Raw genomic sequence first — 57,671 nt, 5'->3', positions numbered from 1 at the left:
ACAATACTCGGATCAAAGTCTTTAATTTCCCCATTATCAGCGAATTGTAGTATATTGTAGTTATGGTGGTGTAATAATTTGAATAAATCACTTGCAAGATAACCAAAACTTTGATATGCATGTGGGGAATATTCAAACAACCATACAGGAGCTTCACTTGATGGCAGACTCATTAGTTTCTCTGCACCTTCAAATACTAACTTTTCGGCGCCTTCCACATCAACTTTGATTAAATCGACTTTGGTGTTTATCTGCGACAAATAGGCATCTAGAGAAGTAGTAGCAACTTTTACTAATTGTTCTGAACCGGAAGTAACTTGTTTGCGAATTGATGATATTGAAGGGTCATCAAATACTTCAAACTCAATATCACCTGTACGGTCACTAACTGCCATACAGTTAAGATGAACGTTACGTAGGTTGTTCATTCGCACGTTTTCACTCAAAATTGGGAAAAGTTTTGGTGTTGGCTCAAAACCATGCACTTGACCGGATTCTCCTACAACTTGGGCTGCAAGTAAAGTATACTCTCCAATGTGGGCACCAACATCAATTAACATCATTCCTGGTCGTAGAAAACGCATCATAAAATCAGCCGTTTCTAGTTCCGAGTATCCTTGATAATAAATCAATGAACCACAACCAGTTTTAGGGATACTGATTTTTAAACTTGTTTTGAAAGGAATCACATAAGGTTTATTTGTTGTTGCCCAATGCAGGCGCCATAATAAGCGCTTTACAAACGCTTTGATGAAATTTTCTTTAACGTCTGGACGACCTAAAAACCGTTTCAGGCGCATTTCGTACTCGCTGATTTGAGTCATAAACTTTAGCCTTTCTATGTAAGTTGTTGTAAATGAAACTCAGTATCAATTCACAAGTTCCCAATTAATCTTTACAACAACAATTTTGCTTACTCAGGAAAAAAGTAATATTTTTTACTGTGCAATCTCTTTTTCAAACACGCCAAGCGCGCGCAATGCTGCTTGATCCATATCGTAGTACTTGTATTCCGCTAGGCGCCCGACAAATATTACAGAACCGTTCAGCCTCTGAGCTTCTTTCAAATAAAGGTCATAACGCTCGCGGTTATCTTCACGGGGAATAGGGTAGTAAGGGTCATTTACACCAGGTACGTAAGCTTGGGGATATTCCATCACCAAGGTTGTCTTAGGTGAAGTTTGTCCGGAAAGATACTTTTGTTCGGTAATACGGGTAATATCGTACTCATTGGGGTAATTGACTGTACCGACTTCTTGATAATGTTCTTGGTCGAGTGTTTCAAAGTGAAAGCGCAAGCTACGGTAAGGTAACTCACCATGCATATAGTCAAAAAACGTATCAACTGGCCCCGTATATACCATCCGGTCAAATTTAATATCATTAATGACTTCCCGGTAATCGGCGTTTAGAAGTACTTTGATATTAGAGTGAGATAGCATCCGGCGAAACATTTCTGTATAACCGTGCTTTGGCATTGCTTGGTAAGGATCTTGGAAATAGCGGTTATCGCGACTAATATATACAGGAACTCGTCCGGTTACACCTCTATCTAATTCTTCGGGTTTTAAGTTCCACTGTTTGGTGGTGTAGCGCAAGAAGACATTCTCGTATATATAGTTTGCCAGAAACTCTAATTCACCATTAGCACTTTCGCGTAACTTTAAAATTGGCACTTTAACACCAAAGCCAAAGTTTTCTAACAGCTTTTCCTCAAGCCTCTCAGCATAGCGCGGTGGAAAAAGTGCATACAGCGAATTAATATTAAAGGGAATTGGAACCTTTTTTCCCTCAATAACTCCTAGTACATGGTGAAAGTAATGGCGCCACTCAGTAAACTGAGATAGGTAGTCCCATACTCTCTTAGATTTAGTATGGAAAATATGCGGACCATATTTATGTACTAAAATACCGTGTTCATTATAGTAATCGTAAGCGTTACCACCAATATGATCACGTCGTTCGATTAATAAAACTCGTTGTCCTAGTTGTGATGCTATACGTTCAGCCAAAACACAACCAGAAAATCCGGCGCCGACTATTACCCAGTCAAATTTCATGATTTTACGCTTCCTTGTAAGGATAGTTGAGGTTCTAGAGAGAGTTGAGAGTAGATTTCAGGTAAGTATTCCTTCATTGCGGAAGCTTGAGGTCCAAATGAGAAATGTCCGGCAAACACGTTGTGAATAACAATCATTACTCTCGACTGTTGTATGCAATCTTTACATAGCTGTGATTCATCCAAACCAAGTCCACCTTGTTTGAACGGGGTTCTAAAGCCACCTATTTGTTCCCAAAACTCTCTTTCGAGAAGAATGGCGCCGATACTAAAGCGATGCGGTGATGCTGAGTATTGAAATGGTTTAGAACGAATGTACTGAGCTACTTCATCAAATGGTAAACTTTTTTTCCACAGCCATTTAGCTGCCTGGCCATCATAAAAAGCCTTGGCGCCAGAACATGAGTGTTTGAGTTCGCCAAATTTAGCTTTGTACTCATGATCAGCGTTAATAAGTTTAAGAAACTGAATATACGAATAGCCATTAACATTAAGTAAAGGCGCACAAAAACCGATATCGTAGAGTCCCTCTGCTTTAACAGCTAAATAACCTTTGAGAAGATCCTCAAAAAAGTTCTCAGAAATAAAAACATCTTCATCTATTTTATATACCCACTGAGCTTGGGTATGCTTTTGTATAGCTAAATTTTGAACCAACGAAACTTTATTAGATTTTGTATAAAGGTAAGACCAATTATTTACTGCTGCCATTTCCGCTAGTTCTTGAGAATGTAACCCTGAAGAAAGGAGACACACATCAACATCCTGGGGAACAAACTCAGCCATACGAGCAAGAGTCAAGGGATAAAGAAAACTTTTGTATCCAGCAAGGATGATTAATAGCTTGTTAGAACCTTTACTTCTATCGATAAATGTATGATCACCATTGAAATTTAGCCATTGTGTCCAAGTTCTAAATAGCTCGGTGCTTGGGTTCGATATTATTTCTTTTAGAGAGTTTTGTCTAATCATAATTTTTATCTAATGTTTTACAATAATTAACTAGTTTGAATACTTTGAGGTTTGCTAACTCGCATTAAATGTTTAAACCTCCCTATAAATACCCTTGTATGATGAGTAAATTTTAATAAGCTTGAGCTAAGAATTAATTGATAAATAAAATTACTCCTGGCGAGCGAAGCCGGAAACCAAATACCTTTAAATGGCTGCTTCCCAAAAAGTAATAATTTTAAACAACTGACTAAGTTATAAGCAGGCGCCAATTCATAAAGAACCTTCTCACCTTGGTCATCAGCATTTAAAAATGAACCAAAAACTTTTGCTTCCAAGGGGGAAGGATGATAAATAAAAGATTCAATTAAAATATCCGCAACAGGTACAAATAACTCCGGAGAGAAATCGTCTCGATTTATATTAGTGGTAAATTGCTCTGCAAATTCAACTACCGCATCTTGAAGAAGGTATAGTCCCCAATCAATAGCTGCTTGATTTTTTGGATAGCGCAAAACAGGAACATACTGATTATCTTGTTGCTCGTAGCCCATTGTACCGCCGTGGTCTGCGGTTACAAAAAGCTCGAATACATGTCTATAGTGTGAAATATGCTCACGACTGGGCTTGTCTATATTATAAAATGCTGACAAATTATCGCTTTCAAGCGCCTTACGTTTTTTTTCCAAAGCAAAGTAAAAACCCTGAACACCTTTTTCTGGGTATATTCCAGCGCTTATTAGCAAACTGCTAAATGAACGTTGCGCGCGTCCAACCCAACCAATATCAACAATTGCGAAGGGTAAACCATCATCTAATTGCTCCTGACGGAAGTAAGCAATAGCTTTTTCACGATAAGTCGCAGCAGTTGCTAATATTAAGTCTACAACTTGCTTCTCGACAAACACTTGTCGAAGTTGATTGCGTTCTTCTTTGTTAAGATTTGTATTCCATTCAGATTCCGCAAATCCACAGCGAATCAAAACTTCTTTGATTTGTTCTGGTTTAATATTTACTCGTTCACAAACTGAATTTACCGACAAAAATGTAGTACCATCTAAAATCCATTGCAGTTCAGCTTCACCAATTTCTTGAAGTGCAGGTGCGTGCCAAGCTTGCCGTGAACCATAAAAGTAACGACAATCAATGTCATAACCCCAATTGCGACAAATTACTTGGGCAATTTTATTCAGGATTTGCCCATCTCTCGCAACAAAGTAAAGTCTCTTGATTCCTTTTTTCTGTGCTTCGGCTAAACACCAATTTACAAAACCAAATAATACTGGTGCGATGACGTTGGCGCCAGTATCCCAAATTACCTGCTTGTGAAGGTCAGTTTGTTTAGACTGTAATCGAGTCAGTCTGCTAGCTTGTGTAAGTTGCTCCCGAAACTGTAATGGCAGTTCTTTGTTATCGGCAATTAGCTGTTCATAACGATTTGGATTTGCCTGAATTGTTGGCTTGATATTAAATGCGTCAACTTTCTGTATCATGGGGCTTCATTCCTTCTTGATTAAACAGTTCCGCTGACTTGCTTGGACAAAATATTACGTCTTAATCGACTTCCTAAAACTCTAATATTGTGGGTCATACTGACGGCTTTTGAGTTGAGAAAGGTTCTTAAGATTGGGTTGGTTCTTGCTAATGACGCGGGTAGCCAAATATTTCCATGTGGATGCCTACCGCGAGTTATAAGCTTTATACAGTCAATTAAGGTATAAGCAGGTGCTAATTCATACAAAGTTTTTTCGCCTTGGTCTTCAGCTATCAGGAAGGAACCAAATGTTTTTGCTTCTTGAATAGAAGGATTATTAACAAATTCTTCTATTAAGATGTCGGTTGCCTTCAAAAACAAATCAATAGAACATTCTTGCGGGGTAAGATTTGAAGTAAACTGATTAGCAAATTCAACCGCAGCGTCATGAAGGACATATAGTCCCCAATTAATTGCTATTTCGTTTTTTTGGTAGCGCAGAACTGGAAAGTATCTGTCACCATTCCAGTCATATTCTTTTGTACCCCCATGATCTGCGGAGACAAAAAGCTCAAGTAAGCATCTGTACTGACAAGTGTCTGCACGATTTCCAACAGGTGCCTCAGCATCATAAAAGTAAGCTAACAACTGGTCTAATGTAGAAGCTTTAACTCGTTTTTCCAATGCAAAGAAAAATCCACGAGTACCTGATTGAGGGTAGAATCCGGCACTTTGTAACACCTTACTAAAAGAACGCAATGAACTACCAGTCCAACCAACGTCAACTATTGCATAAGGCAAACCATCATCTAGCTGCTCCTGTCGAAAGTAGCCAATCGCTTTTTCACGATACGTAGTTGCCGCTGCTAAAATTACGTCTACAACTTCTTGTTCAACAAAAACCTGTTTAAGTCGCTCGCGTTCTTCACTATCAAGATTAAGATTCCAGTTCGCTGTACCGAAGCTATAGCGATTTAGAACCTCTTGAATTTGTGTGGGTTTAATGTTTACTCTTTCGCAAACGGCATCAATCGATAAAAACGTGGTATTGTTAAAGATCCAGGTAAGTTCGGTTTCTCCAATTTCTTGAAGCGCTGGTGCATTCCATGCCTGACGGGAACCATATAAATAACGACAATCTATATCATAGTTCCAATTACGACATATAACTTCAGCAATTTTATGTAGAATTTGTCCATCTCTAGCAACAAAATAAAGCCTTTTAATCCCTTTTTTTTGCGCTTCTTGCAAGCAGCAATGAACAAAGCCAAATAGTACTGGTGCTATAACACTGGCAGTTGTCTCCCAAATTACTTGCTTGTTTGAGTTAGTTTGTTGTGATTGCAAGCGAGTTAGTCTACTTATTCCAGCAAGTAGGGAACGAAATCGCAGCGGTAAACGTTGTTCGTCAGCAATCAATTGTTCGTATCGATTTAAATGAGTTTGAGTAAACGGTTCAACCTTAATCCCTTGTTTCTTTGCTTGTTTAACATCCGAATTCAGGTTGTCTCCAATGTGTACTAAATCACTGGCTTTTATCAACTCCTGTTTTAAACAGTAGGGAAATAACTCACCTGTTGCCTTACTTGCTTCTATCTCAGACGAAATATACAACTTACTGTCTTTTGCCCAAACATTATTTTTTACTAAAAAATCCTGAATTACGTTTTTAGGGAGATACATGTCTGACATGTATATAATTCGAGAATTTTGCTTTTGGAGGGACTGAATTTTTTGTTGGATTTTTGGCACTGGACGCAAACTTTTCAGTTCTAGGGCAATCTCTTTCTCCATTATCTGTTTTAATTGATTAGTTGACCAATTGAAACAAGATAGAAATTGCTTATAGATTTGTTCTAATGTTACCTCACCTTTTGCTGATGCTCTTCTCGCATTGTTTTCAGCATCAACTCTCATCTTTTGCCACGCTTCTGGAGATACATGAATTAAACCTTCCTGTTTAAGTTGGTTGCCTAGTTCCCAAAATAAGTCTGTTGGTTTTGCCCAAATCCGCACTATTGCTGTTTCAAAAACATCAAAGGAATTTACTTTTTGATTCATGGCTGCTTTGTTTTGAGCTAAGGGTAATAAAATAAGAGTGAACTTAATTAATACACAGTATTGTTATCAGATATATGCTCTTTATTAAATAAACATAGTGCTGATTGAACTTTCTTGATGCAAACGTAAAATCGCTTCCCCGAAAAAGTTGGCAACAGATACTACAGTTAATTGTGGAAAACGCTTGTCCTCTGGAATTGGAATAGTATTTGTAACAATTACTTCTTCTAGGCAACCGCTTGATAGACGTTCAATTGCAGGTGGAGAAAAAACTGCATGGGTTGCACAAGCAAAAACTTGTCGTGCGCCTTCTTGACGAAGTATTTTTGCCGCTTCCGTAATAGTTCCTGCGGTATCAATCATGTCATCGACGAGAATAGCAGTTTTACCTTTTACATCTCCGATAACATTCATTACCTTGGCACAATTATGAGCAGTACGACGCTTATCTACTATAGCCAGTGGTGCATCATTAAATTTTTTCGCAAATGCGCGCGCACGTCCTACTCCACCAATATCCGGAGAAACAACAACAACGTCTCTTAGCTGCTTGCTTTGTAAATAATTAAGCAAAACAGGTGTACTGTAAATGTGGTCTAGTGGTATATCAAAGAAGCCTTGAACCTGTGCCGAATGTAAATCCATAGCTAGAACGCGGTCGGCGCCTGCTGTAGTGATTAGGTTTGCTACTAGTTTGGCAGTTATTGACTCGCGTCCAGAAACTTTACGGTCTGCTCTTGTATAGCCAGAATAAGGTATTACCGCTGTAATCTGTCTTGCAGATGCTCGACGGCAAGCATCAATCATAATCATGAGTTCCATCAAGCAATCGTTTACAGGGTAGGATGTTGGTTGAATTAAATAAACATCTCCACCTCTTATTGATTCTTGAATTTGAACATAAATTTCGCCATCGGCAAACCGTTTAGATATTATTGGAATTAAACTAGTTCCAAGATAATTAGCAATATCTTGAGCTAAAGTCGTGTGAGCGGAGCCAGAGATAAGGTACAAGCGGTCGCTTCCAGATTTATTTGTGGAAAGTGAAGCTCTTAAGGGTGCAGTTGCTGTTAAAACCATACAAAAATATTCTCGAATATTGTCTAAACTTCTAGTTAATATAGCTGTATAGCGTTTCCTGGTCTAGTAAAGTGCGTTTTTAAAGCTGCTTATTTTGCTAGTAAAAAATTAGGTTTTGCTTACTTTTTTAGGAATCCTATAAAGTTAACTATACACATAGATAGTGTTTTGTGTCTATATGAAACTTTAGAAAGTTCAATTTATTAAATATTTAAGTTGCAAGAACTCCTTTGGTTTCTTGAGTGGCAACTGATGAAATATTTTGATATAGCCGCAGATGCTTATTTATAAATTCTTTTTTGGAGAAGTTATTCTCAACATCTTTTCTTGCTTGCTGCCCTAAAGCATGTAGATTATCAGAAAGTAAAGCTTTGCGTAGTGCTTGATTTAACCCTAACTGATCACCTGTTTGAACAAGAATGCTGTTACGTCCATTTTGAATCATTTCTGGCACACCACCCGTCGCGAAAGCGACAACAGGAGTTGATGCAGCCATCGCTTCCAAAATTGTTAATGGTAAGTTATCTGCTAACGTGCAAAACATGATTAAATCACTGGCAATGTAAGCTAATGCTAAATCATTTTGGTTTGAGATAAAACCTGTCTCTCTAATATCAAAACCATTTAAAGCTTGTCGCAACTCATCATTACAAATTCCCACAACTATAATAAATGGTGACAACTCACACACGCTTTTAATGGCTGAAATTGCATATTTAACACCTTTACGTGGGTCATGAAGTACATGCGCTGAAAGAGTTATAACTTTACGGTTTTCTGGAACACCTAAACGAGTTTTTGCTTCTGGCCTACTTATATTTAAAAAAGGCTTTAAATCAAGTCCATATGGAATTAATATTGGCTCAAGCTTAAAATCTAATACTTTTTGAGCTTCTTGTAACATCCAGTGGCTAGGAAATATATACTTAATGCTAAATTTATTAGCAATCCAGCGCTTAATGACTTGAATTTCTCTTGTATGGTCAGGAATCGTAGTTTGATTTTCACCTATAGGTAATTGTGGGCACTGATAACAATTACTGATAAATTTATTACAATCCATAGGATATAAACAGCCACCAGTGAAAGCAGAACAGTCGTGTATTGTAAAAAAAGTTGGTTTATGTCGAGAAGTAAGAGCTAAAGTCAAAGGAGATATTGCTGTGTACAAGTCATGAAAATGAATCACATCATATTTGTCAATAAATTGATTATGATTCAGAAAATACTCAATCGGAATAATTTCAGGAAAGCCATATTTATAAGAAATTTTATGAATTTTTTTACAAATCTTTAAATTAAGATTCTTTCCATAGACGTTATGCTGAAATGATTCAGGCTCTTTACAATTCATTGCAATAAAATGATCCGCATAGTGTCCTGCTTCGTTTAACCAAATTGCCAAATCTTCAGCAACTCTACTTGCTCCTCCACCCTTTCTATCAGATTTACTAATAATAGCTACTTTCATATACCAAGTTTTTTTTGAGAAGGTACAACAAATACTATAATCTATATATAGAAATACGATTTGAGCTTTGCTAGGTCTACTTATATTCTAACCTTTGTTATGTAGGAATTTAGTTGACTCAGCTTTTAAAAATTATACAGGATTTCTATAGGGAGTATCCGCTTTTGGAAAAACATAAGTATTTGGCATCAGAAACCTTACTATATGCTCAGTTGAAAAAGTTTATATGCCAAAACTGGATACTCCTTTTCTATAGCATCTATAATTTGCTTTTCTTTCAAGTACGTAGTAACCGACTTAGCTTATTAAACATCTTTTTTTTAATTAATAAAGGAAATTCTTCAGGTCTTTCTGAAAAATATTTAAATCTGGTATCAAACCAGTATTTGTTATTTAAAAAATATCGTTTACTAGCTATTTGCCATTGCTGAAATAAAGGAAGTTCTTTATAATGTTTATCCAAAACTGTTTTAATCCTCGTTTCAGTTTGACCTTTTAGATCACCCATGAAAGATTTTGTTCCTTGAATGACTCTAAAATTACCCCAGCTTTCATCTACATACTTGACTGTAGCTGCTTGCACAGCCCTTAATATAAAATCTAAATCCATAGTATAGTGATCTTCCAGATCATAAAAGCCTATTATTTGATGTAATGAAGTATGGTAAAAATAGGCAGATGGGTTAGATGGTAAAGGGTTTATGTGCCATCCTAGGAGCAAATCATTTAATTTCAATTTTCTTGGCTTATTTACTACAAATATCTCATCATTATCATTCCGTAGATTACAGTTTCCAACTAATAAACTTGGGTTTGGTAATGTTTTGAAAAATTCAGTCACTCTATTTAACACATTTGGCTCATAATAATCATCAACATTTAAAAAAGATGTAACTTCTCCTTGTGCCATCTTAATTCCTTTATTCATCGCATCTGACTGACCTTTATCTTTCTCAGAAATCCATCGGATATGAGGATAGCTTTCTGCATAATGTTTGATAATGTCTACTGTTCCATCCGTTGAACCTCCATCTACAATAATGTGTTCAACATCTAGGCAGTTTTGGTCAATCACAACTTTGATACAAGACTCAATAAATCTTTTATTGTTGTAGACTGGAGTGATAACGTTAATCATAATTGGCTTGTTTCAAATTGCAAAAATGTTATTTACTGGCAATGAAGTCATAGATAAATTTTCGTGTTAATACTGAACTCTTCTGTAACTTCAAAAAGAATCAGGGTGAATTGGAAGAGATGGTTATTTAATTTATGTAAAGCTTTGGTTTTATCGTGCCGACTTACTTAAACACCCTGGTGCTATTTGTCTAAAGATAGAAGATAGAAGGCAGAAGGAATATTACTTACTTGATAAGCTTTGTAGTTTTTTCTAACTAGCTAGCTATTTCCGTCGTTATGTACTAGCTGAAATCTCTTGTGCCATATTCTATATGAAATTCAAAGCAGTTGTTCACCAAGCTGAAGAAGGCGGGTATTAGGCTGAGTAAGGCAGCGATCGCCCTTGTTTTTCTAAAACCTGACGATACAACTCAATATATCGCTGTGTTTGAACTTCTAGGGTGTACTCAGCAAGAGCGATTTCCCGACAATTTTGACTCATTTGACCATGTAGTTTTCTATCCTCCAATAACTGTACAATTCCATTCGAGAAATCTTGAGCATCTTCTGGTGTAGCCAAATAGCCAGTAATATTAGGGCGTACTAAGTCAGGAACACCACCAATTTTGAAAGAAACCATTGGAGTCCCACAAGCCATACTCTCTTGCAACACCAGAGGGAGATTATCAGCACGAGTAGGAAAAATAAATAAATCTGCCGCAGAATAGGCAATTGATTTCAAGCGATCGCTACTAATATAGCCTAGATTTATAGCTTTTATTCCTAACTGCTCAGATATAGTGTCACCACTGAAGCCAAAAGTTAGCAAAACAGTTTCAGCTTTTAAAGAAGCAGGTAAACTTTGTAAAGCTTTAAACAGTAAGTCACCACCCTTGCGGGTATCTTTCAAAATCTCTGCAGCAAACAGCAGTACTTTCTTGTTATTGGGAATGCCTAGTAAGTAGCGGCATTGTTCTGAATCTAGAGGTTGATAAGCTTCTGTATCAATACCATATGGGATATGATATATCGGGAAGCGTTTGAGCATACTTTGCTGGGCTTGCTTGGTTAGCCAATGGCTGGGTGTTACGATGGTAAGGTTAGATTGGCTGTATACCCAGTTTTTAAGCTTCCATTCAATGTGGGTACTATCTCTGGTAACGGCAGGATAAGTATCGAGATTAGGGCATTTGCCACAACCACTTTGCCAGCGCGCGCAGTCATAACTGTAAGCACAGTGACCTGTAAAACTCCACATATCGTGAAGTGTAAAAACTGCTGGTTTGTTTTCGGTTAATGATGGAATTGCTAGGTAGTTGAAATAACCAGTGTGCAGGTTGTGGAAGTTAAGAATATTTGCATTTTTGTAGAAATTGTGCTTAGGGATATTAAAACTACTGATATAGTTAAGGTAGTTAAAGCCAAGGCGTGAAGTAACACGGAAGAGTTGTTTTTCAATGCGGTAATTGCTTGGCACATATGCAACGCGATCGCTGCTGATTTTCACTGTTCCTACTAGCAACCGCGAGTCAATGCCTTGAGCTAGCAAACCTTCATGCAGACGATAGCCGGCGATCGCTGCTCCACCTGAGATATCAGATTGGTTAATGTGTAAGATATTCACAGCTAAATATAATTTTTGGAAGTGATTTTCATAGTTTTGACGTATACCTTATGCACAAAAGGAATTTTTTTTATCAAAGATTTTATTGATTTTTTAACTTCTAAGGCTATCAATTTTAAATACAGTTTATTGAGAGTTAACCACCATAATATTAAATTCATTTTCAATGGTGATAGTATATGTTCTTCTCCTAATTCTATCGAAGCTATCATCTTTTGTTCTTCTATATTGCAATTATTAAACTTAAAGTAATCAGCATATTTTGCTTCCCAATCTCTATGGTATTGTGTGTAGTCCATATGCTCATTATTTGGATCTTTACAATCAGTTTGGAAGTGAGGTCCGTAGAAGAAAGAGGATAAACCCATTATTGAAGCAAATAGCAAAGCAGAGGACATTTGGTTAGAGAAGGCATATTTTTTCCCACGTGTGTTAGCAATAAAATTGTTGAGAAAATCAACATCATAGATGCTGTTCCCATTATTAACAACCTCAAATCCTTTATCTAAAAACGGTTTATCCAAGCCTTTTTCTTGATCTAGATGATACATACAGATAGTAATAGGCTTGTACTCATCTGGTAGATTGCACAGCATATCAGCGTATTCTTCAAAGTCGCATTCCATTTTTATATACTTAGAAGAATGAGATGGAAAAACAATGGAGCCACTTCTTTGAGACTCTTGTAAAGGAGAATATTTAATAAGTTTTAGAAGATATAAAAATGGTGCTCCAACAGATCTAGTAGATAAACCATTGAATTCTTGATGATACTTTTTTTCTATCAATGCAGACCAATACCAATTCTCAGGAACATCAAAGCGGGCATCATGTTTAGTTGGAGCAGCGTTCCATCCATGCTGAATTGCTATAGGACAGGGCAGAAAAAGAGGAAAACTTGCATATCTTTTTATGATTTCCCCAATACCATAGTATGTTGTACTTGCGTAGAACTCTTGCATTACTTATTCCTCCAAAAATTTAAACAGCATTAAACAATTTTTCCAATTTTTCAAGAGCTATCCAAAAACCTTCTCCTTCATTCTTATGTCCTTGCCAAATTTCAGGAATAAATGAAGCATTGGGCGCAGTTTTCTGTAAATATTCTGCTAAAGCTGGAAAATCAATATCACCTTCGCCAATTTGTAAACCTTCACCATCTACACCTTTAGAATCAGCAATGTGTAAATGGGCGGTTAACGGTCCAACTTGCTCAATAAACTGTTTGAAAGACAATTTATGATGGTTACAAGCAAGTTTGGAATGGGAAATATCTAAACAAATTCGATAACCGTGTTTATGACAAAATTCAGTGGTATCTTGGGGATCTACAAACAAGTTATGATAACGTTGTCCGCCAAAATGCCAAGGGAAGGGAGGCATAGTTTGAGGGATAATTTCTACACCCTCTACATCAAGTGCTGATAGGCTATCAAACAGCAGTTCGTATAACTTATTACGTTGTGATGGGTGTAATGGTGCGTCTAATGTAAAGCCACCAACGTTGGTGACGATGCAAGGACGAGTAGTTTTTGTAAAAAAGGGCTTTAAGGCACGAGTGATGTTAATAACTCGTTGCAGTTCTCGAATAGAGTGCTGGCGATATTCTTCATCTTGAGAGGATAAATCCAATACATGGTCGCCCGCGAATAATTCTGGACTATGAACTACTAAGTCCAAGTCGTATGGTTGTTCAAAGTATTGGTAAATATCTTCTTCTAAGTCTTTGTAGCTGAGGTGAAATTCAAACAAGTCGGGATTAGTTTTCGTCAGAATAATTTTGAAGTCATGGTAGCGAACGGGGACACCCCAAGGATGCTTAAATTGATAATTACGGGCTTGAACCTGTTCTTGTTCTAAGTCGCTGAGAAAGAAAAAGTCACCCGTCTTAAACGTTCTTTTTGCTTTCAAGCCAATCAAGTCAGCTTTGCGGTTGGGTTGCAAACCTTTGCCGGGACTTTTGACTTCAATCATCTCGGCCGTAATTACTTGTCCTGCCTCTAAGTCGCAGTTGATTGTCAAACTTTTCGCTAGAGTTTCCCGGTTCATGAGTTCTCCCTGGCTCAGTTTGCGCTCGCTTGCAGTTCCCAAAGCTTCTTCGACTTGGCGAATACCCCTCACCATTGCCTGAAATTCTTCTGGAAGCAAACTTACTTTATGGTCGTTACCTTCCATTGACTTATCAATAGTAAAATGCTTTTCAATTACCTTTGCACCTTTGGCAACTGCTGCAATAGCTACGTTAATATCCCTTTCATGTCCGGAATAGCCAACAGGACAGTCACCAATTTCTTTAAGACGTTCTAAATAGTTAAGATTTACATCTTTAAAAGGCGCGGGATAGGTAGAATTACAGTGGAGCAACATATACATAGCTCCCAAACGTTTTAACAGACTTACAGCTTCAGATATCTCTGTTTCTGTAGACATCCCAGTTGAACAAATTAATGGCTTCCCAGTCTTAGCTAGCGCAGTCAAAAGTTCATGATTTGTTAAATCCGCAGAAGCTACCTTATAGGCTTGCATTCCGTACTCTTCTAGAAGTGCTAGGCTTTCCAAATCCCAAGGTGTACACAGCGGTAAAATATCCCGTTGTTTGCAGTAATCAAAAACAGACAGCATTTGCTCTGAACTAAGTTGGAAGCGAGAAAGTAAATCCAAAGTGTATTGGGAACCTAAATCTTCACTAGCATCATTAGCATTACCAGCATTCCGGTAGAGAGCTTTCATGCTCCGCAACTGAAATTTAACACAATCTACTCCCGTTTCTACTGCTAAGTCAATTAATTTCTTTGCTAATTCCAGACTGCCGTTATGGTTATTACCAATTTCTGCAATAATAAAACTAGGTGATTCCTCATCAATCTTAAATTTACCAATCTGAAAAACATCAGGTCGCTTTCTCGCGATCGCAACTAAATGATGATTTTTATCAAGCAGAGGAATAAATTCAATTTCAGATGAAAAATAAGACTGTATCTTTTCCGGCTCGTCTTCAACAGAAGCAGATTTCAACTTTTTATTTGAAATTTTACAAACTGATTGATTTAAATCGATAGTGTTTTGATTGGTTAACCAACGGCGAAAGTCGCCATCAGTCATTACTCCTTCGAGAACTCCAGACTCGGTAACAGAGAAAATAATTCGACATTTGTTGTCACTAATCTTTTGAAGAGCGTTAAGAATACTATCTTCAGCAAAAACAATGTATTTAGCGATGTTTCTATCAATCAGCATTGGATACAACCTCTTTATTTACGATAAATTCTGCTACTTCAAAATCAAAAACTGAGTCAATCTCCAAACTTGCTGTTTCTATCATTGGAAACAAAGAAATTTTTCCACCTAAACGATTTCCTAGTTCTTTTAGTATCCAAGGCTTAAATATATAAATAGAACCATTTTCTACATATTGTGCTTTCATATCTTGACGACGGGGACGATGGCAATAGTCATAGTTAATTGACTTTGCTTTTCCATCAACTTCTTCCCAAAGAAATCTGTGAGATAAAGTTACTGATAATAAAGAATCAGCATTTTCTTTTTTAATTTTTTCAATAGCTCGGTCAATATCCTCACCGCTTCTAATTGGAGAAGTACATTGTAAAAATATGATTAATTCTGGAAAAATGCCTTTTTTTTCAATTTCAGACACTCCATGCATTAAAGCAGTTTCTGAAGATGCAGTATCGCCTGCAATTTCATCAGGACGGCTGATTATTTCGGCTCCATATTTACTAGAAACTTCAGCAATTTCTGGGTCATCAGTAGAAACATATACTTTATCTACAAGTTTGGCTTCTTTGGCATCCAAAATAGAATGAGCGATTAATGGTTTATCTCCTAATAAGCGTACATTTTTACGGGGGACACCTTTGGAACCACCACGGGCAGGGATAATTGTAATAATTGACATAAGTAATAGCTAAAAAAGGTATATTACTACAAATATTAATTTGTTTTGCACTCATGCACCTGTTTGATTTATAAGTTATGTAAAATAGCCTTCTAATAAATAAAAATATTGGCTATATTACTAAATAGTTAATTAACTAACTAACTGTTTGCAAAACATCTGATGGTGAATAACTTACTGATTGTAATATATTAAATATATCAGGACGAATATGTCCTTGTTTAACTTCTGATTGTAAAAGTTCAGAAGTCACTAATCCTTTATTTACAGATTCTTTTAGAAGAGAAAGAAATAACTTTTCTTGTTTTACGTCTGGATGCTTTTGATATAATTTAGCTTCTCCATACAAAATTATATTTTTAATAGACTTGAACAGTTGACGTTTTCCATATTTATTATACTTAACTACATCATATAGTTTTTCCCAACGAGTTTCCTCTTTATCACCTTTATTGTAGTTACTCATGTTTTTTTCTTTAAAAGGCAAACCCGTTTTCCAAGGCTGTGTTATTTGACGTGTATTATGCAAAAATTTAGTTTTCTGAGTTAAAGAATCATAATCATTCCATTCTTGCTCAAAAGTTCCAATTATTTCTTCAGGCTCTGTTCGTAATGATATCCAATCTTGAATGTCGAGTTTACTCGCAAATATTTCATCAATTCTTTCTTCCCACTTCCAGTGTTTTAACTTACTACAATCAAGTAACATTACGCTAGAATTATAACCTTTGTATTTATCTCCAAATTCGCGACAAAGAATTGCTTTATTTCCCATGTCGCGGGTTAGTAGTTCATATGCATCTCTAACAGCAAAAATATCAGGATCTGTAAGGATAGCCCTACCTTCATAGCCCATTAGTTGAGGCACTAGAAATCGCAATGGTAGAAAAGATTGAGGAACATCTTTGTACCAAGCAGCCTCCTTTCCAAATCTAATACAGCTTTGACCATGACGTTTTATTAAATGTGGATAGTCTTCTAGCTGGATAAGCTGAATATCAAATTTGTCAAGATGCTTTGAAGCTCTCATGTGTGAATACATTGCAACTTTTCCTGAGACAATTTCATGAGAACTAGTATGAATAAATACTGTTGGTTTCATTTTTCCTCTTGTATCTAAATAATAAGCATAGTCTAGTTTAGCAATTGTAAGTTATTATTTACTTACAATATTCCAATTTAGCGGTTGATAAAACAATGAGCGATTCATTGCTTTCTTGCTATCTACAGTAAAGAAAAACTTTTCAAAATAGTCTAGTGTAGAAAGTAAATCTTTTTTTATAATAACTTTCATAATGTACACACCTGGTTTTAGGCAAATAGGTGACATGTTTAAATATATTTCGTGATTTCCAGGATTTATAGAAAATATGTTGCCCTCTATTGCACTATCAATAGACAAAACTATATCGCCCTCGCCTCCTTGCTCTGAAATCAATAAGTAAATGTTAACTTTCTCTAGTTTTTCATGAACTTCACATCCAATACAGAAATTAATCTGCTCGCCAGTCGTTGGCGTTTTAATAATATTTCCAGTTTTATCCCTAAAAAGTAAATGTGTAATATTTAAACCATGAGTTTTACTTTTATTCTCATTTGATAAAAATACAGTTCCAAATTGTTCGGGAGTTTTATCTATAAATAAGTCTTTCTCATATTGGTTAATAATGTAACTTGGAGTTCCCTGAGCAATAAATTTACCTTTTGATAAGTAGACGGCAGATTTACAAGAAGAAAATATTTCCTGTGAATTATGAGTTACCAAAATAAATGAAACACCATTATTAAGTAATTTAGCTAATCGACGATGACATTTTTGTCTAAATCTAATGTCTCCCACCGCCAGCACTTCATCAATTAACAAAATATCCGGCTCAGTATGTATTGCGCTGGCAAAGCCCAACCTTGCAGCCATTCCAGAGCTATAGCTTTGTACTGGAGAATCTATTGCATCACCAATTTCTGCAAACTCTAAAACTTCATCAAATCGTTCATCGATTTCCTTCTTGGACAAACCCAAAATTGACATATTAGCATAAATATTTTCCCGTCCTGTCAAAATGGGATTAAATCCTGCTCCTAATGCAATTAACGGTGCAACTCTACCGTTTACTTCGACAAAGCCAGTATCTGGCTTAATCAAACCTGCAATAACCCGCAGCAGCGTTGATTTTCCACTACCGTTTTTTCCGACTAAACCTAATGCTTCTCCCCGACGCAATTGAAAACTAACATTATCTAATGCCCAAAACTCCTTGGGTCGCAATTTATCACCTTTCTCCCGCAATCCTAATACTTCAGAGGCAATATCCTGAACGCCATAGAATAAAGACTTCTTTAAATCTCGACAAAACCTTTTGGAAACCCCATTAACTGATAGAACAACTTCACTATCATTATTCTGTGGCTTTTCTGAAATTTCTTGCTCGTTGATACTCATCATAATTACGAACTAATCCTCTCAACTACATAAGGCATTGCAAGACGGTAGATAACCCAAGCTATCAACAATCCGAAGATTCCAATTAAACTCGCTATCCAAAATCCTTGCGAATTTGAGATTACACCTGTTGTTGCTAACTCCCGCGTTGTTACTAGTAAAGGTGTAACGGGATTAAGTTTAACAATGCTGCCAAATACTCCATCAGTTGGAACTGGGTAAACAACTGGTGTAAGAAATAGCCAAAAGCTAGTTGCTAAGGTAATACCTTTAGAAAAATCTTGATAAAGTGCGCTTGCGGGAGCTAAAAACATTCCTATAGAAGTTCCCAGTATTATCAAGTGAATTAAGGCAACTGGGGCTAAAATTAGGTTCCAAGTTACTGGTATTTGAAACCAGATAAATAAGCCAATAATTAGAATCAGCTTGACGCCAAAGTTAAAAAAGACTTCTCCTAATTTGGCAATAACCAAGGCTTCACGAGGAAAGCTAATCTTTGCTACCATTGCCTTGGCTGCTGCTACCGCTTGAATTGGACCTAAGAGTGATTCGACAAAGGTTTGCCATAATGTCATGCTAAACATAACGTAAGCAGGATAGGGAATATCAGTATTACCGATATTTACAACCCCACCGTTTTTGGCAAAGGTAAAGGTAGCAGCCAGAACTACCGCAGGTATAACCGCCCATAAAAAGCCTAAAAATGACTGACGGTATTGAGCGCTAATATCCCGCACCATGAGGCGCCAAGCAAGTTCTCGTGATGCGAATAAATCCCGTCCCATGTTTTTAAATAACTGAAGCGGATGCCTCATGCTACTTTCAGGTCGATGCACCACTCTAATCGGTCTGCGAGCGGCGCCTTGAGTCTGCTTTGAAACTTTATCTTGTGTAGAATTCCGCTGGCTCTTCTGGCTCATGATAGGATGAATAACCTCATTTTGTTACGTCGGCTTATGTTAATTTGCTTTACCCTACTGTTGGACTCAAACGAAACATCCTTGCTTGTAGCGTACCCAAATAATCTCGCCATGCCAGAAAGTAGAATAGCTCTGTGTTTCCACTGGTCTCGCCAATACTGACTTTCAATTCTTCCAGTCCCAATTAGGATTTCTTTATTATTCATCTAGTTACCTGTTTACTGCACTTATTTGGACTTGACCTGTGATTTTGTACTTTTACTTCATACTATGTATCACATACTTCATCTCAGTAAATGCACTGTCAGGATATATACGAGATATTTTTTGTTTATTACTCTCTTAATCTCCTTGATTTTGTTGACTTAAATAATCCATAACATCCTATTCGTAAGACTTTTCTGTCATTAAAAATAGTAATTTAAATTATGCTCACAAAATTACTTTGTGACTATATTTACAACTAAATATATTCTTTGCATGAGCAATATTGCTTGCTCTTATCTTTGACTCGACAACTGAGATGTTTGCTGTAAATAGCATGGATACAGATAAAAACCCCAAAAAACAAAGCATGTGAGTTTTTGCTTGTAGTTTTCGTAACGATTTTGTCACACTTTCTTGCCAATTTGGCAACTATTGCCAACATCTTTAAATTAAAATGATAATCTAATTATTGAAATGCTTGCAGCAAAAATCAGGTAAAACACTGATGCGACCTGGTGAATTTTCAGGTAATCCGTTTTAAAGTGATTGTTTTTCTTCAAAAAGATTGTGTAAAGTTAGCAATTTAATCCGGATATATACAAGCAGTCCTGTATATATTAAATTCAAATTTTGATAAACCTCATCATTCAGGCTCCACAAACGAGCGCTTTTTATCAGAAATTGTAATAGTTCAAGAAAAATGTATAACAAGTACGGTAAATATAACGTTAATAAATTATTAAAAATAAATATATAAAAGTTAAAAATTATACTAGTTCCTTATTGGAATGCAACTCTAGACGCGCTTTAACACACCAGTCCACATATCAGAGGGGTTAGAGTAGTACTCAATTTGCTCGACTTGGTAATGATAAACCTCGGCGCCGTCCTGTAAAGTAATAAAATCGCCAACCGTAACACCTTTTCCCTGTGCCGTCATATAACCTTTGGTATGGTCATCTATTGTTTCAAATACATAGTCTTGACCAGACACCTGATTTGTGTAATCATGTGTCTTTATTCTTTTTGCTTTTAGCCTGGTTGCAAGAAAGTTAAATAACGTTGAAGTATTAATAAAATTTATACCAAATTTGGTAGACAACATAGCTAAGTAAGAAAAAGTGTAGTTTTTGACATAGAGAAAGGGTCAGTACAGCATAACCTGTTAACATTCATTTTGGCTCCTCACCACCTCTAACAGGTGCCAACTTGCCAACTAAATTTATAGGTGTTGCAGTTTAGCTCGTTCTTGATTATCAGTCAAAAACTAAAGTAAGAAAAGTGTAATTAGAAAAATTGGGCAAAACTACTTGACATTAGTGGCAGCCACTACTATATTGGTTAATGTTGATGCAATGAGGCGTCGCCAAGTGGTAAGGCATCGGGTTTTGGTCCCGACATCCCTAGGTTCGAATCCTAGCGCCTCAGTATATAAAGGGTAGCAAATTTGCTACCCTTTTTGTTATTGGATATAGTTATTTGATCCCAGCAATCTACATATTATTCTACTTTTAGGCTTAACCGAGTAGTATTGAATATTGTTCTACCCCTTACGCGCGGCTAGGTTGTACTACCCTGTACACACAAGTCTCCTAAAAGCTCGTCCAGCTTGGCTCAAGCCTTAATAGGTAAGCATTCAAGAGGCGCCGACATTTATGATCAATAGCTACGGCTTATTGATAATATTGAACCTAAAAGAGAGCGTTTGACATAAAACCATTCTGACTTTTCACGCTTGGGTTGAAAACCTCTCCACCGACCCCTCTCCTACAAGGATACTGCTGGCGATTCGGGGGTGGGGTTCTTAATATTTGGGACTATTTTAAGACTTGTGTGTACACCATAGCCTTATCAAGGCGGGTTAGGGGGATCAAAAGATAATGTAAAGAGTGGGCAAACTCCAAATTCGATACAATAGTCGGTATTATTTATTTTTATTAACAGTAGTAAATTTACGTGTTTTTTATAATTGTAACAAGTACAAAACCCTCACAGTGACCAAAAGCTCATGATATCTGACTATTCAGTCACTAATATATATAGCTCTAAATTTAAAATTTAGGTAAAGCCAAGCAAAGCGTATTGCTTTTGACAGATGTCAAAGGTAAATATTATTACTTAGGTATTAACCCCACTTATACTAGATATTTTTTCTTAGATAAGTTCAAATTGTTGTACACATAGGCATACTACCCTCACTTGCTTGCCAGTTGAGTTGATATTCAAGTTTTAGATTACGTTTTGATACGTCGATGTATAGATAGACGGCGCCTGGTACTGAGATGACATACATGACTAGCCTTCAACTCAAAAATCCCAAATTTTGGCTTTCCGGAATTGCGATAGGCTGTATAACCATTTACCTAACTCTGGTATGGATTGCCGATAATTCAAGCCTATTTAGTGTAAGCTGCTTATTTTGGGCAGCAGTATCTTCACTTATATGGGATAGACGCAATGACTTGCATCTCGAAAGTGGGATGTTTTCAAGTCTATTTGCTTTCTCACTTTTAATATTGCTACTTGTCAAAGCTGCATCATTAACTAGCTTTGGTATGTTTTTACTTGTTTTACCTCCACTTTTAGGATTTTGTGTAGCCTTATTAGCCTCTGGATTTAAAAGATTGGCACAGTATAAAAAAGAATTATTGATTTTAATAGTTTTTTCCATTACAAATGTAATTCCTCGAATTCCATTTGATATTTCTCAATTCACAGCTAAATTTGCTGCATTTATTTTATGGTATATGGGTACAGAGGTAATTCGTAATGGAGAAAATATTCATCTAAAAACAGGTTCTGTTGAAGTATATGGTGGTTGTTCTGGAATCGAGTTAATTGGGCAAATGTTAGGTATAGCGTGTTTATTCTTGTTAATGTTTACCCTAGATATTAAAAAAAGAATACTAGTTCCAATAGTAGCAACTCTAGTAGCATTTATTGTAAATGGGTTTCGAGTTGCTTTAATGGCAAACTTAGTAGCAAGTAATCAAAGAGAAGCATTTAAATATTGGCATGAAGGAGATGGTTCGCTTATATTCTCGCTCATAGCAGTTTTGTGTTTGGGTGTATTTTGCTGGTTTATGCTTGGTTCGGGTACATCGAATCGTTCAAATGCAAAAACTTAAGATATTCCCGACTAGGGAATGGGAGTACAATTGCTCCCTCTCCTTGTAGGATACTGCTGGCGAATGGTAGGTCTGACACCTCACGGCAACGATTTAATAGGGTTTTTGAGCCATTGTTTGAGGCGCCACTTATCGCTGAAATGCTTGATTTATCGTTAAGGTGTGGGGTGTTACCCCTGAATCGCCAGCAGTATCCTTGTAGGAGAGGGGTCGGGCTGACAAGGGTCGGTTTTTTCCGCTCCAAACCCCATATACGGGTGACAGGAAGACAAGTAGACTCTTGAGGCGTTTTTCTACCTTGTCTGCCTTCCATCCTTGTCCACCTTGCCTTTTCACCTTTTTTAGAAAAAAAAACCTACCCTTATGAGGCTACGGTGTACACACAAGTCTTGAAAAGTGTGCAACGGGTGCTTAGGATGTTTGGGATGCTGGGCGGGGAGGAGGTTTTGGAGGCGCTTGGTTTTAAGAACGGCGCCACAGTCGCGAGTTCCCCCAACTCTCCAATTCCTTGATTTTCCGTACTTCCCCTGCCAAAGTGCTACCGAAGCCCCCTGCTTTGAGGAGATGTGTGTACACGGTAGCCTTATGAGGAGGGGTCGGGGGACTTTCAAGTGTAGGTATTTTGGATTTGGTCGTTTTTTGTCCATTTCAGCCGATGCCCAAATCTTGGAACAACGAAACCTCGTTCGGTAATTGAGAATTTTCTCAACTATTTCCGAGATTTAAAAAAACCTACCCATACAGAGCAAAGCTGGAAGCAGGCGCAATCAGTTGCAATCGGGAGCAGGTGACAACACTGGCGAAGACAGGGGAGATGATACTAGTGAACTAGTCCGATAAAAGTGTCTTACGGGAAAGCTACAACCTGAATAACAAATGTAGACTCCATCCTCTATATTCTCGCATCGTCCTCTTTTCGACAGATGCATCTCCGAGAAGAGGAACTGTTGCGTCCCAAGTGAGGACAACTTCAAATCTTTTCGTAAGAAAGTAAAAACCATAGTCAACAACTCAAATTATGGTGCTAAGGAAAAAGCTCTTAAGCTCGCACCCTTAGAGGATGTTTGAAAAGTGTCTGTGAATGTCATGCTGAGGCACGAAGCATCTCAGTGTATAGTTTGAAACCTTAGATTCTTCGTTCCGTAAGACTCCACTCAGAATGACAATTTATACCTCATCTGACTTTTCAAACAACCTCTTAGTTAGAGGATGGAGAAACTATCATAAATAAAGTCATTCCAGATAAGACCCTATATGCTGTAACTGCAACAATACCATTATCTATTTTACCTAAATTCCCAATTTACGTCGTTTCACATGCAGCAGTCGTATCACCTTTTTTCTTATCCCCTGTCTCATCAATTATTAATACTATTGGGTGCCCTTGAAGTACATATAATATTAATTCTAATCGTTGCTTCCTTAATTCTTTTACACCCCAAGGTGGTTCTGTTAAAAAATTGTGTAATGGTTGATGATTACCTAGCCCTACAACTTTCACTATTGATGGTAGTGTTTTGCGTTATCAACACGCTAGCGCTCTTCCATCAAACTTGGTTAAAACCTTGATTTATCGTTGGCTGGAATAACGTAAAATCGTAGATTTTTTCTAAGAACCAGATAGAACTGGACTTGTTGGGTTGGCACTATCACCTGTAATAAAAGTTCGCGGTGAAGAAGGGTCAAGAGCTAATGAAGCACTTGGTGTACCGTTAACCACTCCAGTCGGTGCAGCACCTGCTGGAATAGGAGGTTGACCTACAGTTTGTCCTTGAAAAACACCGCCAAAACTTACGGTCGGTGCATTGATGCCCCCACCGTAGTTAGATGGAGTATAAATAGGATTAATTGTACCGTTTGCAAATTCACTGAAGGTTATCCTTCCTGCATCTGCTGTAAAAGCTGATTCGTCTATTCTGATTACTGCTGCACTCGCAGCTTGACCAGTTGCAAAACTTAAGAGGGCAACTGTTGCTATTCTTAAAGTAGTCTTACGAACACCTAGTCTAGAGTGATTATGAGTAGTACCGACTTCTGAAATGCCCAGATGTTGCACTGCTACAGCTTTAGCTTTAATACCTGCTTTCAGTAATTTGCTTCTTACTTCAAATCTTGTCATTTAATTTACTCCTGCTTAGTGGTAAAGGTAGTTTGGTAGACTTACCCAGCAGTTGGATTGACTAATACTTAGAGATTCATTGTAACAATAAATTGCAGTTCCTCTCTGTATGCAAATCATTTGAGTAATATCACTTAAAACAGTATATGAAAAAAGTTACTCTTTGATACTTTTTTGCGTAAATTTACTCTTTCTTCACAATATTATGTATTTATGAATAAGATTTTACAAAAATATTTTGGTAGTGCTGATGCTAATCATTTATATTATATGGTAATGATTATGATTATTGTTGATTAATTATTTTATTAAGGAGACACGGAGACGCAGAGAGTCGCTACGTCCCGGACATGGGACGGCAGATCCAAAGGGTCTAAAACTAGGGTGTTGACTCTGAGGGTTTTCGGGCAATTATTTTTCATGTTAAGTTTATGTGTTTTTCACATTTGGAGTGTTCCGAATCATAAATTTAAAATTTACATGAAGTTTAGCCAAATATGTTGTCTTTAAACAGAATAAGTAGTAATAATTATTACTTAGTATTTACTTGTTTGCAAAATTACATTGTTCTTTAAACACGAATAATAGAATTTTTATACATTGCATACTACCTAAAATTACTTGGTGTTTATGCTGGTGACGCATAGCATTTGATAGTGAGTGCCGCACTGATGTCAGCTATAAAAATAAGCTTTCCCCTTTTCAAGGTAGATGATTAGTATTCAACTCAAAAATCATAAATTTTGGCTTTTAGTAATTGCTATCGGCTGTATAACCATTCACTTAACTTTAGTGTGGGTTGCCGATAACCAGAGTTTACTATCTGTAAGTTTTCTATTTTGGGCAGCGGTTTGTTCGCTCTCATGGGGAGCAATGCGATTTTGCTGGTTTATGTTCCCTTCGAGTACATCAAATCGTTCCAACGCGAAGACTTAAGGTAAACTGAATGTGGCAAAAACTTCGCACTCCCTTTTTAGCATTAACTTTTGGTTGTATTTTAATAACTTCAGCTAATGCTCTATTAATTTCCAGTCAAGGAAACGACGTAAAAAGCACTTTTCAATTCCCAAATAGAGTTCCTTTAATTGGGTGGCAACTAACAGCATATCGTCCTTTACCTAAACCACAAGTACGATTTACTGAACTCATAACACAACAGTCTTATCAATTTACTCAAAATAATCTACCACTTGAAATTGAAATGCGTTATGTAGGCGACGGTAATATTCCGTTATACCTCAAGCAAATAACCGGAATTTCTCCAAATGCACTAGTTATACGTAACCGTGAAGGAGTAGGTTATTACGCTTTAGGAACACATAAAGAGCGCGCGTTTCTGAGTAGCTGTATAAATGCACGGTTAAACACCACATTTACATATGAGCAATTTAACCAGAACAGCTACCAATATCAAACAAATCCTCAAAATATTTTATCTTGGTTTTTTGGTAGAGAAAATATTCAAGACAGACGGTGTTTATGGGCACACCTTTCAATACCCCTACAAAAATCTTCCCCAGAATCTGCCTATTCAACTTTAGAAAAAGCATGGTTTTCCTGGCATGAGTGGTGGCGCCCTCGTTTTCCTAAAATTTAGTTAGCGCTCAACCACAGCTTTAATTTTAATCTTTCATATCAAATTCATCTCACATTCATCTAGCTTCTTCTACGAATATGACAAAATCAAACGCCGGAAAATACAGCGCACCGCAATTTCCACTCACTCAAGAAGCAACAATAGGAATTATCAGAACTCTCGGTTACGGCTTATTGCTGCTAGCATTTTTTGACTGGTTAGAAATTCTTATTCCACCCCAATTTATGAATCCTGCCTGGGAACTTCAAACAATCGGCGCCTTAGTCGAACGAGTTCCTGTCTCTTTAATTGGTTTTGTATTAATATTCTATGCTGAATCAGACTCACGCAACACATGGGAAATACCCTTAATAAAACTCTTGTCATGGTTAACTTTGCTACTTGCCATTATATACTTTCTAATGATACCTCTAGCAGTAGCTGACACAGTTCGTCTCAGTAAACAAAGCACCGAGCAAATCAAGGCAGCTTCTAAACAGCAAATTACACGCGCTGAACAGTTACAGCAACAACTGAATCAAGCAACACCCGAACAAATTGATAACATACTCAAACAGCAAGGCGCCGCAGTTCAGGGCAAAAGCGCTCAACAATTTAAAGACGAACTAGCAACTAAACTGTCGCAAGCCAAAACCCAAATTCAAAGCCAAGCTAAAACAGTTGAATCGAAACAAGGATTTAATTTGATGAAATCTTCAGTAAAATGGGGACTTGGCGCCTTAGTCGCGGCATCTTTATTCTTCAGCATTTGGAAAGGAACTCGTTGGACTAGTAACATATAAACAATATTGTCAAGACATTACAATATAGTCCTTGTCCAATATTTATAGATGTAGAGACGCGATAAATCGCGTCTCTACAATTTTTAATTTTATGAATAATGCACAGAATGCTACAGTTTTGTTGAGGTTAAATAACTAGGTAATATTATATTTTTATTCTGCAATAAATTAATTCATTTTATCTACATATTATTATAAATTTTAAGTAAATTAATCTGAGACAGCTTGTAAAAATAGTGGAATAAAATTATACTATTTTTTGTTGCTGTACTTAAGTAATAATGAGCTAAGACCGTTGAAAAAGACACGTAAATTAATATTGTCTTTATCAATAGTTTTGAATTGTTGTAATTATTACTGTCTGTAATTAAAGCTCCAACTGATGGCAGCAAAATTATTACACCTTTGTTATAGTGGCGCCAGTAATGACTACAACATAGGGTAAATCTACCATTAACTTTTACCTGATTGTAGGAATAAATAGAATGACAAGATTTCAGATCAGAGCAAACCTAAAAAAAGCTGTTACTAAAGAATCCATCACTGGATTACAAATTAGAACCAGGCTCAAGAAAAAATCGTCTAGTGTTTTATTTAAGGCAGCTTATGTTGGCACCAGTGCATCTGGAGTAGCATTAATAACATTAGCTGGAGTTTCAGGTGCCCAAGCCGCAGTTGTCAACGGTAATTTTTCAACTAATAACTTTACAGGGTGGCAAACAATTGGTAATGCTAGCGTTGTCAACCAAAAAGCTGAAATCAATGCAGGAGGAAATACTAACAAATTTGATTTAGAAGGATTTTTAGGATTGGCATCTGGAGCATTGAACACTATTAACACAGCTCCAACGTTTGGTTCAGCGATTAAACAAACAATCTCAGTAGCAGCAGGGGATACTTTAAAGTTTGATTGGCTTTTTGATGCGGATGATTATTTACCTTACAATGACTTCTCCTTCTACAGTATTAGCTCTGCGGCTAATCTACTGGCAGACGTAGCCCTTGTAGGTAATTACGGGCAAACATCAGATCAAACAACTTATACCTTTGCTAACGCAGGAACATATACTATCGGATTCGGTGTTATGAATTCGCTAGATAATGCTTTGAGTGGCACAAGACTTACAGTTGATAACGTTGAAGCTGTTCCTGAACCTTTGACTATCTTGGGTACTCTTGCTGCAGGTAGTATCGGCGCCGCTATGCGTCGTAAGTACAAACAGCAAGATGCAAACTAAGGCATAGTTGGTAGCTCCAGCGCTCCAAAATGCACTGGAGCTATTAGTCTTAAAATTTCATTCCAGGACAAAATTAATATACTGAGTAACAAATAGAACAATTAATTTTGAGATAAGAGTAAATATTTAATCTTTGACAATATAACTGTAGGTTCCTCCGAACCTGTTCCTGAACCTTGACTATCTTAGGCACTCTTGCTGCAGGTAGTATTGGCGCCGCTATGCGTCGTAAGTACAAACAGCAAAATGCAAACTAAGGCTAATAGCTCCAGCGCTCCAAAATGCACTGGAGCTATTAGCCTTAAAATTTCATTCCAGGACAAAATCAATATACTGAGTAAAAAATAAAACAATTGATTCTGAGATAAGAGTAAATTTTTAGTCTACAGTTTAATTATCCGGAAAAGCACTGGCTGAATCAGTAAACAGAAGCTAACTAGATATTTAAGCACATAAAAGAATCTAGTTTCGTAGCGCTATGTATAAGTTATGATTTAGTAATTAACCAATTTTGGGGCATTAAGGTATTGTTATACTCTCAGCATTGAGCCTGCTATATAAGTATAAAAAATATATTTTTTATTTATACATCGAAAACCTTTGTTCAATATTCCCTGCGTAGTGCTAATGTAGTAATAATGCATCTCCCAAATATTGCCATATATTTTTGATACCGATGTTGCTGAGACTCATGTAGGTAGTACTATTCAGCAGATATCTTGACTCATACAGACCGCGCGCGTAATTGATCAATCATTTACCTGGGTGCATCGCCAAGCCTGCAAATAAATCACTTAAGTGTGAAATTACCCAAGAAAAACTAATAGTAGTATTGACGAACGCTATGCTGAAGTCAGAAAAATATTCTCAAATGCAGATGAAAACTAATGCTGCCCAGTTAAATGATGCTGATGAAGGTGGATTGAACCTGGGTCAAGTTGGGGCGACACTCCGTCGTCGAGCATTATTAATTGCTGGATTTACTGGTGTAGCCGCAGCTGGCGCCGTCCTCAAAGCTGAAAGTGACCCCCCAATTTTCCAGGGTCAGTTCGAGATTTTAACCAAACCTGTAACTGGTGAATCGAAGGCTGTTGCGAATATTCCACAAACGCTTGGCGCTCAAGGTGTATCATCGCCTGAAACCGAAAATGTGGCTACAACAATCAAAGTTTTGGAAAGCCCTCGTTTGCTGGCACCGATTGTTAAAGATTTACAGGCGAAATATCCAGACTTAACTTATAAGAGATTGGAAAGGTATTTGAATGTTACGTCTGTAAAACCAAATATTTTAAAAGTTGAATACGTAGACGAAGACGAACAACAGGTTAAAGATGTATTACAAGCTTTAGCAAAGACTTACTTAGATTATAGTCGGGCTGAACAAGAAGAAGATGTCAACGAAGCTATCAAATTTGTTCAAGAAAGAATAACCAAAGGAGGACTTCAGCAACGAGTCGAGGACTGGCAAGAGAAATTACGCAATCTTCGCCGCAAAAATACTTTAGTCGAACCTGCACAAAAATCTCAGGAAGTTGCTGCTTTAATTGCTAGTCTTAACCAGCAACGTATAGAAGCACGAGTGCAGTACGAGCAAATGTCTACGAAGTACAGAGATTTGCAGAGCGAATTAGCACAGCAACCTGGTCAACGTGCAGGTAACTCTCTATTGAGTGACAATCCTCGCTACCAAAAGATTTTAGACCAAATCCAAGAAGCTGATATTTTAATCAAAAAAGAATCTGCACGGTTCACTCCTGAAAACCCAACCATACTAACATTACAGGATAAAATAGATAATCTGATGCCAATGCTGACGGCAGAAGAAGAGAGAGTGCAGCGTGATTATGTGAGTCGTATCAATGAAATAGCTGCTCGTGATGAAGCTTTAAGAGACAAAATCAAGAAGGCTGAAGCTGAGTTGAAATATTTAGCAACAGTTAATCGGGATTATGATTATATTCAGTTGCAGCTAAAAATTGCGACCGAAAATTATGGGCAATTCGTTGCCAAAGAACAAGCTTTACAAATCGAGAAAGCGCAAAAGCTCCAACCGTGGAAACCACTCGATCCACAATACACAGAAGTCCAAAAACCAGCAGCTATCGTAGATAGTGCCAAGCGAAACTTATTACTAGGAGGATTGCTCGGACTACTCTTAGGTACCGGTGCCGCACTTGTTGTTGATAAACTTAGCAACGTCTTCTACACATCCAAAGATGTTAAAGATGCCACCTACTTACCACTATTGGGTTCAATTCCATTGCGAAAAGAACTGGCAGTTTCCTTACAAGACAGCGGTAACCAAAAGCCAGACATTGCTGCTTTCTTTGAAGTCTTTCGTTCGCTTTACACAAATATTCTTTTATTGGGTTCGGATACACCAATTCGCTCACTCGTAATTAGTTCTGCGACACCAGGGGATGGTAAATCAACAGTAGCTATATACCTAGCTCTAGCTGCTGCAGCAATGGGGCATCGAGTCTTACTAGTCGATGCGAACTTGCGCTGTCCGACACTGCACAAACGAGTTGGAGTCATGAACATTCAAGGACTAACCGACATTATTGCCTCTGACTTAGACTGGAGTAACGTTATTGAACGTTCACCCATCGAAAACAACCTTTATGTTCTTAGCGCTGGCCCAATTCCACCCGACCCAGTTCGCTTGCTTGCATCACAAAAAATGCAAGACTTAATGAGCGACCTGCAAAACAGCTTTGATTTTGTAATTTATGACACTCCACCTGTACTTGGATTTGCTGATGCTAACTTACTAGCCGCCAATACAAACGGCATGGTATTAGTTGCAGGACTAGGTAAACTCAAGCGTACCGTTTTCCAACAAGCCTTAGAAGAACTTCAAGTTTCTGGCACTCCTGTTTTAGGCTTTATCGCAAACAAATCCAAAGAAGCGGCGCCTGCTTCTTACACGTACTATCAACAATATTACAAACAGAGAATGAGCGCTGAACGTGTCGAAGTTGAAGAAATGGAGGAAAGCAACTCATCAATCATTCATAAAATTCGAGGTAAGTAAAATTGAGGTTCGCTCGTAGAGACGTGATTAATCACGTCTCTACAGGACACATTTTTTTACGTTTTTACTTGGGTACATTGGCTGCTGGTGGTATGGGTGTTGCAATGCGCCGCCTTAAGCCTCTTCAAGCCAAGAAATATCAGCACAAATATAACTTAGAACGGCTACAGAAATAGACTCGTCCTATTTCCTAACCCTACTCAGCACTCAGCCCTCAGCACTTTCCACTACTTTATTTATCTGGCGATTTTAACGCTTTATCAAGAACTTGACGGGCGCCTTCAGCTTTCGTGCGAGCATCTTGATAGCGAAGATTTGCTTGGGCAAAGGTCTTTAAAACTTTGAACCCTTCCTTCAAGCGAGTAATTTCTTCCTCACTTACAGATTCGTCTGTAAAAAGAACATCAACTGCTTTACGAATGTCTAAAGCTTCCGAACGTGACTCTTGAACTTTTAACTTCAGCGTCGCGAGGTTGCTAAGAACCTGAACTGCTTGTGTCACAGCATCGTCACCAGCATTATCAATGCTCGTTTCCTTTACTTCGATTAATTGTTGAGGCCCAAATCCTTCTTCTAAGTCGGTAGGCAATTTACCTGAGTCCATGAGTTCCATCAACTGATCCATTGCTTTATCACGGGCTTTGGCAGAATCTTTACCAGAAACTGTAAGAATAATATCTGGGCTTTGAGCAAGAGTATACTGAACCATAAATCAGGCAAAACTAATTGCAGCTATTTTTAGCTGAGGTATCTCATTTTAACTTAAAATGTTGTAATTAAAGCATATTTTTAGATTCGGAGTTAGGTCAAGGGACGCATAATTGCCTCTTTCGACCTAACCGAGCGCGTCTGAAGCGGTATTAATTAGTAGATATTGAATAATTTTGAATAGCTGGTATCGAGCAGAACTAGCACAAACTGATGCCAATAGTTATCAAATTAGCCTAGATGCTGGTAGTATCACCTGCTCGCATTGCTGATACTTACGAATTGGCGCCGTGTTTAATGGTCATTTTTAATAATTAATAAACAATTGTACTAGCTATTTCTTGCTTTTGAACTTTTTCAAGTTTTGGCTCCCCTACTCTAATTTCAATATCGCTACCTAATCTATTAAGATAATCCAATAATCTATCAGTTGAAAAACCGCTTAATCTACCTCTAACTAATAGAGATATTTTTGGTTGGTCAATACCTATAACTTCGGCAGCTTGAGCTTGTGTTAAATTCAATTTACTGATAGCTTCACTAATTTTACGTGCTAGTTGGGCTTTTAATAACCTTTCTTCAGGATTAGGTAAACCTAAGTCTTTAAATACATTTCCACTGCTAGTCGTTACTTTATCTTCTTGGTTCATTTTTTGCTCTACTTTTTAATGCATTTCTTGTAAGTAATCTTCTTGAGCTTTCTGCAACCTTTTTTTTACTAAATTTATATCTTGTTTAGATGTTGCAATACCATGTTTTGATTTTTTCTGAAAAACATGTAGCAAGTAAACAACACCTTCAAATTTTACCGTATATATAGCTCTATAGGTATCACCATCAAAATCATCTACAATTTCCAAAACGCCTCCTCCTGAAAAACCTTTCAAAGGTTTTGCATTGGGATGCTTTTCTCCATGTTGTGCTAAATCAAGAGCATAACCCATTACATCTTGTACATCTTCGGGGAACTCCTTTAAATCATCTAAAGCACTTGCTATAGATTTTAGAGGTTTTTCTTGGTTTTTACCCATGTAATCGCCATTATGCTAAAACTAGCCTATTATGTCAATAGGTAATTATAGAGCATAAATCTACTATCAACCGATATGAACCTTAATTGATGCCACACAGCTTTCACCAAACCGCGCGATAATCATAAAAGCTTGGTTTAACGGTAACACAACATGTCATGTATCGAATTAACTTTAGACACAACCAGTGAAGCAGTTGACTGGGTTTGCACATTACTTGCTTCCACTAACTACACAAGCGACATTACTGTTACTAAATATACTAATGCTGACTCAGACAGGCGCCCAAATAATTGGACACATACAATTAATTTCTATTTACCCAACAACACCCAAGCAAGTGTACGCATTCAAGAAATAGAAAATTTACTTTCACCCTTACATCGCACTGCATTAACAAGCACACTCGAAGCATACGTAATTGCAGAAAAACCCAATAAATTAGATATAAAAAACGAACCTATTCAAATTGCCGAAAGATTTATTGTAGTTAACTCTGATGCCGTTGACTTACCCAATATCTCAGAAAGAATAATTATTAAACTCAAAACTAGTTTAGTATTTGGTAGCGGTTTACACCCAGCAACAATATTAGCAATTAAACTTCTAGAACGTCATATAACTAATAATATGAATGTCCTTGACCTTGGTTCAGGTTCAGGTATTCTTAGCGTTGCTGCCGCAAAACTAGGAGCAAACGTTTTAGCATTAGATAACGATGCAGTTGCGTTTGTTGCAACTCAAGATGCCATTACTCGTAATGATGTTACAGACAAAGTACGGGTAATACAAGGAAGTTTAGGACGTGGTAGCGAAATGGGTAATTGGATGGGCGGCACCAACACTGCTAATGTATCTAGTATTTCCCCTAATGCTAACTTCAATTTGATTGTTGCTAATATCCTTGGAAGAATACATACAACACTGGCGCCGGACTACCGACAAGCACTACACAAAAACGGAATATTAATTACATCAGGTTACGACAAAGAGTACGAAGAGTCAGTTACTAAAGCACTTTCTGCACAAGGCTTTGAAGCAATAGACAGCGAACGATTAAACGAATGGGTGGCATTAACACACATCTTGCACCAGGTCTAGAAACCGGGCTTCTTGCCAAACATGTTGCTATAAAACGTTGATTTTTCGTACAGAAGCCCGGTTTCTTTCTTTTGGCTTGTTGAGAATGCTGTATTCGGTGAGTTAACACATAAATTTAACATCTTGAATCAAGCACTAATGCTAAACTCTCTCTCCAACTTGGTAAAGCTAGTTTAAATGTACTTGATATTTTACTAGTATCCAATGATGAATAAGCAGGTCTTTTTGCAGGAGTTGGATACTCAGTTGAAGGAATTGCTAGTAATTGTTTAAGTTTTTGTTGACCTGAGTTGGGGTCTAATTCAAAAATTGTTTTAGCAAAGCCATGCCAACTAGTTTGATTAGTAGCTGTCAAATGGTAAACCCCACTATAATCTCTTACTAACTCACGTGTTCCCGAAATGATATGTGTTGTAGCTTCAGCAATCATTCTACTCCAAGTTGGGGCGCCTATTTGGTCATCAACTACTTTTAGTTCTTCACGCTCTCGTGAAAGTTTCAACATAGTAAGTAAAAAGTTTTTACCCCGTAGCCCATATACCCAACTAGTTCTTAAAATTAAATAAGGTACTCCAACTGCTTGAATAGCTTTCTCACCAGCTAACTTGGTTTTGCCATATACATTTTGCGGGTCAGGTATATCTTGCTCGGTATACGCTGTTGCTTGAGTACCATTAAAAACATAATCTGTTGAGTAATGAATTACGGGTGCATCTAAAAGCTTCGCTTCTTCTGCAATTATACCCGGCGCCACTCCATTAACAGCCATTGCTAATTCCGGCTCGGCTTCTGCTTTATCAACAGCAGTGTAAGCAGCAGGATTTATAATTAAGTTGGGCTTGACTTCACGAATTACCGCGCGAATTGTTTCAGGTACAGATAAATCCATCTGCAAACTAACAGAAGTTGCTTCACGTCCAGCACAAATTACTTCACCCAAAGTCATCAAACTACGTTGCAATTCCCAACCTACTTGACCAGTACTACCAGTTAAAAGTATTCTCATACGTATACCTCAGCATCTTTAATTAACTTACCCGCTTGGTCTTTGCCAGAAAGGATAGGCTGCAAATCAATTTTCCATCCAACACCAATATCTGGGTCATTCCATAAAATAGTGCGTTCATGCTGAGGTGCATAATAATCAGTAGTCTTATAAAGTACTTCAGCGTATTCAGAAACTACTAAAAAACCATGTGCGAAACCTGGAGGAACCCATATTTGATGCCTATTTTGCGCGTTTAATTTCACTCCTACCCATTGCCCAAAGTATTTAGAACTACGCCGTATATCCACAGCAACATCAAATATTTCCCCAGCTATAACTCGCACTAATTTACCTTGAGGTTGTTTAATTTGGTAGTGCAAACCACGCAATACATTCTTTCCCGAACGAGAATGATTATCTTGTACAAAATGTGCAGAAATATTTGCTTTTTCTTGAAACGCGCGTTCGTTAAAACTTTCTAAGAAAAATCCACGTTTATCTTCAAACACTTGCGGTTCAATTATCAGTACATCAGGAATTTCAGTTTCAATTATTTTCATATTTAATACTTATTTAAACAATTGGCAATACTGCCTGATAATGCTGTATTTGATTAGAATGATTCTCAGAGTTGAGAACATCCATCAAATAACAACCATAACTACTTTTAGCTAAAGGTTTTGCTAGTTGATAAAGTTGCTCTCTTCCAATATATCTTTGACGAAATGCAATTTCTTCAATGCAAGCTATTTTAAAGCCTTGGCGTTGTTCCAAGGTTTGAATAAAACTAGCAGCTTGGTGTAACGACTCGTGAGTACCAGTATCTAACCAAGCATAACCTCTACCTAAAAGTTCTACTTTTAACTGTTTTTGGTTAAGGTAAATTCGACTTAAGTCAGTTATTTCTAGTTCACCGCGTGCTGAGGGTTTAAGCTGTGACGCAATTTCTACTACCTGAGAATCATAAAAATAAATTCCTGGTACTGCATAGTTAGATTTAGGAGTTACTGGTTTTTCCTCAAGACTTACTACCCGTCCAGCTTTATCAAATTCTACTACACCGTAATGCTGAGGTTCCGCAACTCGATAGCCAAAAATAAGGGCGCCATCACGTAACTGAGAGGCACGGTTTAGCACATCAACTAAACCATGTCCATAAAATAAGTTATCACCAAGTATAAGGCAAACAGGTTCATTATCAATAAAATCTTTCCCTAAAATAAAAGCTTGTGCCAAACCATCAGGACTTGGTTGCTCAACATAGCTAAATTCCAAACCCCATTGACTACCATCTTGCAACAATTGCTGAAATAAAGGCAAATGAGCAGGTGTAGAAATAATCAGAATTTCGCGAATCCCAGCCAACATCAGAGTTGACAAAGGATAATAAATCATTGGTTTATCATACACAGGCATTAACTGTTTACTCATCACCTGTGTCAATGGATACAACCTTGTACCTGAACCACCTGCTAAAATAATGCCTTTCATATTTTGCTCCTCAATTATCTTACTTGGATTGAAATCCAAGGCTAATAGCGCAAGTCCATTAAAATGGACTAAAATTTTTACTAGCGATTATTTTCTATCACCGTAATTTTTTGCAATCCAGTTTTGGTAATTACCTGATTGAACTTGTTCAACCCAATTAGGATTATTTAAATACCACTGAATCGTCTTTAACAAACCACTCTCAAAACTCTCCTTTGGTTCCCAACCTAAATCGCGCTTAATTTTACTGCAATCAATTGCGTATCTACGGTCATGACCAGGACGGTCTTTAACGAAAGTCACTAATTCCGAGCGAGACAAACCAGGTTGAGGAACTAATTCGTCAAGAATTTCACAAATCTTCTTCACGACAGTAAGATTGTCTTGCTCGTTATTTCCACCAACGTTATAAGTTTCGCCAATAGAACTTTGTTGTAAAACTAAATAAATCGCATCGCAATGGTCTTCAACATACAACCAGTCGCGAACATTTTGCCCATCCCCGTATATTGGCAACGGTTTTCCATTTAGCGCATTCAAAATCATCAGCGGAATTAGTTTCTCTGGAAACTGACATGGGCCATAGTTATTCGAGCAATTAGTCGTTACAGTTGGTAAACCGTAAGTATGATAATATGCACGCACTAAATGGTCAGAACCAGCTTTCGATGCTGCATATGGACTATTGGGTGCATAAGGTGTATCTTCACGAAAAGCTGGGTCAGTTGGACTCAAGGAACCGTAAACTTCATCAGTTGAAATATGTAAAAAACGGAAAGATGCGCGTTTAAGAGACGATAAATTTTGCCAGTAAGCGATGCTAGCTTCAAGAAGTTGAAAAGTTCCAACTACATTAGTTTGAATAAAATCTATCGGACTAAGAATTGAGCGGTCAACGTGACTTTCAGCAGCAAAGTTAATAATTGCGTCGGGTTGGTACTGTTCTAAAATTTTTATTACTAAATCTATATCCCCAATATCTCCACGCACAAAATTATATCCACTATCATCTTGCAATTCTGCTAAAGTCAGAGGATTAGCTGCATACGTCAGTTTATCTATATTTATAATATTAGCTAACTTTTGTTTTCTAGCTTTTAGAATGAAGTTGGCGCCAATAAAACCCAAACCACCTGTAACTAAAAAAGTTTGCATTTATTAATTCCTTAATTTGTCCTAAATCTTAGAAACCCGGTTTCTACGTAAAATTTTCATTTTTTTCACAGATTTTAACAAAGAAACCGGGTTTCTGTTTTTAACATAATAATTTAATGTTTATCTAAAACTTCATATATAAAGTAACAATTTACTAAATTTTTACACTCATCTTATAGTAAGGAGTTGTAATTGACAATATAATTTTGTATCATTTGTTAATATTTTTATGCCAAATTGGCATTTAAATTAAACTTAATATTTCATGTTTCTAGCGTTTAGTACTAATGCACAGGCAGGATGCCTATGCTACAAAGGGCACGCGCGACTTTATAATTAAGATTGTAAATATGTCCTGATTGTTGTTATGCCTTTGGAACTGCCGCTAATTACATGCACACGCATCATTATTCGCATGGCAACAAACGAGGATATACCTAAAATCCTAAATTACTTTAGCGAGAATAAAACGCACCTCACTCCTTACTACCCATCTTGGCAAAGTGGGTTTTTCACTAGAGAATACTGGGAATTACAAATTCAAGTTAATTATCAGGAGTTTACTAACGACCGTTCTTTGAGACTTTTTATTTTCCCCAAAGCTAACCCGAATCAAATTATCGGTACCCTCAATTTTAGCAATATCGTTCGAGGCGCCGCGCAGTACTGTAACGTTGGATACAGTTTGGCTCTAAACGAACAAGGCAAAGGTTACATGACAGAAGCAATGCAAAGCAGTATTGAGTACATGTTTCAAGAATTTAACATGCACCGCATTATGGCAAACTATATTCCCCATAACCAGCGTAGTGGTACCTTACTTAGGCGCCTGGGATTTGTTGTTGAAGGGTATGCTAGAGATTATCTAATGATAAATGGTAAATGGGAAGACCATATATTAACCAGCATTACAAACCCCAATTGGAATTACAACTCCTAACTCCTAACTCCTAACTCCTAACTCCTAACTTTTTATTACATTAACTGTACGACTTGGCTAATGCTGCGATTTAACCAATTATCATACCACTCGTAAAAAGTTAAGGCTTCTTTTACCTCTTCTACTGACTCATACAAATTATCTTCAATATCTGGGTCATCATGGAAAAAAGCAGCACAATGACAAGTTAAAGGATATATACCACCTTCCCCTACTCGGTCATCAATCCAAATTTTACCCGCTTGTTCTCCTGTAATCACTAATCGAGCTTCAATTCCACATCCATACTCGGCAACAAGAAGACTTCCCTGCACTAGTTTCGGGTCATAATAAGCGTTTGGAGCATCTCCGTTACTAGTTTGTAATAAATCTAAATCATTCCACTCTTCATTTAAACAAAACGGCAAAGATAAAAAGTCTAACCCCAATATTTCCATTTTAGATAGTTCCACACTATCTATACCTATCAATCCATAACCCGGCCCAACACCACCATTTCCTACGTTCAACAAAAAATTACAAAACTCTGTTGGTAGTGTTACTTTATACTTTGCCTCTAATTGACTAACTTCAGCTTCACTCAAACAAGGATTTAATCTATACTGGTGCGATTCCGAACCAAATACTTCAAAGCTTTTATCTAAACTTGTTAACCGAATAAGCTTATTTTTTAAATCTTGTATTTTATCACTCATAGCCTTACTTGTTACGCTCTCTAATAATATTTAATCTTTCCAACAGTCTATATGACTGTAATTCTTAGATTTTAGATGCACTGACCTAAAATTCCTTATCTGTACCACTAAAAACTAACTTGGTCAACCATTCGCTTTCTTAGGTAGACTGAAAGCAGAACCAATAATTGCCGTACTCGTAATGACTTTGCCTGAAACTAACCTTAATACCTCTTCGCAAAACCCATTTCTTTCTCTAAACTACGAAAGAGCCATACTCGAACTGGGTGATGATTACTATGACGAAGTAGAAGCAGCAGAATTTCCTCAACTTATTTTACGATGGCGTAACGATGCACTACTGTCGCGTTTAGGTTTAGATGCAGCAAATGTCAGTGACGAACATTTTATCGAAGCTTTCGGAAAATTTGAGGTGCATAAACCCTTACTAGCGTTGCGGTACCACGGTTATCAGTTTGGTGAGTACAATCCGCAACTAGGTGATGGTAGAGGTTTTCTGTATGCTCAAGTTCGTGGAACTGATGGGCAACTCTACGATTTTGGCACAAAAGGTTCAGGAAAAACACCTTATTCGCGTGGTGGTGATGGAATGTTGACTCTCAAGGGAGGGGTACGCGAAGTATTAGCTGCTGAAATGTTACACCGAATGGGTGTTAACACATCACGCTGTTTGAGTATGATTGAAACAGGTTTAGATTTATGGCGTGGTGATGAACCGTCACCGACTCGTTCTTCGGTAATGGTGCGCTTTAGTAAATCACACATTCGCTTCGGAACTTTTGAAAGATTAAATTATATCCGGCGCCCAGATTTAATCGGCAAGTTATTAAATCATGTTATCTATATATATTATTCGCATCTTGGCGCCGAGCCAGATAAATACGCCCTTTTCTACAGTGAACTAGTACAAAGAGTCGCTTTGCTTGTAGCACAGTGGATGGCAGCAGGTTTCTGTCATGCAGTCTTAAACACAGATAACATGTCAATAACTGGTGAAAGTTTTGACTACGGTCCCTACGCATTTATCCCTAAATTTGACCCCAATTTTACAGCAGCTTATTTTGACTACTACGGACGTTACAGTTATTCCAACCAACCAGGTATTTGTAAGCTGAATCTTGAATTGTTACAAAAACCACTTTCAGCAGTAATTCCCACAGCTGACATGGAACAAGGATTATCACAATTTGAAGACTGTTATCACGCTCAATACCGCGTGTTGATGCTCAAAAAATTAGGATTTTCTAATTTAGAAAAGCTAGAATCTGGTGAATACGAAGAACTATTAAAAGCAACGCTGCGATTTCTAAATAATTATCCCGTTAGCTACCATCACTTTTTCAGCGACCTCGCTACAACTTTCTCACATAAATGGCGTGATGATGCTAGCTTGATATTAAGCGGTTCAGAAATTACTATAGAACTAGGAGCATCAGAATTATTCTTGCACTGGTCTGGGCTGTACCATAAAATTTTAACCAACATGGCGCCGGACGATATCGAAAAAGTCGGTCAAACTTTAATTCAAAGCAACCCCAAAACAGTAATCCTGCGTCCCATCATAGAATCAGTATGGGAACCCATCGCACAAGACAACAACTGGGAACCCTTCTACAATTTAATCAAAGAAATACAAAATTAAAAGTTAGGAGTTAGGAGTTAGGAGTTAGGAGTTAGGAAAAGTGTAAATTGTCATTCTGAGCGTAGCGAAGAATCTTTAAGTTTCGAGAAGTTATAGAGATGCTTCACTACGTTCAGCATGACACTCAGCACTCAGCACTCAGCACTCAGCACTCAGCACTCATTACTCATTACTCAGCACTTAATACCAATCACATTCACTAGTCGTAAATGGTTGATAAGCATTTGCGACAATATGCTTTTGACCTTGAAACTCTCTACCATAGAAACCATCCTCAAAACCGCGCGCAAATTCTCCACCTGCGGTACGCTCTTTATATGAGTTACCATTTTTGGCACTTTCTCGTCCTTGACGATAACCGTCAGAATAAGCGCGCGGATGATATGCTGGGTCTTGGTTTACATACCACCGTGTCACAGGGTAGCAATATCTTCTGGGATATGCTCGACGATAAAAATCACCGTAATGGTAGTTACGAGAGTAAGGGTGTCGATAACGATGTGCTTGTGCTGGCTCGTTATTGAGTAAAAATACTGATATAGTCGTTAAAGATAATAAAGTAGAAATAATCTTTTTCATTCTCGACCCCCTTCAAGCCAGGGAACTCTAGATATTTCTAAGATATTACTCTTGCGTTATATACACATCACCTGATGGGATGATTAGTAGTTTGTATCAAAAGTTTTGGTTGGTAGAAATATTAGCAACGGATGTTAACGGATGTAACGGATAAGTAATTTTATACAAACAAGATTTGATTTTGCGGTGCCGAATCAACTATCCGTTACATCCGTTTTACATCCGTTGCAAACCAACACCCCAAAACTAATGACATGGAACACTAATGTTCCATGTCAAAAGTTTTGGGTAGTTGATATTTTCGCGCGTCTCATCTCTGTGTACTCAGTGTCTCTGTGGTAAAAAAATACATAACCACACAAGGGTTGCGATGTCTGTGCTACAACTCCTCAGAATTAATGATTGTGGCACAGGTGTCCTCGCTTATGCAGCCATCTGTATAAAAAATACGTTAATTACCCACATTCATCCTGTAAAACAGCGCTTTTTTTGCAAATAATACTTAATTTATAAAAATAAAAGTAATAATTATTGCCTGATTTGATTAGATTAGGCGCCGTTGCTACGCTCGACCCAACCTACGGGGTTGATGGGTGGTATAGTTTGACGAAGTTATGGTTTGCATCAATTTCTATCACTGAGTCTACATATTGTGGTGATGTTATTAGCGGTTTAATAAATAGTTCGGGATGTAATGCACGCCAAAAATAATTAACAAATTCTTCGATTTGGATATCGGTCATTCCTGGTCTACCGGAAGCTATCATTTTATGTTCAGCTTCTTTACGCCATTGAACCGAGTAACGGTAGTCTTGAGGATACAACACTATTAAACTATCTAACCGTTCCCATAGGGGTAGATAATTTGCTAGTTCCTGGTTCATGTCGCGTGCAAATGCTTTGTCTGCTGCATTAATAATAGGGGGTACAGGCGCCTCAAATTTCACGCTGTCAATTGGACGGGCGCCTACAAACCAGCCTTCAAATAGTAATATATCTATATTTGTATAAGTATCTGGAGTTGTTCTATCACCTGCACCACTATGAATTGACTTGTCAAAGCGTGGAATGCTAATTGGACTAATGGCATTACGTACTGCCTCAAGAACGTTCAAACCCAAGTCAACATCGTGGGTTCCGGGTGGACCACGCCAAATTAAACGGGGGTCTTGTTGCTGTAATGCCAAACGCTGATTATAAGTTTTGTACAAATCATCGAGCGATAAGGTGACAGTAGAATACCCCCTAAGCTCAAGAATTGAAATTAAACTAAGTGCTAACGTCGTTTTACCTGTTCCTTGTCCACCTAAAATGCCTTGGATAATAGGACGACCTGTGTGGGAGCGCAGTTGGGCTATTTTTGCTGCTAATTGTTGGTGGATACTCATCAACTCTAAGAACCTAACTTAAATGCTTCAATAAACAAACTATAAGTCAAACCTATCTTAAAAATATTTAATGCTTCTATCCAAAATGATTCCACACCAACACGGCGCCGATAAAATAATCTACTGACTAACTCAACTGCCAAAACAATAAGCGCCGCTACGTAAATGTCCAGTTCTGCTCTTTGTCCTGCACTCGTCGAAATAGCCGTTCCTATAAAAATACCTAGCAAAAAACTGATAATCATTACCGACCAACGGCGCCAGGGGTTAGATAACCACTGCCCAAACCGTAGTATAATGGCGCCAACTAAATTATTTAACCGTGTATTTTGCATACCTGATGCATACTATAGATATTTTATAAAAAAGAACTTATCATTAAGTTTAGAGCTACAAGGCAATAAAGTTAATATAAAGAAACCCGGTTTCTGAGCAAAATTTTTGTTTTCATTATAAGATATCGACTCATATTCCAGGTTTCTAGGATAGTTTCTGTCTTAATATCTTCTTAACTTACTCATATTGTATAGGGGGTAATTACCCCTATTAATTTCTGCTCGTAGTAGGATAATATACTTGCTCGATTCAAGAACTCGGCGTAATTCAGTTTAAAATATAGCCTTTCAAGGTTTCCAATTCTTATATTTTTTATATTAATGATATGGTGTCAAAATATCATCCGACCCTTTTAGCGGCCTGCTGCTTGGGTATATTAGGACTGTTTGCCGGATGCTACCAAGTTAGTGTTTCGTTTGAACCATCAGGTACCGAAGTAGCATCAACATCACCTGTGGACATTCCATCAAAAACAGTATCAACGTCCCAAACATCTGAACTATTAAGTTATAACTCAGTTAAAACCAACAAAAATACAGGTGTTGGAATCTTACGTCTTAGCAACCAAACAAACCAACCCGTGCGTCTAGCTTTACTATCAAGAAGTAAACAAGCTTCCCCAGCAGCGCATTGGGACTTTGCACCGCAAGAAGGAAGCGAAAAGGGTTTACTCTTATCACTTCCCGACGGTAAACTCCAATTATCTAAAGGAGATGTTGTCGTCGCATTTGCTCAAGACGGTTCACGTCGTTACTGGGGGCCATATATTGTAGGAGAGACACATGAACCAATGTGGAACCCCCAGCAAAAAGAATGGTGGTTAATTTTGGGCAACGGATGATGAACGGATGTAACGGATAAGCTATTCACACAAATAAAGCTTTGTTAGATAAAATAACCCATCCGTTACATCCGTTTTATCCGTTGCCAATTTTTCTTTCTGATGCCAAAGTCAAGCTCGTCCATTCTCCTTTATCATCATACGAACGAATCATACGCTGGCGCCAGTTTGGTTCAATAAGCCATCCGGTTTCTAAAAATAAAGGTTGTCGTGATTGTAATTTGGTCGGGAAAGTTGCCGAGGCGCCATCAGGCAACATTAATATATGTATAGGGTTATTTGGGTTGCCATCAAACTCAAGAATAGAACCCTTGATTTTAGCTGTTGAAGTGATAATATGATTTCCGAAACTAAGATTTTGGACTAAGCGACCATCTTCGAGATGCAGTTTCATCTTGGTTGTGGAAGTCACAGGGTTACGTAAATCTGTAAATATAGTAGTAGTTTCGCCTTCCCATTCTCCTAGTAAAGCTTCCAGACTCAACTGTGGACGTTCAGCTTTTTCACTTCCTTCGCTATGCTCCCTGATTAGGGTAAGTGATTTCAAATTACCATCGTTATTAAATAACTGTACTAAACGCATACGGCGATTTTCGTGAATCAATCCAAATTCGGCGCCAAATTCGGCAAACGGTGCGAACTGTATTGTACCTTGACTAAAGGCGCCGTTTTCAAAGAATAATGTACTTCGTGCTATCGTACTAAATTCTAAAACTAAATCTTGTAATCCTTCGCGTTGTAATGTTAAGCGTGCGGATTGATTATCATTAAGTCCTTCGAGCGTTAAACGACTTGCACGGTCGTCAACTTGTTTTCCTTGGGGTGAGAACTGTGTAAACGAACCCACCCAAACATTAAGATTTTTTAGAAAAGATTCCCATTGATTAAGCACAACCCTATCCTTTTGCGAACCGACGGACAGCAAACAAGCTCCCCATTAATCCTACCGTTGCACCGAACCCCAAAAGAACCAATGGTAAAAGTAATGTTTGTGCAAAGGATAGTTTTAACCCTGTAGTCAGAAATTTAATAAATTCGGGTTGGTTACGAAGTAGCTGGTTAACAAACCGAGAAGTCAAACTGATAAAACTCCAAGCTATTCCACCACCAAATAATCCAAAAGCAACACCTTGGAAAATAAAAGGTAAGTATATCCACGTAGAAGTGGCACCAACAAGCTGCATAATTTCAATTTCACGGCGCCGTGCCATCACAATCAAGCGAATCGTAATACTCGTTACAGCAATAGCAGTCAAAGTTAAAATAACCGTAATAGTCAACGTCATCCAATTCAAACCGCGATTCAACTGAGCAATGCGTACAACCGCTTCATCAACATATTGCACTGTTTCCACACCTTTCAACTTTGCCAACTGCGTTGCTAATTTAGGTACTGCATCAGCCGAACGTGCTTTAACTTTTAATTCATCTACCAATGGGTTAGTTCCTAGCTGCTGAGTGGCGCCTTCAATATCAGACATTCCCAACTCTTGCACCAACTTTGTCCAAGCTTGGTCTTTTGTAATATTTTCTACATTCACTACTCCTGGTATTTGAGCTACCATTGGCGCCACAGCAGCAACAGAAGCATTACTTTCTAAATATACCGACACCTCTAACTGACTACCAAACTGATTAAGCAACTTTTCTAACTGCCAAGAAGTTTGGAGACTCATACCGAACAAAAACAGCAGTACTGTAACAGTACTCACCGCTGCCCAATTCATCCAACCGCCCCGCTTTAAACCCAAAAACGTCTCTTTAAGAAGATAATCTAACTTTGTAAATATTTTTAACACGGTTTCCCCTGTGTGCCTAATTGCACTCAATACCAGCCTACTGTTATAACCTTTGCAACAAGCAACAGTAAAGAGAATGCAAACCTTTCTTGTTAAACTCTTGTGGAACGGGCATCCTTGCCCGTAACTTGTAGGTTGGGTGGAGGAACGGAACCCAACACCATACTTACTTAATTAGAATAATGGTGCGTGACGCTACAGGGTTATCGCTTCGTTTAAAAATTGTTGTCAGCGTCACGCACCCTACAAAAACCAATGCTCAATACCATTTAGAAGAAAACGGATACGTAAGTAATGATGAATGGCGTGTTGATTGAGAAAAAAACGTGGTGGAAATTTCTACAGTGTAAATAAAGGTTCAGTTACGAGAAACAATCCTGTAACCAAAATATTCTATATAAACATTGATAATATTGGTGCCAATACAAAGTAAAATACACCTTGTCAGTGACATGTTTAGTTATGCGAGCAAAAATGATAACAGTATGTTTACCCCATATTTACCCCAACTCAAAGACATAGCTGTAAGGAGCAATAGAAATGCTTTCTTTGGAGGTTGAATATCGAGAGGGAGTAGAATTGCCCCGCGAGCAGGTCATCAATCTGTATGCTCAGTGTAAGTGGTCATCCGCAGAGAAACCCGATGCATTGTTATTCGCTCTTTCAAACTCAGAAACAGTAATTTCAGCATGGTATCAGAATGCTCTAATCGGACTTGGCAATGCAATTTCAGATAAAGCATTAACTGTTTATTATCCTCATTTACTTGTGCTACCGTCATATCAAAATATGGGAATAGGACGAGAGATAATGAAATGTCTTCAAGCTCCTTACGCTGAGTTTCATCAGCAAGTATTGCTAGCAATTAATGATGCTGCTCCATTCTATGAAAAGCTTGGCTTTAAGCATTCACAAGGCGTTAAAGCAATGTGGATTTATGATGAAAATGACATTAACGTTATTAACGAATAAGAAGTTGAGCCGACTCTATGAAAGCGAGAACAAATTGTACTAACAAAAGTTACAAGCGCCTTATTGATAATACAGGCGAGACACTTGTGCTACAACGCACCAATAATTTATGACATGAAGCACTGCTATATGTTTATGTTGGGTTCCGCAGGCTCCACCCAACCGTAAGCTTATATTGTGCCTTTGCCACTATTCCCTCAGCATCGCTACTAGAATTGTTAAGATTGAAGTAACATACCGTATAAAACTAGCCAGTTAGAGCGAGTGACTTTCCCATGCCATCTGATATCGCCGTTGAGAAGAAAAAGTTAAAAAATCCCCCTTTGAAGTTGCACTACCTGGGAGACCGTGCGCTGCGTCAACCAGCCAAGCGAGTTACAAAAATTGACGATGAGCTTCGTCAACTCGTGCGTCAAATGCTGCAAACTATGTACAGTAGCGATGGTATTGGGTTAGCGGCGCCACAGGTTGCCATTAACAAGCAACTTATTGTTATCGATTTAGAACCCGACAAACCCAACAGTCCACCATTGGTTTTAATTAACCCTACCATTAAACAAACCAGCGAAAAATGTGACGTTGCTCAAGAAGGATGTCTAAGTATCCCCAACGTTTATATGGATGTCAAACGTCCAGAAAGCGTGGAAATTGCTTACAAAGACGAGTATGGGCGCCCAAAAACGCTGAAAGCTGATGGTTTACTCGCGCGTTGTATTCTACATGAAATGGATCACCTCAACGGTGTGGTTTTTGTAGACCGCGTAGAGAATGCGCTTGCATTGGGACAGGAACTATCTAAAAATGGTTTCTCACAGCAAGCAGTTAAACCAATAGTATAAAGGCGGATAGTAAAAGTGTATCTAACCCCAAAAAGCGGTTTCTTCCTAGCAGTTTCGTGCGTCACTGCCATTGCAGCAGTTGGTTCTGTTTTTGAATTAAGTTATGGTCAACCTAACCTTGGTACGCAAACCACTGCCATCATCTTAGCTTTGAGCATTCCTTCAACTATACTTAGCTTTTTAGCAGCAGTTAAAGACGCAAAAACGAATATGAAATAAGTATCACCTTTATTTTTTGTCTCAGAAACCTGGTTTCTTAAAGAAACCAGGTTTCTTCTGTATCTGTTTCCGAAATCTTCAAATTTGACCGTGTATACCTTTAATTATCTAGCAGTATAGTAATTCATTTGACATAAAGAGGGGTCATGCCCCCTTTTCGATCTGAAATTGAGAGGGCTATAAAGGTCTTCATTGTCTAAACCGATACAGTCACATGTACGATATCTAAATTTGTTTAATATCTCAAGTCAATTGGGTGATTAATCTACTACAGACATATAACTAAATAACTAACTAGTAAAACTTAAAATATAGAGGGTAAACATGAGACACGAAAAGCTTTCCGCTGGACTTTTGCTTGCATACGAAGATTATCAAAGTGAAGGTGAGCAAGCGTTAATACCACATAAACGTTCTCTTGGTATAGTTTCGGCAAAAAGTAATGTTAAGCCAACTAAGAGCGTAGTTTTTGTTTACTGCGATGAAAATGCTGACTTGAGTCATCTTGAACCCTATGGAGTTCGAGTCAACCAAAATACAGGCGCCGTCAGAACAGCATATTTACCTATTGATGGTTTAGATGCATTATCAGAAGAAGAGACAGTTCAGCGTATAAAGCCATCACGAAAAATGAAGTTATTGATGGATGTGGCGCCAGGTAAAGTTAAGCTTCCTGAGTTTAAGAATAAAACAGGACTAACAGGTAAAGGTGTAGTTATTGGTATTGTAGACAGTGGTATTGATGCTAAACACCCAGCTTTTGCAGGTCGCATTTTGCGTATTTGGGATCAAACAATGTCTGGGCCAGGTGTTGCTGAAGGTAGCTACGGTGCCGAGTTTACAGACACACTACTCACTGTTTCTCAAGATACCGAAGGACATGGTACCCACGTAGCTGGTATTGCAGCAGGTGCAGATGAAACTTATGGTGGTGTGGCGCCTGAAGCCGAATTAGTAATAGTTAGAAGTGATTTACAAGATGCTCACATTGCAGACGGTATTCGCTACGTTTTTCGAGTTGCACGCGAGTTAGGCAAACCAGCAGTAGTAAATTTAAGCTTAGGTGGACATGCCGACGCACACGATGGTAGTGACTCACTATCTAAAATTATTGACGCAGAAACAGGCCCCGGACGTATAGTTTGTTGTGCAGCAGGAAACGAAGGCAACGACAATATTCACGGTCAAGCTGTAGTGGCACCTTGTTCAATGCATACAATGCGGTTCAACGTACCGCTTAATCAAGCTGGTATCGTTTGGTTAAACGGATGGTATTGTAAGAGTGCTGAGTTAGAAGTGCAATTACGGAGTCCTAACGATTTTGTTACACCTTGGCAAAAAGTTGTTACTGAAGGTAATCCTGCACAAGAATATACTTTGCCTGATGCGCGCATAAAAATCGTCACACCTGGTCCAGATGCAGCAAACGGAGATTATAATTTCTTCGTTCAAATTCGCGGTACAGAATCTTCACCAGTATCAGGTGGAATTTGGCAATTACGCTTAAGAAATCAAACATCGAACGAAACCCGCGTTGATGTGTGGACAATTGACAACTCTGGTTCAGTATTCTTTACAGGTCAAAGCGTCGAAGATGCCATGAAAATTGGCTCTCCAGGTTGTGCAGCTTCTTCAATAACAGTAGCCGCTTATACAACAATAAATAAGTACAACGACATCGACGGTAAAGAGCGCGAAGTTGGATTAAAGCTAGATGATATTTCTGATTTTAGTAGCGAAGGACCATTACGTAACCAAGCTCAAAAACCTGATGTTGCGGCGCCGGGAGCAATGATAGCATCAACAATGTCATCAGCAGCAGGTTTCGACCGTTCCATGATGATTAACTCCAAATTTGTGATGATGGCAGGTACAAGCATGGCATGTCCATTTATCACAGGTGTAGTAGCTTTAATGTTACAACGTGACCCAAGCTTGGCGCCTGAAAAAGCCAAAGAAATGTTACGCAGCAACAGCTATATTCCCGAACAACCTCAAAACACCTTCGATCCAAAATGGGGATTCGGATTAATCAACACCGAAAACCTGTAACCCTTCAAATATTGTAACCTCTTGTAACCTCTTGTAACCTCTTGTGGAACAGGCATCCCTGCCTGTCCCAATTCACATTATCTCTTAAGATAGTTACGCATACTAAATAAATCTTGTTAGTTTAATAGTGTATTGATTTTAAATACAAACATATGAACTACAAGAAAATTGATGCTGCTTTAGCAATGGCTATTGACGAAGTAGATACCTCAGAACAACCCAGCCTAATAGTATTTATTCATACCAATCAGCCACTTGAGGCGCCTGCTATTACATTTTTAGAAAGCTTAGGAATTAAAGATGTAGCTAGCAACAAAGATATTTATACTGCCACCGTTTCATCTGGTACAGTTTCTGAACTGTCACACCAACCTTGGGTGAAGTCTATTAAGCTATCGCAAAAACTGCGCTTGATGAAAGTTGGAAATTAGTTACTTAGATTTTGGCAGTGTTATTACTTATTAATACTGTTATTATTTTTTAGTCATAGTTAAGTAATTATTTTTCTCTGAAAATATAATATTGTACGTAGGTTGGGTTCCGTTCCTCGACCCAACCTACGTACAAGAGTGACACCTGGTAATGTGAACACTAAAGCAAGGTAAATATTTATACATAAGATAATAATAATCAAAGTAAAACTTTTATAAAAAATAAAATATTGTTTATAAATAAACTCAATAGAATTTTGTAACCCCCTTATCAGTAGTAACAGAGAGTCATAAACTGAAGGTGGAGATGAACGGCAGTCGGGAGAAACCAGAGTGAAAAAAGTATTATCAATAATTCTCGGCGGCGGTGCAGGAACCCGCCTCTACCCATTAACGAAGTTACGTGCGAAACCGGCAGTGCCTGTGGCAGGTAAATACCGTTTAATAGATATCCCTGTAAGTAACTGTATAAATTCGGAAATATATAAGATATACGTCCTGACGCAGTTTAACTCAGCCTCTTTAAACCGCCATATTGCTCGTGCGTACAGTTTTGCGGGTTTTAGTGAGGGTTTTGTGGAGGTGTTAGCAGCACAGCAAACACCCGAAAACCCTAGTTGGTTCCAAGGAACAGCAGATGCAGTACGTCAATACCTTTGGTTATTAGAGGAATGGAATGTTTCGGAATTCCTAATTTTATCGGGTGACCACCTTTACCGGATGGACTACCGATTATTTATAGAACGTCATCGTCAAACAAATGCTGACATTACACTGTCGGTAATACCAATGGATGAGCGACGCGCGTCAGACTTTGGGTTAATGAAAATTAATGACTCAGGTAGGGTAATTGACTTTAGCGAAAAGCCAAAAGGTGATGCTCTTAAACAGATGCAAGTTGATACTAGCGTACTGGGATTAAGTGAGCAGCAAGCCAAGCTTCAACCGTATATTGCCTCAATGGGGATTTACGTATTCAAGAAAGAGGTTTTGATCAAGTTACTCAAGGAATCTTTAGAACGAACAGATTTTGGTAAAGAGATTATTCCAGATGCAGCAAAAGACCATAACGTACAGGCGTATTTGTTTAACGGTTACTGGGAAGACATTGGAACAATAGAGTCTTTCTATCACGCGAACTTAGCGCTGACACAACAGCCACTGCCTCCATTTAGTTTCTACGACGAACAAGCTCCCATATACACCCGCGCTCGTTACTTACCTCCAAGTAAATTATTAGATTGTCAAATAACCCAATCGATAATTGGGGAAGGATGTATCCTCAAAAATTGTCGAATCGAACATTCGGTGCTTGGTGTACGTGCGCGCGTAGATTCTGGATGCATTATTGAAGACTCGTTATTAATGGGCGCCGACTTCTACCAAACCTCCGTAGATAGAAAGGGTATTCGAGATGAAGGAAATATTCCCGTAGGAATTGGAGCAGAAACAATAATTCGTCGTGCCATCATCGACAAAAACGCACATATTGGTCATGATGTCCGAATTATCAACAAAGATAACGTTCAAGAAGCTAACCGTGAAGCTCAAGGGTTTTACATTAGAAGCGGTATCGTAGTAGTACTCAAAGGCGCCATCATTCCAGACGGAACCATTATCTAGTGCTGAGTAGAAAGTGCTGAGTGCTGAGTTGTTACTTCTTACTTACTCAGCACTCAGCACTCAGCACTGATTATGAGTTCGGAAATTGCCCTTTGACATTGAGCAAGAACCGCACTTAGTCCTGTTAAATTATTTGTTAAGTTATAAATTAGAGTATTTTTCTCTCGCCATATATCTCTAAACAATATCTAACACCTTGCATCCTAAATTTAGGAACAAGGTATAAACTAAAAACCTATTATCAGTAATTTCTACAGGAGGCTGCTGAATGGCTGCAACCGATTTTAAAGATTATTATTCACTCTTGGGAGTTAACAAAACTGCTAGCCAAGAAGAAATTAAACAAGCATTCCGTAAACTCGCACGTAAATATCACCCTGACGTAAACCAGGGAAATAAACAAGCCGAGGCAAAATTCAAAGAAGTCAACGAAGCATACGAAGTATTATCCGACCCAGACAAGCGTAAAAAGTACGACCAATTTGGTCAGTACTGGAAACAAGCAGGACAAGGTTTCCCTGGAGGCGCTGGTGCTGGTGGTGTTGGCGTTGACATGAACGGCTTCGACTTCGGGCAGTACGGCAGCTTTGAAGACTTTATAAATGAATTATTAGGTCGCTTTGGAGGTCCCGGAGGTGCCCGCAGTCAAAGTTATTCGTATCGAACTTCCACAGGTGCCCCAAGTGGGTATGATGGTTTTGGCTTTCAGCAAGATTATGCTGGGGGTAGTGGCACTCAAGATAGCGAAGCAATGATTTCGTTATCTTTGGGCGAAGCATATAACGGAGTTGAAAAAAGACTTCAAGTTGCTAACGATATTATTAACGTTCGCATTCCCGCAGGCGCCAAAACAGGAAGTAGATTACGTGTACGTGGAAAAGGGCCAACCAACCCACAAACTAAACAACGTGGTGATTTATACCTAAAAGTCCAAATTCAACCACACTCCTTTTTCCAGCTAGACGGCGATAACTTAGTATGCGAAGTCCCAATAGCACCAGATGAAGCAGTATTAGGAGCATCTATCGACGTTCCAACACCTGACGGAACTACAGCAAAAGTAAACGTACCAGCAGGAATACGTTCTGGGCAGTCACTGCGTTTGCGTGGTAAAGGTTGGGTATCAGGAAAAGGTGGACGTGGTGATTTACTCGTAAAAATTATGATTGTTGCTCCTAAAGATTTGAGTCAGCAAGAACGCGAATTATACGAAAAGCTACGCGCAATTCGTTCGTATAACCCACGCAGTAACTTGAATAATATAAGGTTGTAGGCAACGGATAGAACGGATGTAACGGATGGTTTACTCGTTATATCCGTTATTCTCCTGTCATGCTGAGGCACGAAGCATCTCTCTTCTGTGTCATGCCGAGGCACGAAGCATCTCTAAGACTGTCATGCTGAGGCACGAAGCATCTCTAAGATTTTGACTTTGTTTACAAGTAAGAGTTCTAAAGCATTTTCATTATATTTGCTTTTGCAGCAGCACGAACAATACGATTAGCATCTTGTGTAAGAAATTCACGTATATAATCAGGAGTGTTCGGATTTTGAGCTATCGCATATCTTTCTAACCAATAGCTAGAACGATAATTTTTGATAAGCAAATGAGTAGGCGCCAGTGCATGTAGCAAAGCAAACACGCGACTCAAACTAAACGGAGAATCTTTTATATACTGACCAATAAATTTACTTGCTCTCTTAGAACCTCTTGAAATAAGATTTTTTACGGCTGCTATGCGAACATCGGTATTCCATTTGTGTCGATGAGCAAGTTTTTCAAGAATTTCATCAGAAGCATTAAGATTTTGTGTAACTGCGAGCTGTACATGTCTTGCTTTGTCTTCAGCCAGTTTTGTTAAAGTATCTATAGAAGTATTAGGGTGAAGCGCAACACGTTCTCTAATAATTAACCATTTACTAGTGGCAATTTCATCAAGAATGTTAGACATTGTATTAACATTCTGAACAATTTGTAATTGCTCAACGAAATAAATATCTTTCTCTTCTGACAAAGATTGCTGATGAACAGCTAAAGCTGACTCTCTGACAAGTTTATCCTTATCTTCTAAAAAAATTTTTATAATACTGATAGGAGTTTTATAATTTTTAATAATTAATAAGCGGATATTAGCTTGACGGTGTTTTGCAAATCGCTCCAATATCTCAACAGATGTATTTGGATGACGGATTATAGCAGATTCTAAAGCAAGGTATGGAATTTTAGCAGCTTGTTCTAGCACTTGCGTAGAAACATTAGGATTAACGAGAATAAATTCATACAAATTTGTAATTGCTTTTTGCTTAATAGAAATATCCGTATGCTGCGCTAATTTTATTAAAACTTCAGGATTTTCTTCTTTTGAGACAAAACCGAAACCTGCATTAGAAGCAATTTTATCCGTGCGAATTTGATGATTGACTGCCTTTAATAGCTGTTTGGTATGATTTTTGATTGAATTTTTATAAAATATTTTACTTTTATATGCTTCAAGTTTTAATAAAACTTCTTTCGGAGTACTTGGATTTCCAGCTAGAGACATACGAATAGCATTATTTTCTATTGTTGCAAGTTTAGTTAAAATTGATGCAGGTGTTTTTTGACTAGCTGCTAATGTTATAAGAACTCCATCAGATTTGATGTTAGCTAATTCTTCAAGAATATTTTCTGTGACGTTAGGGTGATGAGAGATTAATTTTACTAAATAATAATTTTGATTATCTTTTAATATTAATTTTAAAGTTTGCTCGCTTGTATTAGGATTGCACATAACTGCCTCAATAATATTAAAATATCTATTATTTCGTTCTGTATAATTTTGTATTATTTTATGAAGTATATCAGCATTAGTATTATCATTAACAGCCAAAGCAAGATAAAGTATTTCGTCAAATTCTTCAGCTAGTTCGCTCAATACATCTATTGGTGTGTTTGGATGATATGCAACACCTCTACGAATATGTATCCATTTGCTCTTAGCTAATTTTCGTAGTATTTCTGATGAAGTGTTAAGAGTTTTAATAGCTATATTATCAGAGTGAAACTTCTGTAGAATATTTAGGGGGATATTGGAATTTGAAATAAGTTTTTCACGAACTGCTTGAGAACACATTGTATCAACTTCTCCAAGGAGTTTTTCTAACAAATTTAAGGGGGTGTTTGGATTTTCTGCAAGCGCAATTAGTATAGACTTATCAATAGTGTTATCATTTGATTCTAAAAATAGATGTTCTCCTATTTTCTCTAAAATATGTATAGGAGTATTTCGGTTATTAGCTAAACTAACCAATATATAACGACTGACTTTAATAATTAATGATTCTGGGATTAAACCTACATAATATGCTGCTAAATCTATACTAATACGAAAAAAAAATGTATTTTGCATTATAACGAAAGCTGCTTCATTCCAATCTGCATCTATTTCACCAGACCAATTAATATGTAGTTTAGCTGAATCGATAACATTTTTATATGTGCGGAAACATTCATATGTTATATTTTGATTATTGATTAATATATCTAATATTTCTTTAGAAGCTTTTGGATTCATCGCGACTGCAAGGGGCAAATTATTTTCCCTTTTTCTATCTACTACCCACTTGATAAACGAATCTGGCACTACATCTAATTTTAAAAAACTTTCTAAAGTTTTATCTGGAATTTGTTCTATTAAATTAGGATTTTCTAAAAGTAAGAGTGGCAATACTGGGTTACTTAAAACTTCCTCTGGAAAATCCAAACCTACCTTCCATAAAATATCAGTAGGGGTATTAGGATTACTTGCGATTGCCGACAGTATTTTATAATCAGACTTATTTGCTAACTCTCGTAATAAATTTGGTTCTGCATTAGGATTTGTACATACTAACCGCGCTAGCTCTTTACTTTCTGCTGCAAGCGCACGTAGTTGCTCCGGTGGGGTATTTAGATTACATGCTTGTTGTTTTAGAATTAAATCCATGAAAATTAATTTTGATTACTAGCTACTGCTTTTATTATTCCCAGTTTCATATTCGCTAGTATCAATCCACACACAACAAAGACGGAGCCAATGCTCAAATCTCTGTAAAGACACGATTATTAAGAGCGTGACACTACGTGAACGTGTCTCTACTCTGTGTCTATCTCGTCAAATTAAATACTTCACTGCACAGGCAAGATGCCTGTGCCACTGGTATCACAAGTTACTTTTGAGGCTTTAAATTTTTCGCCTTATAAAACGTTTCCAAACTTTGAGTATCACCGACAAAACGCCAGTGCCAAGGTTCATAACTTACACCTTGAATATTATCTTTCGGAAAAGACAACTCAAAGCGAAACTTAGCGGCATTTTGTGATAACCATTCATAAGCCTTAGTTTTCTCAAAGTTAGCACTTAAATTTGTAGCCGGTACATTCCCATCACCAATATCAATCGCGTAACCAGTATGATGCTCACTATAATTAGGAGGCGCCGACAGTGCCGCACGTTGTGCTGGGGTTTGGTTACGTTGGGCGCCAACAGCGAAAAATAACTGTTCTTGTTCTTTAACTGAACGAAACGCGGAAATAACAGTTAAATTTACACCAGCGCTACGAGCAGCTTGTTGCATCGCTAAAAATTGTTGTGCAGCAGCTTTTCGCATCCTGAAGCGTCCATCGTTAGAAATAGAAGCAAGTTCAGACTCAGGAGCTTCAGCATACGGCAAATGTCCCAATAATGAACCATTCGCTTGAGCTTGAGCATCAGCAGGATTAACAGATGGACTTACAGTAGTCGATGGTGCCGAAGCTTCTTGTGTGGATTTTTTTGGTGCAGTGATAAAGAATAAAAATCCACTAATAACAGCAAGCACAACAAACCCAGCGGCTCCACCCAATATCAATACTGGTATTTTACCCTTACCAGGCGCCACATCAGAAGCGTCGCGTAACGCTGCGGGAATATCTTCACCAGAATCAGGTGAGGGTTTTTGTGGCTTTCCAGAAAACCCGGCATTACTCAAGGGTCAACTCCTGCATTTTCTTCAATCATTATTACCGATTGTAATCTGGAAAAAATATAACGCAATAGATTGAATTTGACATCTATATTTAAAGTTCCCTGTGATAAGTATTTACACACACCAAAACCCCCCAAACTTTGGAGGGTTAAGAAATAATACCTATTCAATAGTAGTTATATACTATTGAATTCACTCAGCACTCAGCACTTTGCACTCAGCACTAATTAAAACTAACCAAGAAAACTAAATACATCGCGTATGACGCTGTAACCTGCCAAGTCCCAAAGTAAATAAGCAAGGAATCCAATCATTGCCAAGCGACCGTTCCATAGTTCGGCTTGAGGATTGGCGCCAAACATAAAAGCATTACGGTCTACTTCATTATAAGCTTTAGCTACTTTTGGTAAATCGCTTGATGGACGAGTTTCACGAGTTTCCATTTTATTTATCCGATGTTAGGTAATAGGTAATTAGTAATATGCTTGAGAAACCGGGTTTCTTGTTGATATCTTGTAATAAAAACAATATTTTGCATAGAAACCCGGTTTCTGATTAGTTAGTAACCAATTAAGTGCAATACATCACGTAATACACTGTAACCAGCCAAGTCCCAAAGCAAGTAAGCAAGA

55 protein-coding genes, 1 tRNA gene and 1 pseudogene (1 of these 57 only partly in view) are annotated in these 57,671 nt (G+C 37.8%); 21 read left to right on the top strand and 36 right to left on the bottom strand.

The genetic code is table 11. The annotated features are described in order from the left end of the window. The 16 genes from DSM106972_RS39225 to DSM106972_RS39145 form a co-directional block, all read right to left on the bottom strand. Positions 1-824: the 5' portion of an FkbM family methyltransferase gene (locus DSM106972_RS39225; RefSeq protein ID WP_127085770.1), read on the bottom strand. Its footprint begins 94 nt before the window's first position; 824 of the gene's 918 nt are visible here — the first part of the coding sequence; its start codon is at positions 822-824; its stop codon lies off the left edge, out of view. 114 nt (positions 825-938) lie between these two features. After that, the gene (gene glf / locus DSM106972_RS39220; RefSeq protein WP_127085769.1) at positions 939-2,060 is read right to left on the bottom strand and encodes a UDP-galactopyranose mutase; all 1,122 of its coding nucleotides are present in this window, start codon (positions 2,058-2,060) and stop codon (positions 939-941) included. Continuing rightward, complete coding sequence (locus tag DSM106972_RS39215) at positions 2,057-3,031, bottom strand: hypothetical protein (protein ID WP_186538444.1); 975 nt, start codon at positions 3,029-3,031, stop codon at positions 2,057-2,059. Before DSM106972_RS39215 ends, glf begins: the two co-directional genes overlap by 4 nt. 26 nt (positions 3,032-3,057) lie before the next feature. After that, a complete protein-coding gene (locus tag DSM106972_RS39210; RefSeq protein WP_127085768.1) occupies positions 3,058-4,503 on the bottom strand; it encodes a hypothetical protein in 1,446 nt (481 codons plus the stop codon). Positions 4,504-4,523: 20 nt separating this feature from the next. After that, a complete protein-coding gene (locus tag DSM106972_RS39205) occupies positions 4,524-6,545 on the bottom strand; it encodes an HAD family hydrolase (RefSeq protein ID WP_127085767.1) in 2,022 nt (673 codons plus the stop codon). Between the two features lie 84 nt (positions 6,546-6,629). Beyond that, positions 6,630-7,625 (bottom strand): ribose-phosphate pyrophosphokinase, encoded by a 996-nt coding sequence (locus tag DSM106972_RS39200; RefSeq protein ID WP_127085766.1) that lies wholly within the window; start codon positions 7,623-7,625, stop codon positions 6,630-6,632. A gap of 211 nt (positions 7,626-7,836) precedes the next feature. Further along, a complete protein-coding gene (locus DSM106972_RS39195) occupies positions 7,837-9,096 on the bottom strand; it encodes a glycosyltransferase (protein WP_127085765.1) in 1,260 nt (419 codons plus the stop codon). A 277-nt stretch (positions 9,097-9,373) separates the two neighbouring features. Then, on the bottom strand, positions 9,374-10,234 hold the full coding sequence (locus tag DSM106972_RS39190; RefSeq protein ID WP_127085764.1) for a glycosyltransferase family 2 protein: 861 nt from the start codon (positions 10,232-10,234) through the stop codon (positions 9,374-9,376). A gap of 357 nt (positions 10,235-10,591) precedes the next feature. After that, positions 10,592-11,839 (bottom strand): glycosyltransferase family 4 protein, encoded by a 1,248-nt coding sequence (locus tag DSM106972_RS39185; RefSeq protein WP_127085763.1) that lies wholly within the window; start codon positions 11,837-11,839, stop codon positions 10,592-10,594. A gap of 2 nt (positions 11,840-11,841) precedes the next feature. After that, on the bottom strand, positions 11,842-12,801 hold the full coding sequence (locus DSM106972_RS39180) for a hypothetical protein (RefSeq protein ID WP_127085762.1): 960 nt from the start codon (positions 12,799-12,801) through the stop codon (positions 11,842-11,844). A gap of 19 nt (positions 12,802-12,820) precedes the next feature. Continuing rightward, entirely contained in the window at positions 12,821-15,076 is a 2,256-nt protein-coding gene (locus DSM106972_RS39175; RefSeq protein WP_127085761.1) for an N-acetylneuraminate synthase family protein, read from the bottom strand. Beyond that, positions 15,066-15,755, bottom strand: a complete 690-nt coding sequence (locus DSM106972_RS39170) for an acylneuraminate cytidylyltransferase family protein (RefSeq protein ID WP_127085760.1) — start codon at positions 15,753-15,755, stop codon at positions 15,066-15,068. Before DSM106972_RS39170 ends, DSM106972_RS39175 begins: the two co-directional genes overlap by 11 nt. 136 nt (positions 15,756-15,891) lie before the next feature. Beyond that, positions 15,892-16,857, bottom strand: coding sequence for a hypothetical protein (locus tag DSM106972_RS39165; RefSeq protein WP_127085759.1), 966 nt, complete (start codon positions 16,855-16,857; stop codon positions 15,892-15,894). Between the two features lie 54 nt (positions 16,858-16,911). Further along, a complete protein-coding gene (locus tag DSM106972_RS39160; RefSeq protein WP_127085758.1) occupies positions 16,912-18,198 on the bottom strand; it encodes an ABC transporter ATP-binding protein in 1,287 nt (428 codons plus the stop codon). 2 nt (positions 18,199-18,200) lie between these two features. Further along, entirely contained in the window at positions 18,201-18,980 is a 780-nt protein-coding gene (locus DSM106972_RS39155; RefSeq protein ID WP_233787211.1) for an ABC transporter permease, read from the bottom strand. A gap of 1,138 nt (positions 18,981-20,118) precedes the next feature. Then, positions 20,119-20,427, bottom strand: coding sequence for a hypothetical protein (locus tag DSM106972_RS39145; RefSeq protein WP_127085756.1), 309 nt, complete (start codon positions 20,425-20,427; stop codon positions 20,119-20,121). Between the two features lie 251 nt (positions 20,428-20,678). Between DSM106972_RS39145 and DSM106972_RS39140 the strand changes: the two genes are divergently transcribed. Further along, positions 20,679-20,750 (top strand) — tRNA-Gln (locus tag DSM106972_RS39140). Positions 20,751-21,486: 736 nt separating this feature from the next. Here the strand turns inward: DSM106972_RS39140 and DSM106972_RS55145 are convergent. Next, a complete protein-coding gene (locus DSM106972_RS55145; protein WP_267901211.1) occupies positions 21,487-21,615 on the bottom strand; it encodes a hypothetical protein in 129 nt (42 codons plus the stop codon). Between DSM106972_RS55145 and crtA the strand changes: the two genes are divergently transcribed. Further along, positions 21,614-22,450 (top strand): cyanoexosortase A, encoded by an 837-nt coding sequence (gene crtA, locus DSM106972_RS39135; RefSeq protein ID WP_233787190.1) that lies wholly within the window; start codon positions 21,614-21,616, stop codon positions 22,448-22,450. The genes DSM106972_RS55145 and crtA overlap by 2 nt on opposite strands. Here crtA and DSM106972_RS54210 read toward each other — a convergent pair. The 3 genes and pseudogenes from DSM106972_RS54210 to DSM106972_RS39115 all read right to left on the bottom strand — a co-directional run bounded on the left by DSM106972_RS54210 (position 22,404) and on the right by DSM106972_RS39115 (position 24,569). After that, on the bottom strand, positions 22,404-22,763 hold the full coding sequence (locus tag DSM106972_RS54210; RefSeq protein WP_127085754.1) for a hypothetical protein: 360 nt from the start codon (positions 22,761-22,763) through the stop codon (positions 22,404-22,406). The genes crtA and DSM106972_RS54210 overlap by 47 nt on opposite strands. A gap of 897 nt (positions 22,764-23,660) precedes the next feature. After that, positions 23,661-23,972, bottom strand: a pseudogene (locus tag DSM106972_RS39120) (transposase); the annotation flags it as partial. Between the two features lie 87 nt (positions 23,973-24,059). Beyond that, entirely contained in the window at positions 24,060-24,569 is a 510-nt protein-coding gene (locus DSM106972_RS39115; protein WP_127085752.1) for a hypothetical protein, read from the bottom strand. A gap of 711 nt (positions 24,570-25,280) precedes the next feature. On the opposite strand from DSM106972_RS39115, the gene DSM106972_RS54205 reads away from it, so the two are divergent. From DSM106972_RS54205 to DSM106972_RS54200, 7 genes are all read left to right on the top strand, one after another. After that, the gene (locus tag DSM106972_RS54205; RefSeq protein ID WP_127085751.1) at positions 25,281-25,505 is read left to right on the top strand and encodes a hypothetical protein; all 225 of its coding nucleotides are present in this window, start codon (positions 25,281-25,283) and stop codon (positions 25,503-25,505) included. A 10-nt stretch (positions 25,506-25,515) separates the two neighbouring features. Continuing rightward, entirely contained in the window at positions 25,516-26,166 is a 651-nt protein-coding gene (locus DSM106972_RS39105; RefSeq protein WP_127085750.1) for a cyanoexosortase A system-associated protein, read from the top strand. Between the two features lie 77 nt (positions 26,167-26,243). Continuing rightward, positions 26,244-26,948 carry an HpsJ-like protein, cyanoexosortase A-associated gene (gene hpsJ-A / locus DSM106972_RS39100; protein ID WP_127085749.1) on the top strand — a complete coding sequence of 235 codons (705 nt, stop codon included), beginning with the start codon at positions 26,244-26,246 and terminating at the stop codon, positions 26,946-26,948. 485 nt (positions 26,949-27,433) lie between these two features. Continuing rightward, positions 27,434-28,186 carry a PEP-CTERM sorting domain-containing protein gene (locus tag DSM106972_RS39095; protein WP_127085748.1) on the top strand — a complete coding sequence of 251 codons (753 nt, stop codon included), beginning with the start codon at positions 27,434-27,436 and terminating at the stop codon, positions 28,184-28,186. 176 nt (positions 28,187-28,362) lie between these two features. Further along, positions 28,363-28,443 carry a PEP-CTERM sorting domain-containing protein gene (locus tag DSM106972_RS56010; RefSeq protein ID WP_127085803.1) on the top strand — a complete coding sequence of 27 codons (81 nt, stop codon included), beginning with the start codon at positions 28,363-28,365 and terminating at the stop codon, positions 28,441-28,443. A 587-nt stretch (positions 28,444-29,030) separates the two neighbouring features. Next, positions 29,031-31,223 (top strand): GumC family protein, encoded by a 2,193-nt coding sequence (locus DSM106972_RS39085; protein WP_127085747.1) that lies wholly within the window; start codon positions 29,031-29,033, stop codon positions 31,221-31,223. Between the two features lie 2 nt (positions 31,224-31,225). After that, on the top strand, positions 31,226-31,399 hold the full coding sequence (locus DSM106972_RS54200) for a hypothetical protein (protein WP_186538442.1): 174 nt from the start codon (positions 31,226-31,228) through the stop codon (positions 31,397-31,399). Positions 31,400-31,455: 56 nt separating this feature from the next. Here the strand turns inward: DSM106972_RS54200 and DSM106972_RS39080 are convergent, their stop codons facing one another. The 3 genes from DSM106972_RS39080 to DSM106972_RS39070 form a co-directional block, all read right to left on the bottom strand. Further along, positions 31,456-31,932 carry a hypothetical protein gene (locus DSM106972_RS39080; RefSeq protein ID WP_127085746.1) on the bottom strand — a complete coding sequence of 159 codons (477 nt, stop codon included), beginning with the start codon at positions 31,930-31,932 and terminating at the stop codon, positions 31,456-31,458. A gap of 313 nt (positions 31,933-32,245) precedes the next feature. After that, positions 32,246-32,581, bottom strand: a complete 336-nt coding sequence (locus DSM106972_RS39075; protein WP_127085745.1) for a helix-turn-helix domain-containing protein — start codon at positions 32,579-32,581, stop codon at positions 32,246-32,248. Between the two features lie 15 nt (positions 32,582-32,596). Then, a complete protein-coding gene (locus tag DSM106972_RS39070; protein WP_127085744.1) occupies positions 32,597-32,962 on the bottom strand; it encodes a type II toxin-antitoxin system RelE/ParE family toxin in 366 nt (121 codons plus the stop codon). Positions 32,963-33,115: 153 nt separating this feature from the next. Between DSM106972_RS39070 and DSM106972_RS39065 the strand changes: the two genes are divergently transcribed. Next, positions 33,116-34,063, top strand: a complete 948-nt coding sequence (locus DSM106972_RS39065) for a 50S ribosomal protein L11 methyltransferase (RefSeq protein WP_127085743.1) — start codon at positions 33,116-33,118, stop codon at positions 34,061-34,063. Between the two features lie 115 nt (positions 34,064-34,178). Here the strand turns inward: DSM106972_RS39065 and rfbD are convergent, their stop codons facing one another. The 4 genes from rfbD to rfbB form a co-directional block, all read right to left on the bottom strand. Beyond that, positions 34,179-35,069: a dTDP-4-dehydrorhamnose reductase gene (gene rfbD / locus DSM106972_RS39060; RefSeq protein ID WP_127085742.1), complete on the bottom strand. Its 891-nt coding sequence runs from the start codon at positions 35,067-35,069 to the stop codon at positions 34,179-34,181. Beyond that, complete coding sequence (rfbC, locus tag DSM106972_RS39055) at positions 35,066-35,611, bottom strand: dTDP-4-dehydrorhamnose 3,5-epimerase (RefSeq protein ID WP_127085741.1); 546 nt, start codon at positions 35,609-35,611, stop codon at positions 35,066-35,068. The genes rfbD and rfbC overlap by 4 nt, the downstream gene beginning before the upstream one ends. A gap of 13 nt (positions 35,612-35,624) precedes the next feature. Further along, positions 35,625-36,542 (bottom strand): glucose-1-phosphate thymidylyltransferase RfbA, encoded by a 918-nt coding sequence (gene rfbA / locus DSM106972_RS39050; RefSeq protein ID WP_127085740.1) that lies wholly within the window; start codon positions 36,540-36,542, stop codon positions 35,625-35,627. A gap of 87 nt (positions 36,543-36,629) precedes the next feature. Continuing rightward, entirely contained in the window at positions 36,630-37,697 is a 1,068-nt protein-coding gene (gene rfbB / locus DSM106972_RS39045; RefSeq protein WP_127085739.1) for a dTDP-glucose 4,6-dehydratase, read from the bottom strand. Between the two features lie 367 nt (positions 37,698-38,064). Between rfbB and DSM106972_RS39040 the strand changes: the two genes are divergently transcribed. Next, positions 38,065-38,637, top strand: coding sequence for a GNAT family N-acetyltransferase (locus tag DSM106972_RS39040; protein WP_127085738.1), 573 nt, complete (start codon positions 38,065-38,067; stop codon positions 38,635-38,637). Between the two features lie 35 nt (positions 38,638-38,672). Here the strand turns inward: DSM106972_RS39040 and DSM106972_RS39035 are convergent, their stop codons facing one another. Beyond that, on the bottom strand, positions 38,673-39,332 hold the full coding sequence (locus DSM106972_RS39035; RefSeq protein WP_127085737.1) for an SMI1/KNR4 family protein: 660 nt from the start codon (positions 39,330-39,332) through the stop codon (positions 38,673-38,675). A 181-nt stretch (positions 39,333-39,513) separates the two neighbouring features. Here DSM106972_RS39035 and DSM106972_RS39030 point away from each other — a divergent pair, with 181 nt between their 5' ends. Beyond that, positions 39,514-40,974, top strand: a complete 1,461-nt coding sequence (locus tag DSM106972_RS39030) for a protein adenylyltransferase SelO (RefSeq protein ID WP_127085736.1) — start codon at positions 39,514-39,516, stop codon at positions 40,972-40,974. Positions 40,975-41,154: 180 nt separating this feature from the next. Here the strand turns inward: DSM106972_RS39030 and DSM106972_RS39025 are convergent, their stop codons facing one another. The 3 genes from DSM106972_RS39025 to DSM106972_RS39015 all read right to left on the bottom strand — a co-directional run bounded on the left by DSM106972_RS39025 (position 41,155) and on the right by DSM106972_RS39015 (position 43,276). Further along, positions 41,155-41,553 (bottom strand): hypothetical protein, encoded by a 399-nt coding sequence (locus DSM106972_RS39025; RefSeq protein ID WP_127085735.1) that lies wholly within the window; start codon positions 41,551-41,553, stop codon positions 41,155-41,157. Positions 41,554-42,131: 578 nt separating this feature from the next. Then, positions 42,132-42,941 carry a glycerate kinase gene (locus DSM106972_RS39020; RefSeq protein WP_127085734.1) on the bottom strand — a complete coding sequence of 270 codons (810 nt, stop codon included), beginning with the start codon at positions 42,939-42,941 and terminating at the stop codon, positions 42,132-42,134. Between the two features lie 5 nt (positions 42,942-42,946). After that, positions 42,947-43,276 carry a DUF565 domain-containing protein gene (locus DSM106972_RS39015; protein ID WP_127085733.1) on the bottom strand — a complete coding sequence of 110 codons (330 nt, stop codon included), beginning with the start codon at positions 43,274-43,276 and terminating at the stop codon, positions 42,947-42,949. A gap of 326 nt (positions 43,277-43,602) precedes the next feature. On the opposite strand from DSM106972_RS39015, the gene DSM106972_RS39010 reads away from it, so the two are divergent. Then, positions 43,603-44,118: a hypothetical protein gene (locus DSM106972_RS39010; RefSeq protein ID WP_127085732.1), complete on the top strand. Its 516-nt coding sequence runs from the start codon at positions 43,603-43,605 to the stop codon at positions 44,116-44,118. 76 nt (positions 44,119-44,194) lie between these two features. On the opposite strand, the gene DSM106972_RS39005 is transcribed toward DSM106972_RS39010, so the two are convergent. Together DSM106972_RS39005 and DSM106972_RS39000 are read right to left on the bottom strand one after the other, a co-directional pair. After that, a complete protein-coding gene (locus DSM106972_RS39005; RefSeq protein ID WP_127085731.1) occupies positions 44,195-45,010 on the bottom strand; it encodes a DUF3598 family protein in 816 nt (271 codons plus the stop codon). Between the two features lie 4 nt (positions 45,011-45,014). After that, entirely contained in the window at positions 45,015-45,917 is a 903-nt protein-coding gene (locus DSM106972_RS39000; RefSeq protein WP_127085730.1) for a cell division protein FtsX, read from the bottom strand. A gap of 182 nt (positions 45,918-46,099) precedes the next feature. Between DSM106972_RS39000 and DSM106972_RS55140 the strand changes: the two genes are divergently transcribed. The 8 genes from DSM106972_RS55140 (at position 46,100) to DSM106972_RS38960 (ending at position 53,326) form a co-directional block, all read left to right on the top strand. Beyond that, a complete protein-coding gene (locus DSM106972_RS55140; protein WP_267901210.1) occupies positions 46,100-46,234 on the top strand; it encodes a hypothetical protein in 135 nt (44 codons plus the stop codon). Positions 46,235-46,457: 223 nt separating this feature from the next. Next, on the top strand, positions 46,458-46,889 hold the full coding sequence (locus DSM106972_RS38990; protein ID WP_127085729.1) for a GNAT family N-acetyltransferase: 432 nt from the start codon (positions 46,458-46,460) through the stop codon (positions 46,887-46,889). A 275-nt stretch (positions 46,890-47,164) separates the two neighbouring features. Next, a complete protein-coding gene (gene def / locus DSM106972_RS38985) occupies positions 47,165-47,728 on the top strand; it encodes a peptide deformylase (RefSeq protein WP_127085728.1) in 564 nt (187 codons plus the stop codon). Between the two features lie 15 nt (positions 47,729-47,743). Continuing rightward, positions 47,744-47,947, top strand: a complete 204-nt coding sequence (locus tag DSM106972_RS38980; protein WP_127085727.1) for a hypothetical protein — start codon at positions 47,744-47,746, stop codon at positions 47,945-47,947. 324 nt (positions 47,948-48,271) lie between these two features. After that, positions 48,272-49,999, top strand: a complete 1,728-nt coding sequence (locus DSM106972_RS38975; RefSeq protein ID WP_127085726.1) for a S8 family peptidase — start codon at positions 48,272-48,274, stop codon at positions 49,997-49,999. 152 nt (positions 50,000-50,151) lie between these two features. Continuing rightward, the gene (locus tag DSM106972_RS38970) at positions 50,152-50,430 is read left to right on the top strand and encodes a hypothetical protein (protein ID WP_127085725.1); all 279 of its coding nucleotides are present in this window, start codon (positions 50,152-50,154) and stop codon (positions 50,428-50,430) included. Positions 50,431-50,763: 333 nt separating this feature from the next. Beyond that, a complete protein-coding gene (locus DSM106972_RS38965; protein WP_127085724.1) occupies positions 50,764-52,053 on the top strand; it encodes a glucose-1-phosphate adenylyltransferase in 1,290 nt (429 codons plus the stop codon). Between the two features lie 268 nt (positions 52,054-52,321). Continuing rightward, the gene (locus DSM106972_RS38960) at positions 52,322-53,326 is read left to right on the top strand and encodes a DnaJ C-terminal domain-containing protein (protein WP_127085723.1); all 1,005 of its coding nucleotides are present in this window, start codon (positions 52,322-52,324) and stop codon (positions 53,324-53,326) included. 178 nt (positions 53,327-53,504) lie between these two features. Here the strand turns inward: DSM106972_RS38960 and DSM106972_RS38955 are convergent, their stop codons facing one another. From DSM106972_RS38955 to DSM106972_RS38945, 3 genes are all read right to left on the bottom strand, one after another. Beyond that, positions 53,505-56,018, bottom strand: a complete 2,514-nt coding sequence (locus DSM106972_RS38955) for a variant leucine-rich repeat-containing protein (protein WP_127085722.1) — start codon at positions 56,016-56,018, stop codon at positions 53,505-53,507. A 223-nt stretch (positions 56,019-56,241) separates the two neighbouring features. Next, on the bottom strand, positions 56,242-57,042 hold the full coding sequence (locus tag DSM106972_RS38950; protein WP_127085721.1) for a M15 family metallopeptidase: 801 nt from the start codon (positions 57,040-57,042) through the stop codon (positions 56,242-56,244). Positions 57,043-57,272: 230 nt separating this feature from the next. Beyond that, positions 57,273-57,482 carry a chlorophyll a/b-binding protein gene (locus DSM106972_RS38945; RefSeq protein WP_096688367.1) on the bottom strand — a complete coding sequence of 70 codons (210 nt, stop codon included), beginning with the start codon at positions 57,480-57,482 and terminating at the stop codon, positions 57,273-57,275. Positions 57,483-57,671 lie beyond the last annotated feature (189 nt).

Origin of the sequence: Dulcicalothrix desertica PCC 7102, assembly GCF_003991905.1 — a bacterium.
Lineage (GTDB): Bacteria > Cyanobacteriota > Cyanobacteriia > Cyanobacteriales > Nostocaceae > Dulcicalothrix > Dulcicalothrix desertica.
The sequence above is the reverse complement of the archived record's forward strand: the minus strand, read 5'-3'. Positions and strand labels throughout refer to the sequence as shown.

Excerpts from the sequence above, each read along its gene's own strand:
- rfbD (WP_127085742.1), bottom strand. The coding sequence starts at position 35,069 with ATGAGAATACTTTTAACTGGTAGTACTGGTCAAGTAGGTTGGGAATTG.
- DSM106972_RS39025 (WP_127085735.1), bottom strand. The coding sequence starts at position 41,553 with ATGAAAAAGATTATTTCTACTTTATTATCTTTAACGACTATATCAGTA.
- DSM106972_RS39030 (WP_127085736.1), top strand. The coding sequence starts at position 39,514 with ATGACTTTGCCTGAAACTAACCTTAATACCTCTTCGCAAAACCCATTT.
- DSM106972_RS39105 (WP_127085750.1), top strand. The coding sequence starts at position 25,516 with ATGTGGCAAAAACTTCGCACTCCCTTTTTAGCATTAACTTTTGGTTGT.
- crtA (WP_233787190.1), top strand. The coding sequence starts at position 21,614 with ATGACTAGCCTTCAACTCAAAAATCCCAAATTTTGGCTTTCCGGAATT.
- DSM106972_RS38975 (WP_127085726.1), top strand. The coding sequence starts at position 48,272 with ATGAGACACGAAAAGCTTTCCGCTGGACTTTTGCTTGCATACGAAGAT.
- DSM106972_RS38955 (WP_127085722.1), bottom strand. The coding sequence starts at position 56,018 with ATGGATTTAATTCTAAAACAACAAGCATGTAATCTAAATACCCCACCG.
- DSM106972_RS39195 (WP_127085765.1), bottom strand. The coding sequence starts at position 9,096 with ATGAAAGTAGCTATTATTAGTAAATCTGATAGAAAGGGTGGAGGAGCA.
- DSM106972_RS39065 (WP_127085743.1), top strand. The coding sequence starts at position 33,116 with ATGTCATGTATCGAATTAACTTTAGACACAACCAGTGAAGCAGTTGAC.
- DSM106972_RS39010 (WP_127085732.1), top strand. The coding sequence starts at position 43,603 with ATGGTGTCAAAATATCATCCGACCCTTTTAGCGGCCTGCTGCTTGGGT.
- DSM106972_RS39080 (WP_127085746.1), bottom strand. The coding sequence starts at position 31,932 with ATGGTTCAGTATACTCTTGCTCAAAGCCCAGATATTATTCTTACAGTT.
- DSM106972_RS39165 (WP_127085759.1), bottom strand. The coding sequence starts at position 16,857 with ATGAAACCAACAGTATTTATTCATACTAGTTCTCATGAAATTGTCTCA.
- DSM106972_RS39070 (WP_127085744.1), bottom strand. The coding sequence starts at position 32,962 with ATGGGTAAAAACCAAGAAAAACCTCTAAAATCTATAGCAAGTGCTTTA.
- DSM106972_RS38960 (WP_127085723.1), top strand. The coding sequence starts at position 52,322 with ATGGCTGCAACCGATTTTAAAGATTATTATTCACTCTTGGGAGTTAAC.
- DSM106972_RS39085 (WP_127085747.1), top strand. The coding sequence starts at position 29,031 with ATGCTGAAGTCAGAAAAATATTCTCAAATGCAGATGAAAACTAATGCT.
- DSM106972_RS39155 (WP_233787211.1), bottom strand. The coding sequence starts at position 18,980 with ATGGGACGGGATTTATTCGCATCACGAGAACTTGCTTGGCGCCTCATG.
- rfbB (WP_127085739.1), bottom strand. The coding sequence starts at position 37,697 with ATGCAAACTTTTTTAGTTACAGGTGGTTTGGGTTTTATTGGCGCCAAC.
- glf (WP_127085769.1), bottom strand. The coding sequence starts at position 2,060 with ATGAAATTTGACTGGGTAATAGTCGGCGCCGGATTTTCTGGTTGTGTT.
- DSM106972_RS54210 (WP_127085754.1), bottom strand. The coding sequence starts at position 22,763 with ATGGAAGGCAGACAAGGTAGAAAAACGCCTCAAGAGTCTACTTGTCTT.
- DSM106972_RS55140 (WP_267901210.1), top strand. The coding sequence starts at position 46,100 with ATGGTGCGTGACGCTACAGGGTTATCGCTTCGTTTAAAAATTGTTGTC.
- DSM106972_RS39040 (WP_127085738.1), top strand. The coding sequence starts at position 38,065 with ATGCCTTTGGAACTGCCGCTAATTACATGCACACGCATCATTATTCGC.
- DSM106972_RS39035 (WP_127085737.1), bottom strand. The coding sequence starts at position 39,332 with ATGAGTGATAAAATACAAGATTTAAAAAATAAGCTTATTCGGTTAACA.
- hpsJ-A (WP_127085749.1), top strand. The coding sequence starts at position 26,244 with ATGACAAAATCAAACGCCGGAAAATACAGCGCACCGCAATTTCCACTC.
- DSM106972_RS38970 (WP_127085725.1), top strand. The coding sequence starts at position 50,152 with ATGAACTACAAGAAAATTGATGCTGCTTTAGCAATGGCTATTGACGAA.
- DSM106972_RS39075 (WP_127085745.1), bottom strand. The coding sequence starts at position 32,581 with ATGAACCAAGAAGATAAAGTAACGACTAGCAGTGGAAATGTATTTAAA.
- DSM106972_RS38945 (WP_096688367.1), bottom strand. The coding sequence starts at position 57,482 with ATGGAAACTCGTGAAACTCGTCCATCAAGCGATTTACCAAAAGTAGCT.
- DSM106972_RS39145 (WP_127085756.1), bottom strand. The coding sequence starts at position 20,427 with ATGTTGTCTACCAAATTTGGTATAAATTTTATTAATACTTCAACGTTA.
- DSM106972_RS39175 (WP_127085761.1), bottom strand. The coding sequence starts at position 15,076 with ATGCTGATTGATAGAAACATCGCTAAATACATTGTTTTTGCTGAAGAT.
- DSM106972_RS39190 (WP_127085764.1), bottom strand. The coding sequence starts at position 10,234 with ATGATTAACGTTATCACTCCAGTCTACAACAATAAAAGATTTATTGAG.
- DSM106972_RS39115 (WP_127085752.1), bottom strand. The coding sequence starts at position 24,569 with ATGACAAGATTTGAAGTAAGAAGCAAATTACTGAAAGCAGGTATTAAA.
- DSM106972_RS38990 (WP_127085729.1), top strand. The coding sequence starts at position 46,458 with ATGCTTTCTTTGGAGGTTGAATATCGAGAGGGAGTAGAATTGCCCCGC.
- DSM106972_RS39180 (WP_127085762.1), bottom strand. The coding sequence starts at position 12,801 with ATGCAAGAGTTCTACGCAAGTACAACATACTATGGTATTGGGGAAATC.
- DSM106972_RS39095 (WP_127085748.1), top strand. The coding sequence starts at position 27,434 with ATGACAAGATTTCAGATCAGAGCAAACCTAAAAAAAGCTGTTACTAAA.
- def (WP_127085728.1), top strand. The coding sequence starts at position 47,165 with ATGCCATCTGATATCGCCGTTGAGAAGAAAAAGTTAAAAAATCCCCCT.
- DSM106972_RS39170 (WP_127085760.1), bottom strand. The coding sequence starts at position 15,755 with ATGTCAATTATTACAATTATCCCTGCCCGTGGTGGTTCCAAAGGTGTC.
- DSM106972_RS39205 (WP_127085767.1), bottom strand. The coding sequence starts at position 6,545 with ATGAATCAAAAAGTAAATTCCTTTGATGTTTTTGAAACAGCAATAGTG.
- rfbA (WP_127085740.1), bottom strand. The coding sequence starts at position 36,542 with ATGAAAGGCATTATTTTAGCAGGTGGTTCAGGTACAAGGTTGTATCCA.
- DSM106972_RS39200 (WP_127085766.1), bottom strand. The coding sequence starts at position 7,625 with ATGGTTTTAACAGCAACTGCACCCTTAAGAGCTTCACTTTCCACAAAT.
- DSM106972_RS39020 (WP_127085734.1), bottom strand. The coding sequence starts at position 42,941 with ATGAGTATCCACCAACAATTAGCAGCAAAAATAGCCCAACTGCGCTCC.
- DSM106972_RS55145 (WP_267901211.1), bottom strand. The coding sequence starts at position 21,615 with ATGTATGTCATCTCAGTACCAGGCGCCGTCTATCTATACATCGACGTA.
- DSM106972_RS39215 (WP_186538444.1), bottom strand. The coding sequence starts at position 3,031 with ATGATTAGACAAAACTCTCTAAAAGAAATAATATCGAACCCAAGCACC.
- DSM106972_RS39160 (WP_127085758.1), bottom strand. The coding sequence starts at position 18,198 with ATGATGAGTATCAACGAGCAAGAAATTTCAGAAAAGCCACAGAATAAT.
- rfbC (WP_127085741.1), bottom strand. The coding sequence starts at position 35,611 with ATGAAAATAATTGAAACTGAAATTCCTGATGTACTGATAATTGAACCG.
- DSM106972_RS54205 (WP_127085751.1), top strand. The coding sequence starts at position 25,281 with ATGATTAGTATTCAACTCAAAAATCATAAATTTTGGCTTTTAGTAATT.
- DSM106972_RS39015 (WP_127085733.1), bottom strand. The coding sequence starts at position 43,276 with ATGCAAAATACACGGTTAAATAATTTAGTTGGCGCCATTATACTACGG.
- DSM106972_RS39210 (WP_127085768.1), bottom strand. The coding sequence starts at position 4,503 with ATGATACAGAAAGTTGACGCATTTAATATCAAGCCAACAATTCAGGCA.